This is a genomic window from Mucilaginibacter terrae (assembly GCF_042679325.1).
Lineage (GTDB): Bacteria > Bacteroidota > Bacteroidia > Sphingobacteriales > Sphingobacteriaceae > Mucilaginibacter > Mucilaginibacter terrae.
This window is the reverse complement of sequence record NZ_JBHTMJ010000004.1, coordinates 1-57,671: the sequence shown is the minus strand read 5'-3', so window position 1 is coordinate 57,671 and position 57,671 is coordinate 1. Positions and strand designations below refer to the sequence as shown.

49 protein-coding genes (1 of these 49 running past the window's edge) are annotated in these 57,671 nt (G+C 40.5%); 6 read left to right on the top strand and 43 right to left on the bottom strand.

The window, feature by feature from the left end; translation table 11 throughout:
• Positions 1-1,795, bottom strand: the 5' portion of a protein-coding gene (locus ACFQ3S_RS05195; protein WP_377161949.1) for a RagB/SusD family nutrient uptake outer membrane protein. Its footprint begins 14 nt before the window's first position; only the first 1,795 of its 1,809 coding nucleotides appear in the window; its start codon is at positions 1,793-1,795; its stop codon lies beyond the left edge, outside the window.
• Between the two features lie 23 nt (positions 1,796-1,818).
• Complete coding sequence (locus ACFQ3S_RS05190; RefSeq protein ID WP_377161947.1) at positions 1,819-5,010, bottom strand: SusC/RagA family TonB-linked outer membrane protein; 3,192 nt, start codon at positions 5,008-5,010, stop codon at positions 1,819-1,821.
• 344 nt (positions 5,011-5,354) lie between these two features.
• On the opposite strand from ACFQ3S_RS05190, the gene ACFQ3S_RS05185 reads away from it, so the two are divergent.
• A complete protein-coding gene (locus ACFQ3S_RS05185) occupies positions 5,355-6,383 on the top strand; it encodes a LacI family DNA-binding transcriptional regulator (RefSeq protein ID WP_377161945.1) in 1,029 nt (342 codons plus the stop codon).
• A gap of 154 nt (positions 6,384-6,537) precedes the next feature.
• Here the strand turns inward: ACFQ3S_RS05185 and ACFQ3S_RS05180 are convergent, their stop codons facing one another.
• The 3 genes from ACFQ3S_RS05180 to ACFQ3S_RS05170 form a co-directional block, all read right to left on the bottom strand.
• Positions 6,538-8,076 carry a DUF4394 domain-containing protein gene (locus ACFQ3S_RS05180; RefSeq protein ID WP_377161943.1) on the bottom strand — a complete coding sequence of 513 codons (1,539 nt, stop codon included), beginning with the start codon at positions 8,074-8,076 and terminating at the stop codon, positions 6,538-6,540.
• Positions 8,077-8,149: 73 nt separating this feature from the next.
• The gene (locus ACFQ3S_RS05175; protein WP_377161941.1) at positions 8,150-8,509 is read right to left on the bottom strand and encodes a hypothetical protein; all 360 of its coding nucleotides are present in this window, start codon (positions 8,507-8,509) and stop codon (positions 8,150-8,152) included.
• Positions 8,510-8,668: 159 nt separating this feature from the next.
• Positions 8,669-9,520 (bottom strand): helix-hairpin-helix domain-containing protein, encoded by an 852-nt coding sequence (locus tag ACFQ3S_RS05170; RefSeq protein ID WP_377161939.1) that lies wholly within the window; start codon positions 9,518-9,520, stop codon positions 8,669-8,671.
• A 63-nt stretch (positions 9,521-9,583) separates the two neighbouring features.
• Between ACFQ3S_RS05170 and ACFQ3S_RS05165 the strand changes: the two genes are divergently transcribed.
• The gene (locus ACFQ3S_RS05165; protein WP_377161937.1) at positions 9,584-11,338 is read left to right on the top strand and encodes a lysophospholipid acyltransferase family protein; all 1,755 of its coding nucleotides are present in this window, start codon (positions 9,584-9,586) and stop codon (positions 11,336-11,338) included.
• A gap of 81 nt (positions 11,339-11,419) precedes the next feature.
• Here the strand turns inward: ACFQ3S_RS05165 and ACFQ3S_RS05160 are convergent, their stop codons facing one another.
• The 28 genes from ACFQ3S_RS05160 to ACFQ3S_RS05025 all read right to left on the bottom strand — a co-directional run bounded on the left by ACFQ3S_RS05160 (position 11,420) and on the right by ACFQ3S_RS05025 (position 44,074).
• Positions 11,420-12,871 (bottom strand): hypothetical protein, encoded by a 1,452-nt coding sequence (locus tag ACFQ3S_RS05160; RefSeq protein WP_377161936.1) that lies wholly within the window; start codon positions 12,869-12,871, stop codon positions 11,420-11,422.
• 81 nt (positions 12,872-12,952) lie between these two features.
• Complete coding sequence (locus ACFQ3S_RS05155) at positions 12,953-15,754, bottom strand: TonB-dependent receptor (RefSeq protein WP_377161934.1); 2,802 nt, start codon at positions 15,752-15,754, stop codon at positions 12,953-12,955.
• 150 nt (positions 15,755-15,904) lie between these two features.
• Entirely contained in the window at positions 15,905-17,050 is a 1,146-nt protein-coding gene (locus tag ACFQ3S_RS05150; RefSeq protein ID WP_377161932.1) for a glycosyltransferase family 4 protein, read from the bottom strand.
• A gap of 11 nt (positions 17,051-17,061) precedes the next feature.
• On the bottom strand, positions 17,062-17,985 hold the full coding sequence (locus ACFQ3S_RS05145; protein ID WP_377161930.1) for a glycosyltransferase: 924 nt from the start codon (positions 17,983-17,985) through the stop codon (positions 17,062-17,064).
• Positions 17,986-17,992: 7 nt separating this feature from the next.
• Positions 17,993-18,934 (bottom strand): glycosyltransferase family 2 protein, encoded by a 942-nt coding sequence (locus ACFQ3S_RS05140; RefSeq protein WP_377161929.1) that lies wholly within the window; start codon positions 18,932-18,934, stop codon positions 17,993-17,995.
• Positions 18,927-20,009, bottom strand: coding sequence for a glycosyltransferase WbsX family protein (locus ACFQ3S_RS05135; protein ID WP_377161927.1), 1,083 nt, complete (start codon positions 20,007-20,009; stop codon positions 18,927-18,929). The genes ACFQ3S_RS05140 and ACFQ3S_RS05135 overlap by 8 nt, the downstream gene beginning before the upstream one ends.
• On the bottom strand, positions 20,002-21,069 hold the full coding sequence (locus ACFQ3S_RS05130; RefSeq protein ID WP_377161925.1) for a glycosyltransferase WbsX family protein: 1,068 nt from the start codon (positions 21,067-21,069) through the stop codon (positions 20,002-20,004). The genes ACFQ3S_RS05135 and ACFQ3S_RS05130 overlap by 8 nt, the downstream gene beginning before the upstream one ends.
• 5 nt (positions 21,070-21,074) lie before the next feature.
• Positions 21,075-22,241 carry a glycosyltransferase family 4 protein gene (locus ACFQ3S_RS05125; RefSeq protein WP_377161923.1) on the bottom strand — a complete coding sequence of 389 codons (1,167 nt, stop codon included), beginning with the start codon at positions 22,239-22,241 and terminating at the stop codon, positions 21,075-21,077.
• A 72-nt stretch (positions 22,242-22,313) separates the two neighbouring features.
• Positions 22,314-23,084: a glycosyltransferase family 2 protein gene (locus tag ACFQ3S_RS05120; protein WP_377161921.1), complete on the bottom strand. Its 771-nt coding sequence runs from the start codon at positions 23,082-23,084 to the stop codon at positions 22,314-22,316.
• 6 nt (positions 23,085-23,090) lie between these two features.
• On the bottom strand, positions 23,091-24,320 hold the full coding sequence (locus tag ACFQ3S_RS05115) for a glycosyltransferase (RefSeq protein ID WP_377161919.1): 1,230 nt from the start codon (positions 24,318-24,320) through the stop codon (positions 23,091-23,093).
• Positions 24,317-26,536 carry a polysaccharide pyruvyl transferase family protein gene (locus tag ACFQ3S_RS05110; protein ID WP_377161917.1) on the bottom strand — a complete coding sequence of 740 codons (2,220 nt, stop codon included), beginning with the start codon at positions 26,534-26,536 and terminating at the stop codon, positions 24,317-24,319. The genes ACFQ3S_RS05115 and ACFQ3S_RS05110 overlap by 4 nt, the downstream gene beginning before the upstream one ends.
• A gap of 15 nt (positions 26,537-26,551) precedes the next feature.
• Entirely contained in the window at positions 26,552-27,706 is a 1,155-nt protein-coding gene (locus ACFQ3S_RS05105) for an acyltransferase family protein (protein ID WP_377161915.1), read from the bottom strand.
• 10 nt (positions 27,707-27,716) lie between these two features.
• On the bottom strand, positions 27,717-28,550 hold the full coding sequence (locus ACFQ3S_RS05100; RefSeq protein ID WP_377161913.1) for a phytanoyl-CoA dioxygenase family protein: 834 nt from the start codon (positions 28,548-28,550) through the stop codon (positions 27,717-27,719).
• Positions 28,537-29,808, bottom strand: coding sequence for an ABC transporter ATP-binding protein (locus ACFQ3S_RS05095; RefSeq protein ID WP_377161911.1), 1,272 nt, complete (start codon positions 29,806-29,808; stop codon positions 28,537-28,539). Before ACFQ3S_RS05095 ends, ACFQ3S_RS05100 begins: the two co-directional genes overlap by 14 nt.
• A gap of 54 nt (positions 29,809-29,862) precedes the next feature.
• Positions 29,863-30,738 (bottom strand): ABC transporter permease, encoded by an 876-nt coding sequence (locus ACFQ3S_RS05090; RefSeq protein ID WP_377161909.1) that lies wholly within the window; start codon positions 30,736-30,738, stop codon positions 29,863-29,865.
• Positions 30,739-30,768: 30 nt separating this feature from the next.
• On the bottom strand, positions 30,769-31,311 hold the full coding sequence (locus tag ACFQ3S_RS05085) for an ArsR family transcriptional regulator (RefSeq protein WP_377161907.1): 543 nt from the start codon (positions 31,309-31,311) through the stop codon (positions 30,769-30,771).
• 164 nt (positions 31,312-31,475) lie between these two features.
• Complete coding sequence (locus ACFQ3S_RS05080; RefSeq protein WP_377161905.1) at positions 31,476-31,967, bottom strand: hypothetical protein; 492 nt, start codon at positions 31,965-31,967, stop codon at positions 31,476-31,478.
• 71 nt (positions 31,968-32,038) lie between these two features.
• A complete protein-coding gene (gene rny / locus ACFQ3S_RS05075) occupies positions 32,039-33,601 on the bottom strand; it encodes a ribonuclease Y (RefSeq protein ID WP_377161903.1) in 1,563 nt (520 codons plus the stop codon).
• Positions 33,602-33,800: 199 nt separating this feature from the next.
• On the bottom strand, positions 33,801-34,094 hold the full coding sequence (locus ACFQ3S_RS05070) for a cell division protein ZapA (RefSeq protein WP_377161901.1): 294 nt from the start codon (positions 34,092-34,094) through the stop codon (positions 33,801-33,803).
• Positions 34,095-34,116: 22 nt separating this feature from the next.
• The gene (locus ACFQ3S_RS05065) at positions 34,117-34,407 is read right to left on the bottom strand and encodes a hypothetical protein (protein WP_377161899.1); all 291 of its coding nucleotides are present in this window, start codon (positions 34,405-34,407) and stop codon (positions 34,117-34,119) included.
• 3 nt (positions 34,408-34,410) lie between these two features.
• Positions 34,411-34,971, bottom strand: coding sequence for a hypothetical protein (locus ACFQ3S_RS05060; protein ID WP_377161897.1), 561 nt, complete (start codon positions 34,969-34,971; stop codon positions 34,411-34,413).
• Positions 34,964-35,407, bottom strand: a complete 444-nt coding sequence (locus ACFQ3S_RS05055) for a hypothetical protein (protein WP_377161895.1) — start codon at positions 35,405-35,407, stop codon at positions 34,964-34,966. Before ACFQ3S_RS05055 ends, ACFQ3S_RS05060 begins: the two co-directional genes overlap by 8 nt.
• 11 nt (positions 35,408-35,418) lie before the next feature.
• Positions 35,419-37,821 carry a phenylalanine--tRNA ligase subunit beta gene (gene pheT / locus ACFQ3S_RS05050; protein WP_377161893.1) on the bottom strand — a complete coding sequence of 801 codons (2,403 nt, stop codon included), beginning with the start codon at positions 37,819-37,821 and terminating at the stop codon, positions 35,419-35,421.
• Between the two features lie 315 nt (positions 37,822-38,136).
• On the bottom strand, positions 38,137-39,621 hold the full coding sequence (locus ACFQ3S_RS05045) for a TonB-dependent receptor (RefSeq protein WP_377161891.1): 1,485 nt from the start codon (positions 39,619-39,621) through the stop codon (positions 38,137-38,139).
• A gap of 139 nt (positions 39,622-39,760) precedes the next feature.
• A complete protein-coding gene (locus ACFQ3S_RS05040) occupies positions 39,761-40,336 on the bottom strand; it encodes a hypothetical protein (RefSeq protein WP_377161890.1) in 576 nt (191 codons plus the stop codon).
• Between the two features lie 82 nt (positions 40,337-40,418).
• Positions 40,419-41,729 carry a PAS domain S-box protein gene (locus ACFQ3S_RS05035; RefSeq protein ID WP_377161888.1) on the bottom strand — a complete coding sequence of 437 codons (1,311 nt, stop codon included), beginning with the start codon at positions 41,727-41,729 and terminating at the stop codon, positions 40,419-40,421.
• 321 nt (positions 41,730-42,050) lie between these two features.
• Complete coding sequence (locus ACFQ3S_RS05030) at positions 42,051-43,094, bottom strand: NAD(P)-dependent alcohol dehydrogenase (protein WP_377161886.1); 1,044 nt, start codon at positions 43,092-43,094, stop codon at positions 42,051-42,053.
• An 86-nt stretch (positions 43,095-43,180) separates the two neighbouring features.
• Positions 43,181-44,074 (bottom strand): helix-turn-helix domain-containing protein, encoded by an 894-nt coding sequence (locus tag ACFQ3S_RS05025; protein ID WP_377161884.1) that lies wholly within the window; start codon positions 44,072-44,074, stop codon positions 43,181-43,183.
• A gap of 161 nt (positions 44,075-44,235) precedes the next feature.
• Between ACFQ3S_RS05025 and ACFQ3S_RS05020 the strand changes: the two genes are divergently transcribed.
• From ACFQ3S_RS05020 to ACFQ3S_RS05005, 4 genes are all read left to right on the top strand, one after another.
• A complete protein-coding gene (locus ACFQ3S_RS05020) occupies positions 44,236-47,721 on the top strand; it encodes an ATP-binding protein (RefSeq protein WP_377161882.1) in 3,486 nt (1,161 codons plus the stop codon).
• 139 nt (positions 47,722-47,860) lie between these two features.
• On the top strand, positions 47,861-49,063 hold the full coding sequence (locus ACFQ3S_RS05015) for a sensor histidine kinase (RefSeq protein ID WP_377161880.1): 1,203 nt from the start codon (positions 47,861-47,863) through the stop codon (positions 49,061-49,063).
• An 11-nt stretch (positions 49,064-49,074) separates the two neighbouring features.
• On the top strand, positions 49,075-50,223 hold the full coding sequence (locus tag ACFQ3S_RS05010) for a redoxin domain-containing protein (RefSeq protein WP_377161878.1): 1,149 nt from the start codon (positions 49,075-49,077) through the stop codon (positions 50,221-50,223).
• The gene (locus tag ACFQ3S_RS05005) at positions 50,223-50,909 is read left to right on the top strand and encodes a LytR/AlgR family response regulator transcription factor (RefSeq protein ID WP_377161876.1); all 687 of its coding nucleotides are present in this window, start codon (positions 50,223-50,225) and stop codon (positions 50,907-50,909) included. Before ACFQ3S_RS05010 ends, ACFQ3S_RS05005 begins: the two co-directional genes overlap by 1 nt.
• A 225-nt stretch (positions 50,910-51,134) precedes the next feature.
• Here the strand turns inward: ACFQ3S_RS05005 and ACFQ3S_RS05000 are convergent, their stop codons facing one another.
• From ACFQ3S_RS05000 to ACFQ3S_RS04955, 10 genes are all read right to left on the bottom strand, one after another.
• Complete coding sequence (locus tag ACFQ3S_RS05000) at positions 51,135-51,776, bottom strand: hypothetical protein (protein WP_377161874.1); 642 nt, start codon at positions 51,774-51,776, stop codon at positions 51,135-51,137.
• A complete protein-coding gene (locus tag ACFQ3S_RS04995) occupies positions 51,739-52,287 on the bottom strand; it encodes a hypothetical protein (RefSeq protein WP_377161873.1) in 549 nt (182 codons plus the stop codon). Before ACFQ3S_RS04995 ends, ACFQ3S_RS05000 begins: the two co-directional genes overlap by 38 nt.
• A 1-nt stretch (position 52,288) precedes the next feature.
• Positions 52,289-52,681 carry a hypothetical protein gene (locus ACFQ3S_RS04990; protein ID WP_377161871.1) on the bottom strand — a complete coding sequence of 131 codons (393 nt, stop codon included), beginning with the start codon at positions 52,679-52,681 and terminating at the stop codon, positions 52,289-52,291.
• 24 nt (positions 52,682-52,705) lie between these two features.
• Positions 52,706-53,230: a hypothetical protein gene (locus ACFQ3S_RS04985; protein WP_377161869.1), complete on the bottom strand. Its 525-nt coding sequence runs from the start codon at positions 53,228-53,230 to the stop codon at positions 52,706-52,708.
• A 299-nt stretch (positions 53,231-53,529) separates the two neighbouring features.
• Positions 53,530-54,108 carry a hypothetical protein gene (locus ACFQ3S_RS04980; protein WP_377161867.1) on the bottom strand — a complete coding sequence of 193 codons (579 nt, stop codon included), beginning with the start codon at positions 54,106-54,108 and terminating at the stop codon, positions 53,530-53,532.
• A gap of 203 nt (positions 54,109-54,311) precedes the next feature.
• The gene (locus ACFQ3S_RS04975; protein WP_377161865.1) at positions 54,312-54,458 is read right to left on the bottom strand and encodes a hypothetical protein; all 147 of its coding nucleotides are present in this window, start codon (positions 54,456-54,458) and stop codon (positions 54,312-54,314) included.
• 132 nt (positions 54,459-54,590) lie between these two features.
• Positions 54,591-55,016 carry a hypothetical protein gene (locus ACFQ3S_RS04970; RefSeq protein WP_377161863.1) on the bottom strand — a complete coding sequence of 142 codons (426 nt, stop codon included), beginning with the start codon at positions 55,014-55,016 and terminating at the stop codon, positions 54,591-54,593.
• Positions 55,017-55,246: 230 nt separating this feature from the next.
• Entirely contained in the window at positions 55,247-55,747 is a 501-nt protein-coding gene (locus ACFQ3S_RS04965) for a DUF6438 domain-containing protein (protein WP_377161861.1), read from the bottom strand.
• 349 nt (positions 55,748-56,096) lie between these two features.
• Positions 56,097-56,585, bottom strand: a complete 489-nt coding sequence (locus ACFQ3S_RS04960) for a hypothetical protein (protein ID WP_377161859.1) — start codon at positions 56,583-56,585, stop codon at positions 56,097-56,099.
• A 56-nt stretch (positions 56,586-56,641) separates the two neighbouring features.
• Positions 56,642-57,671: hypothetical protein (locus ACFQ3S_RS04955; protein WP_377161857.1), on the bottom strand; the 1,030-nt coding region annotated here is incomplete at its 5' end.

Genomic DNA, 57,671 nt, shown 5'->3' with positions numbered 1-57,671 from the left:
TTTGTTTTAAACGGCCTCCGTAAGTATCTAATATAGCGGTGGTATATGGGAACAACTCGCTTTTATTAGGTGTAAAAAAGCGTGCTATACCATCCTGCAAAGGCAAATTATCAATAGATGCGCCGGTTATGGCACCAGTGGTTGGGTTTACTATAAACTGTAGGTGCTGGCGCCAGTCGGTACGGGTCCATCCGGTGGTTGGGCTTGGCACCGCAGCGGTAGTAAACGGGCTTGCCGAAAAATACTGTATTTCTTCACCACTATTTCTCCAATATATATACTGCGGTATGCTTGTGTTATCCCTTAACTGCACAATATTAGCACGCGCTTCGGCAATTTTAGTAGCCAGCAGGTTCCAACGTATCAAATCATATTTTCTGATCGCCTCGCCGCCAAACTCCAGGTAACGCTCGTTTACAATAGCGTTAAAAAAGGTTGTTTTACCGGTTGGTGTTACACCTATGCTGGCTTCATTACCTCTGTAACCTCTTTTGCGCACCTCTTCAAAGGCAGCAACAGCCGCGGGCGATGCCCCGTTATTGATCTCGTTATCTGCCTCGGCAAACATGAGCAGCACATCGGCAAAACGGATAATAGGCCAGTTGTAACCTACGTTTAGTACGGTACCCGGCAATAATGGGTTACGCCAGTCTCTTCTGAATTTTCCATTGGTTAACTCGCCCAACCTGCGTAAGCTTTTTAAATTGGTTGCACCAATAGCATAAATAGGAATGTTTACATCGCGGCGGGTATCTAAATTACCAAACGCATAAAAGTAGTTAGGCAACATCAGCACACCACCACCACCAGTACCATAGCGCGAGGCCGCGTTAATACTTGGGCCATCGTAATTACCCATACGGCTGTCGGAGTTGCTGTTACCACCACCGGCACCTACCTCAAACATTAATTCACCTGCCGGATCGGGTGTAAAAGCCGACACGTATCTGCGCCATACATCTTCATACACGGCGTTTAAGGTATGCTGATCGCGGCGGGCCATAATTTCGGCACACTCGTCGCGGGCAATGGTATAATATTTTAAGTAGTCGGCACGGCGTTCCATGGTTTTGCTATCGGTACGTAACGAGAAACCACCTCTGAACAGGGCCAGCCTCGCTCTTAAAGCTTTGGCGGCGCCCTTTGTCAAACGTTCGTTACGCACGGCCTCTGTGCGCCAAGGCATCAGATCTTTAGCTGTAGCTAAATCGGCTATCAGGCGATCGTAAGTAGAATCGCGGTTAGCAGCAGGAGCAAACAGGTTTTCTTGTTTGTAAGAGGGTATAAAAGGAGCCGGCACATCGCCCCAGTTGCGGATCAGTTCAAATAAAAACTGGGCCCTTAGTGTAAGCACCTCACCGTAAAGCCTTCTTAATTCCTTTTTATCGGCTTCGGTACCACTGGTGTATTGTGCCATTAAAGGGATTTGCTCTATACAAAGGTTTGCTTTTTCAACACCACGGTATAACTGGTTAAAAGGGTTGGTAAGCTCGCTGTTTGATACCTGGAGCTGATACCGGCCAATACCACGGCGGCCGTTATCTATAGCACCGCTTACAATACCTTCGTCAGAATCGTAAGGGTAGTAAAGGCTGATACGGATGCCATAACCGTTATCGCCCGATAACTCGTCATAAACACCTAATACGGCGCTGGTAGCATTTGAAACGCTGGAGAAAGCTTGTGCTAAGCTATATTGCGATTGCGGTTCTACCTCTGTAAATTTTTTACAACCGGTGTACGCGAGCGTAAAACAGGCTGCAATTGATAGTAAAGTTAGTTTACGTAAATCCATTTTATATGATGATTTAAGTTATGTTAAAAAGTAATGTTAGTTCCAAAGGTTAATAACCTCGCACGCGGATAGCCTGCAAAATCAACACCCTGGGTTAATGGATCGGTACGGCGGGTGGTTACTTCAGGATCGAAGCCCGAATAGTTGGTTATAACAGCCAGGTTGTTTACAGTTGCATAAAAACGAGCGTTAGTTAAACCAATTTTTTTGATGAGGTCTTTTGACAGCGTATAACCTAAAGTAATGTTGTTAATACGCAGGAAAGAACCATCTTCAACTGCCCAGGAGTGCAGGTAATAACGCTGGTTACGTACCGGCGACCAAATTTTAGCATTGGCATTCAAAGCTGTAAGCTCAGCAGGATCGGTAACCACCTGACCGGCACTGCCAATATTGGTAAAGCGGTCTTTCATAATGTTAAGCATGTTCAGGTTCAGGAAACTACCATCGGTTTGCTCAATTTTGTTAGCATTATAGATGTCGTTACCGTAAACAAAGTTTACAAACACGCTCATATCAAAGTTTTTGTAGGCAAACTGGTTGTTCCAGCCACCGGTAAACTTAGGGTTAGCATTACCAATTACGGTACGGTCACGGTCGAGTGTTACAGCACCATCGCCATTAATATCTTTTAATTTAAGCGAGCCAGGTTGCGGAGCACCGAATATAGAAATATTGGTAGGCACACCTGGTTTAAGAGTGTACACGCCGTTAGCGAAGTTAAAGTCTTCAACCTTATAATAGCCATCGGTTACCAGGCCATACATTTGCCCAACCGGGCGTCCAACTTCTACCAGGTAATCGTCGGCACCGTCGGTTCCCTGCCAGCCCGAGTTACGGGTTTGCTGTGTAATGGCCCCTAAGCTAAGTACCTTGTTGCGGTTAAAGGCCACGTTAAAGTTGGTGGTCCAGCTAAAAGCTTTGGTGCTAATGGCAGTTGCACCAATTTGCACCTCTATACCTTTATTTGAAGTAGAGCCTACGTTTTGCAACTGTGAGTTATAGCCCGACGTTTGAGGGATAGCTGCTGCCAGCAACAGGTTTTTACCTTTATTGTTATAGGCATCAATAGTTAACTGAACCCTATCTTTAAATAAAGAGAGATCCAAACCAATGTTTTGAGATATATTTTTTTCCCAGCGGAGGTTTGGGTTAGCTAAGGCAGTTGTTGTAAATGCAGGCAAAACCGTGTGGTTAAGCGCGTACTCACCGGTTACACCGTAAAGCTGCTGATATAACAGATCGCCAATACGGTTATTACCGGCAACGCCATAACCCACCCTAATTTTGGCATCGTTAACAAACAGCAGATTTTTAATAAAGTCGAGATTGGAGAAACGGTAAGCCAATGTACCCGAAGGGAATATTAATAAACCATTTTCAGAAGCGAACTTAGATGATCTATCGCTACGTACCGTTGCCGAAGCTAACAGGTTTTTATCGTAAGCGTAGCTTACACGGCCAAACAACGAGAAGATACGGTTGGGAGGCGCAATGTTGGTTACCGGCCTTGGTTGTGTTGAACCGGTTGGCGGAGAACCTAAGCTAAAGTTAGCCAATGCGCTTTGAGCCGATATTTCTGCGGGGAAGAAGCGGGTTTCCACGCTCATGTTATTTACACGGTAATCGTAGGTTTCCTCTCCCAATAAAATATTGATATCGTGATGTTTAGCAATGCCGTTTAAGGTATATTTTAGGGTATTACTATTATTTACAGTTATTGCACGCTGTGTAGCTATAGACGCAACCGGTAACGATGCAAAGTTACGGGCAGTTGGTGTTATTTTACTGAAGAATAATTCCTGTTTAGTATTGTTAACGGCAAAACCACCTGTACTCCTGAAAGTTAAGTGTTTAGTAATTTGATAATTAATATAACCGCTCAGGTTTAGATCTGATGATGGAGCATTGCGGTACTCGGCCTGGGTTAACAATACCGGGTTTTGAATTTGATTAGAGTTCAAATAGTAATCTTCATCAAATTGATCGACCGGTGGAGCAATAGCAAGCTCGAATGGCCTGTAAACTATACTGTGGCGCAAACGGTTGGTAGTACGTGTACCGCTGCTGGTAGTACCCGCACCTTTAACAACTTGGTCGGAGTAACGGGTGGTAATACCTACTTTCAGTTTACTGGTGGCCTGATGATCTAACCTGATGTTAGCCAGATAGCGTTTAAAGTTAGATTCGAGTAAAATGCCTTGTTCGTTGTTAGCGGTAAGGCTTACATTGAACGTAGTTTTAGTATCACCACCACTTAACGAAACGTTATGCTGCTGAAAGGCTGCCGTACGTCCAAATACTTCCTCTTGCCAGTTAATAAAAGGTGAGTTTTTATACACCTGCAAGGTATCGAACGTGCTACCGAAGTTTCTGGCGAACGCATCACGGTCGGTTTGGCTGCTACGGGTTCTTTCATACTGCCATAAGGTATAATCGTAAGGGTTTAGTACATCCAGCGTTTTAGAGATTTCCCTGAAACCAGCCGAGCCATTGTAGCTGATCACCGTTTTACCGGCCTTGCCGCCTTTGGTGGTAATAATAACCACACCATTGGCACCACGGGCACCATATATAGCGGTAGTTGATGCATCTTTCAACACATCCACCGAAGCAATATCCTGCGGTGAAATAATTGAAAGGGCATTTTCTACCTGGATACCATCCACAATATATATAGGGGAATTATCCTGGGTGATAGAGCCGCCACCACGCACACGGATCAATACATCGGCACCGGGCGCACCCTCGGTTGTGGTTACCTGTACACCGGCCAGCCTGCCGGTTAAGGCTTCGGCCGCGTTTGATAACGGTATATCCTTGAGTTGTTTCGCAGCTACCGATGATACCGATCCGCTCAAATCGCGCCTCCTAACCGATTCGTAGCCCACTACCACCACTTCATTCAGTTTACTGGCTTCGCTTTCGGTTAAGGTAAAGTTAATTTGTGTTTGGCTTCCTAAAACCTGCTCCTGCTCCTGAAAACCCAGGTACCGGGCAATAAGAACCACGCTGCCGGTAGCCGGAACGTTGAGTTTAAAGTTTCCGTTAACATCGGTACTGGTACCTGTTGAGGTGCCTTTTACACCTATGCTTACGCCGGTAAGGGCATCACCGTTACGGGCAACTACTTTGCCCGTAACTACCCGGGTTTGAGCCCGTGCAGTACCGCAAAGCAGCAGAAACATGAAAATTTGAAGTAATAATTTATTCATAATTTAAATTGGTTTAAAAAAATCGGGGCAATAAAAGGCACGGCCAGCTAATGCTGAATAGCAATAAAAATTTGCAAAGCGTTGCATGCCTTACGTTTACTCCAGAAAAAAATTTTAAATATTTATAATTGGTTTTTGAGATTAGACCATGCTAAGCTTAGTGTGCTTACCAATAGCTATCCATCAACAAGGTTAGTTACTCTGCTCAAATAAACAAAGCATTTTAGCAATTAAAACTATGCAATCGTTCCCGGAAACGTTTGCGTAATTTGACGGCGCATACCTGGTGATACCATAACGCCTTATGATATTAAGATTAATTACTATAAATTTAGCCACAGATTATGTTTAAATCTTATACCATTAAGGATATAGCCAAAGCACTGGGCCTTTCTACCTCCACGGTATCGAGGGCGTTAAACGGCAGCTATGAAATTGGCACCGAAACCAAGAAACTGGTGTTAGAGTATGCCGAAAAAATAAACTACCGCCCTAACCCTATAGCGTTGAGCCTAAAAGAGCAAAAGAGCCATTCTATAGGCGTAGTGGTTTGCGAGGTAGCTAACAACTTTTTTTCGCAGGCCATTAACGGGATCGAATTTATTGCCTATAATTCGGGCTACCATGTTATTATCACGCAAACACACGAGTCATCGGCACGCGAAGCAGCTAACGTACAGCACTTAATGTCGAGGCATGTAGATGGGTTGCTCATTTCACTATCGGCTGAAACTACCGATACCTCCGAATACCAGTACCTGCACGATAAAGGCTTTCCTATTGTGTTTTTTGACCGCATAGCACAAAATGTAAATACGCACCGGGTAACGCTTAATAATTTTAAAGGCGCCTTTGAGGCTACCGAACTGCTTATCAATAACGGTTTTAAAAATATAGCGCACATTACCAGCACCAATAACCTGCTTATTAGCCGCGAACGCTTTGAAGGCTACAAAGCCGCGTTAGATAAGCACGGCCTTACTTACCACCCGGAGTACACTAAATACTGCGACCATGGCGGCATGCTGATTGACGAAGTGGAAACCGCCGTAAACCTTTTAATGAAACTACCTAATAGGCCCGAAGCCATTTTTAGTACTAATGACCGCATTACCACCAGTTGCATCCCTATTTTGAAAAGACTGGGCTTCCGCATACCCGAGGATGTGGCCCTGGCCGGCTTCACCAATTCGGACGTAGCCGAATCGTTCGACCCACCATTGACCGTGGTACGCCAGCCCGCATTTATGATGGGTCAACTGGCTACCGAAATGCTGATCAAAACCATTGAAAGCAAAAAGCCTATTTACGAATACCAAACCCAGCAGGTAGAAACCGAACTCATCATCCGCGAATCGTCGCAAAAAAAATAGCAATTATTGCGCTGTTTAGGGGAGCATATTTAAATAAGGATTTTTGAGGTTTTATGGATTCCTGTGGAATGATATGCAAATTTTTAAAGCAAAAAAAGGCCTGCCCTTTTGCGGGGCAGACCTCTCTGAATTTGAAAATTTATAAACGCTTATATTAAAAGCCTAAGCCCAAAGTAAAGCCGCGTACGCCTTTAGTAAACGTTGCACCTGTACTTGCTTGTGCAGCACCTGTAGTGAGGTTAATACCGTAAAAACGGGTTGTACCCCCAACAGTTAGTATGGCGTAGGCATCGCCTGTGCGGCTGCTGATATCGAAGCCGTTAGCTGCATCTATAGTTACACCAAGCGAGCCAATATCATTTGCTAACACACCCGAATTAGGATCGGTTAAGCTATACAAACGACCGGTTGAAGCATTAATAGCGAACATGGTGGTAGCTGTTGCACCGGCAAAACTGTTGGTGTATGCCGTGGCGCTCAAAGCTAAATTAGCGGTTGGTGTTATGCTACCATCAACAGTGGTAGCACCATCGGCAGGGTTTACTCGCAGGTTTTGACCAGTGTTACTCACAATACGGATACGATCGGCAACCGGGTTAAAATCAAACCCGAAAGACACACCCGACAAAGCGGTGGTTAATGTGCCTACTGAAGTAGCCAAACCCGATGACGCGTTAAGTGTGTAAATACGGCTGGTGCTGCCTAAAGCATAGATCTGTCCGTTAAGAGGCCTGAAATCGATCCCTAAAATGGTTTCACCAGTTTGCAAACCGGTAATGGCCTTAGCTATAGGAGCAATATTGGCCGGGTTAAAGATCATCAGTTCGTTATCACTACTTAATGCATACGCAACCGGATCGGTTTGTATGGCCAGACTCAATACCTTTACAGGAAATTCTAACGATTTGTAAGCCTTACCGTTAGTTAGGTCGAGCACATACATACCTTGTTTGCCGCCAACTGTTATAGGTACCAAGGCAGCCTTTCCATCGGGGCTAATATCAAAATCGGTTACTTCGGTAGCATCAACACCCAGGGCACCTACTTCTACCAGTCTGCCATCATTAGGCGGATCTTGCTTGTAAAGTTTTTTAGTAACGGCATCAATATCATACAATATGGTTGTAGCAGCACCTGCCTTGTTTTCGGTATAGGCAACCGAAGATATTTTTGCACCCGAAGCACCGTTGATAGCCGCGTCGGTAAATGCTACCGTACCAGTTTCAGGATTAAGGCGTAGGTTTTGGCCGTTTGAGGTTACTAAACGGATACGGTCTACAGTTGGGTTAAAATCAATACCTATCACCGTACCATCAATAGCCGGAGTAAATGGCGCGCTGCCTATGGCCCGTGCTACAGCGGTTAACGGATTAATTACATATATACGGCTACCACTGCTTACGCCGTATAACTGGCCCGTTGCAGGCCTGTAATCAATAGCAAGCATATTTTCGCCTGTTTGCATACCTGTAATACTGGTGGCCTGGTTAAATATAGTGCCCGATTGTGCGTTAAACGCCAATATTTTATTGTCTTGCTGTAAAGCATAAACGTTTACATTGGGCGCAACAACAATTTGTTCGCCTTGGTTAATGTTGTCATTATCCTTTTTGCAGGATGATGTAATAAGTAATAGCGCAACAGCACATAGGGCCGTTGCCTTTACCGGAATAAAGGTTTTAAATGTTTTCATATGTTTATTGATATACGTAAAAGAAACAGGCGCTGTAACAAGCACTGTAAACTAAAAGTTGAGATAATATTGTTTAGCAGTTAGGAGGCGGTGTTAAAACCGTTGAATAAAACAGAGATATATAAGGCGAAGAATGCTGCAGGGGAGGTGCATTTTTAACTATGCAATAAACTGGTGCCGGTTGTGAAACATGCGATGGACCGAAACATTTAAATTGCTTTTCGGCGTGTTTACCTTCTTCTTTTTTATCATTGTCTTCCTGTTCGCTGCTATTGGCATACAGGCCGGTTACAGACCTTTGCACACCGGCATAACCATAAACACTTACTAAGGTTATACGGCCAATAAAAACCATAAGCAACAACAAAGCAAAAACCCTAAAACCCATTTTGAGTGGGCCACATATAGTAGTTACAGCTTTAACTTTGTTCATAATAAAAAAATCGGGTTATCTGTTTTGTTGCAACCTATTAAACAGGTATGCCATTACTTACGCAGATTAAAGTGTTAAGGTTTTTGATCCCTAAATGTTTTTACTGGCTGGTTATAACTTGCAACCTTACAGCGTTGCGCAACCTCAATATGCTTTTAGTTATTGAATAACCAGGTAGGGCCTTATTTTATATAATATGGCTTCATCGATGATTGCAATGTTGCGTATCTCATCTAATGATTCATAATTACCATGTTGCTTACGGTATTGCACCAAAGCGTTGGCTTGCTTATAGCTTAAGTATGGAAAGTTTTTAAGGTCATCCAGTTCTACCGTATTTACATTCAGCTTTTTTACCTTACGGGGGTTAACCGTAAATTGAGCTTGTACATCACGGTAGTGCATATCATCCATCCCAAAAATTTCATTTAATTGCCGCTTGCTATAAAAGCCTCCCAAGCGTGTACGATACTGTATAATGCGTCGTGCAAAGCCCTTGCCTATACCCCTAAGTTGTGTAAGCTGGGCCGAATCGGCGGTATTAAGTTCTACAACCTTAACAGGCCGTATTGTTTCCGCTTCAATATTTGAAATATGGATGTAAGGCTCCAGGCGCTTATAATCTTGCGGGGTAAGCGTGTACATTTTTTTCACATCGGCTTTGGTGTAAAACCGGCCTCCTTTAGCCTCATAATTTTTAATACCCTTAATTTGCCTGGTACTCAATCCTAATGCTTGCCACTGCTTTATCGAAAGGTTATTGGGATTAAATTTGAATAGTTTATACGGTTTGTGGGCTATGCTCTCTTCATCTGCCATTCCCGAAATACCTGCTGCTTTAAGTTGGGCAAGCGTTTTATTGAACCGGCGGAAATCTGTTGGGGTATTTTTATGAAAATGTTCATATACGAATGGAGCAGCTAACACACCTGTAATTAAGATTACCAGCACCACTAATCCATTCCACTCGGTTTTGGTTATAGTAAGGTAATTTTTAACAGGCGATTTCACAGTATTATGCTAACAGCGTGTTAAATTAAGTATTTTTATGGAAATTTACCGGTTTGCTGCACCATGAAAATTATTACTAAAGACGAATTTGCCAAAGCCACCAGGCTCGATAAGCTGAGAATGCCTGGTTTGGCCGCTTTACTCATGGAACTGATGAAGATTAACCAGGTTAATGACCTCTTTGCACAAGCACAGCCCAAACAAGGCCCCGAATTTGTAGATGCCATTTTAAAAGGCTGCGGTATAACTGTTGAGTTTGATGAAAGAGATTTAAAAAACTTACCTGCCAATGGCGCATTTGTTGCCATAGCCAATCACCCTTATGGTGGCATTGAAGGTCTGATCCTGTTGAAGATACTATGCATGGCCAGACCTGATGCTAAGTTGATGGCTAATTTTTTACTTAAAAAAATCCCCAATTTAAGCGATTACTTTATTGCGGTAAACCCTTTTGAAAACGTTGAGCACTCATCCAGTATCAGCGGCATTAAATCAACCCTTGAGTTATTGCGTGAGGGTACACCCATCGGCATTTTTCCGGCGGGTGAAGTATCAACTTATAAAATGGATACCAAACAGGTTACCGACCGCATGTGGCACCCTGTAGTAGGTAAAATTATTGCCAAGGCCAAAGTACCTGTTGTACCCATTTATTTTCATGGTAATAACGGGTTGTTGTTTAACCTGCTAAGCCTTATACACCCTACCCTGCGTACAGCCAAGTTGCCTTCCGAACTTTTTAACAAGCAAGGCCATACCATTAAACTGCGCATTGGCAAACCCATACAGCTGGAGGATATACCCAACTATAACAATGCCACTCAACTACTTAACTTTTTAAGGGCTAAAACCTATGCCTTAGGTACCGGGCTGGAAGACGAAAAAAGGATATTTGATCCGCGTAGTTTATTTAAAATTAAGAAAGAACCCAAGGAAATAGTACCGCCTACCGCTGCCGAATTGATGGAACTGGAGCTGGTGCCGTTAAGGGAAAATTACAAGGTTTGGACTGAGAAAAATTACGAGGTATTTATTACCCCTACTGCGTTAATTCCAAATATCATCCGTGAAATTGGTCGCTTGCGCGAAATCACCTTTAGAGAAGTAGGCGAAGGAACCAATAATAGCACCGATTTGGATGAGTATGATATCTATTATCATCACCTGTTTATATGGGATATTAAAACCAGTATGGTTGTGGGTGCATACCGCATAGGTGTTGGCGATGAAATTTTTGAAAGCTTCGGAAAAAAAGGTTTTTATACGGCCAAACTGTTTAAAATTAAATCACAGTTTACCGAAGTGCTGAAAAATAGCCTGGAACTTGGACGCTCATGGATACGCAAAGAGTATCAACAAAAGCCCTTGCCGCTGTTTTTGCTATGGAAGGGTATTTTAAAGTACGTGATCGATAACCCGAATTATCGTTATTTGATTGGCCCGGTTAGTATCAGCAATACGTTTTCCAACTTTTCTAAATCGCTTATAGTGGATTACATAACCCGTAACCATTTTGATGAAGAGATGGCGCAGTTTGTAAAGCCCCGCAAGCAATTTAAGGTTGATTTTGAAAGCATTGATACCGAACTACTAATAACAGGCGAAGAAAACTTTAAGAAACTGGATAACCTGATCTCCGAAATTGAAACGCATAATATTAAGGTACCGGTATTGCTTCGCCAGTATATCAACCTTAATGCAAAAATAATTTGCTTCAACATCGACCCCAAATTTGCCGATTGCCTCGACGGCTTTTTAGTACTCGACCTGCAAAAGGTACCCAAAGAAGTGTTAGAGAAAATAGGCAGAAACTTGTAGTGAATACTAACAATACCTTATAAAAAAAACCTGCTTAAATAAATAAGCAGGCTTTTCTAATTATAAAGTTTAGATGTTGTTTTATTTTACAGCACCCGGAGTGGTGTAAGGCAGTACTTGTGGATCATATACAACCCAACCGGTAGTCCAGTTGTCTGTACCAAAAGCACCTCTGTATGCTACTTTATCAAAAAATGCATCAGCATATCTTGTATTGGTAAATGATGCACCTGTTAAAGCAGTTGAAGCCGCAACTTGTATAAAGTTAGGCACACCTGCTCTTGCTGAAGGGGCTAAATCTGCCGAGAACTTATATGGATCAGTGTAAACTGCTGCAGCAAAAATTGCATCGTTAAAAGTATTATTCGGGGTAATTTTAGCAGTAATAGCAGCTAAAGCAGTAGCGTTTGATGCTTTAATTTGATTTGCTTTGCTATTGCAGGTATAAATTAAGTTATTTAAGAACAATGCTTTATCAGACAAGTAATTGTTAGATGAGTTTATAGTTGAACCTGAAGGTGCAGCATCATCATAAAATATACCTTCGGTATAACCTACTAATACAGAGTTGGCAATGCTAAGTGCTGAGTTACGACGAACTTGAGCAGCATGCTGATAGTTTGCATTAATGGCAGGAGCACTTGAAGCAACTTCGCGTGGGCCTAAAATGGTTACGTTAGAAAATAAGGCACTTGTTTGCGGAGCAACATCGCCACCTGCACCGTTGTTATCCGACTCAAATCCATTAGAACCAGAAACGTCGGCTGTTGAAGCCAAACGCTGAGCTATAGCGAATTGAACTTTACCTGAATAACCGAAATCGGTATCAAAGTCATCATCAAACGTAGCAATAGCTACTAAGTGTTTCGCATTCACAGAACCACCAAACCACTCATAGGCATCATCACCCGAACGGTAAACCGATACATAATCAATAGTTGTACCTGAACCAACGCTACCCATGGTTAAACCGTTAAGCTCATTATCAGGACCCAATGGAATACCTGCATACTCAATACGTACATATTTTAATGTACCAGAGTTATCAGCACCATCAGTACCGCCGTATTTTGCTTTATCACTTGCATCAGATATACCTTCAATAGTAATAGAAGGTCCAGCATTGTTAGGTGCCTTACCTAAAAGAACAACACCACCCCAATCGCCTTGAGCACGGCCGCCTGCAGGTTGGTTAGATGTAAATACGATAGGCTTATCAGCTGTACCAATAGCACTGATTTTTGCACCACGGGTTATAACCAAAGCAGCCTTAGTAGGTTTGTCACCTTTAATTAAAGTACCAGCTTCAATAGTTAATGTTACGTTGTTAGTAACATAAACATTACCTTTTAATAAGTATATTTTATCTGCAGTCCAGGTAGTATTTGTTGTAATATCACCAGATACTTCAACAGTATTACTTGATGGTACAACTACCGGAGGATTAATTACTCCATCGTCTGTGCTGTCGCTTGAACAGCCGGTTAAATAGATCGATACGCTTAAAGCGGCTAATAATAAAATTTTTTTCATTTTTCTGATTTTATTTCTTGTCAAAGATGAGGTTAAAGCTTAAACTATACATTATGCTATGTTTAAGATATTGTTAAGGATTTATAGATTATATGTGAACACAAATGAATAGGTACTTCCGGCACGGTAGCGGCTCAGGGTTTGATCTTGCTCGCCAGCATCATATTTCTTGTTCTCATTAACGTCGAAGTACATTAAAGCCCGCTGGTTTAAAACATCGGCGGCGTTTAACTTCAATTCACCTCTGCCTTTTAAAACCCTAACACCAAATTGTAAATCGATTACGTTTCTTGGGGCTTCCCAAATTGCAGGGAAACCAGTTCCACCTACTACATTAAGCCTCCGGCCTACTACGTTATATAAGGCATTAAAAGTGTACTTGTTATCCATAAACGTACGTGTTAAACCGGCGTTGATAACGTAAGGTGCCTGGCCAACTAATGGCCTGTCGGTATAATTTAAATTAAACCCTAAATCTGTTGGATTGGTTGCTTTTGATTTGATTAGGGTTACGTTGGTATAAGCGGTGGTATTTTTAAACAAATTACCTGTAGATATAAAATCAAGTGTTTTGCGAAACTCAAACTCAGCTCCGAAAATATTGGCTTTCGGTGAGTTCTGATAAATGATCAAACGGTTAGAGCCCAAATCAAAATTGTAGGTCTCTATCGCATTTTTAAAGCGTTTGTAAAATGCTGAAACAGATATGATTTGGCCGGCAGATGGATAAAATTCGTAACGAAGATCGACGTTATCAACCTGGGTCTTTTTTAAATCAGGGTTTCCTTGTAATGTAGCAATTTGTTCGTAGTCAAAATATCCAAAATTAGATAGCTCCCTAAATTCAGGGCGTGCAAGGGTACGTGCATAGGAAAACCTCAGGTTAGCTTTAGGCGTTAAACTGTAAGTTAGGTTTACCGACGGAAGCACATCAACATAATTTTGGTCTACAATGGTTGAACGATCGGTAGAAGTTAGGTCCAAATTAAACTGTTCTACCCTTGCTCCCCATACAACCCGTAAATTCTTTCCAATTTTATTATCCAGCATTAAATAACCAGCATTTGTTAAAGAATTTGCTGAATATGACTCTGAAATGGCTGCACCTGGAAGTTCATCGAGTTTATAGCGATTAGTATTAATTAAGTCGCTACCAAATAAACTATTTAAAGACCTTGCTCTAATTTGAGTATAATCGTCAAAGTTTGGGTTATTAATAAGCACCAAGCCTATATACCTAACATTAAAGTCCCTTTTACGGTAATATGAGTTTAAACCAGCTTTAAACGTAGCGGTATTGCTAAACATTTTAACAGGTGAGGTATAATTTAACGAGCCGGTGTAACCATTTTCATTCAAATCGGAAAACAGGCGGCTGTTCTCTTTACCCAATGTGGTAACGTTGGCCTGAAACGGATCATTACTGCCTATATTGCGGGCATAATTAACTTTACGCTGATCGGGCTGATCGTTAAACACGTTACTGTAGCTTAATAACCATGTAAATTTAGCGCTGTTGGTACCTACGGAGTGAGTTCCTTCTAAAGTAGATTTGAATAAAGATTTTTGAAGCAAATCGAAAGCGAAGAAACTTTGCTCATTACCTGGCCCAGCATTGGTACCTGTTCTTTGCAGGAATTGATCTTCATATAACCTGTTATAGGTATTTTTTAAGGTGATCTTGTTTTTTCCAAATGTATAGGCAAAGTTGGCCAATCCGCCTATATTGGTTGCAAACCTGTAAACCTGATCGTTATAGTTAAAGTCAAAATAATCGCGTGTGAGGTCTTTGTAATAGTTTTGCGTATTACGGTAAGTTAACGACACGATGGCACCTAAGCGGTTATTCGATTTTTCAAAATCTTTTACCCTTCCAATTGTAAACTGGTAATTTTGGTTTGGCAGAGCCGAGTTATTGTAAATATTAAAGTTTTTAGGTAACCGGTTGGCAGCAATTATATTTTGCTCGGCAGTAAAGCCCTCCGATATTCTTGTTGAAGAAGGGAAGTTAGAAGGCAGCTGTTTTTTACCGTTATCAAAACCCAAATAATCTGTAGCATTACGGGTACCGCTTTTAAAATCTTTAAAGGTAGTAGCCGTATTATAACCCGCCCCTATGCCAAAAGTTATGAAGTTTTTGTCGGGGATATCTTTGGTTGTAATTTGAACATTACCACCAGTAAAATCACCAGGAAGATCGGGCGTAGCCGTTTTGCTGATAACTATATTGTCAACCAGGTTAGAGGGTACTATATCAAAGGAGAAAGCTTTTTTATTGGGTTCGGTACTTGGCAGGTTGGCACCATCGAGCTGGGCATTATTATATCTGTCGCTCAAGCCACGCACTACCACATATCTGCCATCTGCTACGGTTACCCCACTTACTCTTTTTAAAACATCGGCCGTATTTCTATCAGGCGAACGGCGTATGGCTTCGGCCGATATTCCGTCAGTTATCCTGGAGTTATTTTTTTGCTGGGCATACAACGAACTGGCCGATTCCTGGCGAAAAGTAGCCCTTACGGTAACAGCCTGTAACTGCTGGGTATTTGCTTCAGTTAAGGTTATATTTAGAGAAGTGGCTGCATCGCCTTTTACCTGAACATCAGAAATCAATTTATTTTGATAACCTACGTACCTCACCAGTACCTCATAGGTACCTGCTGGCAATGCGGTTATATTATATTCGCCGTTAACATTAGTAGCGGCACCTTTTGATAAGCCCTGCACCAATACTGATGCGCCTATTAAAACTTCGCCCGATTTGGCATCGGTTATTTTTCCGGTTAGTTTACCGGTACCTTGTGCATAAGTTAGGCTAAAGGAAGCAGTAAGCAGTATGCCAAGCGTTAATTTAAAAAGGGTAGTAGCTAATTTTTTCACTTGCGTTTGTTTGATACAAGCAAAAGTATTAGCGCAACATTAGCTTAGTGTTACTTATAGATTAACAGTATAGGTGATTATTGTTAAGCCATTGTTAACAACCTTTGTAAACTGTTAAATATCTGTGAGTTTTGATTTTTAGTTAATATTTCAGATTAAATTAATAATAAGTTTTTCCAGCTTTTGCGCAAACGTATCATAGTTTAAACGGGTTTCGTACTCGTTACGGCTCTGCGTAGCCATGTGGGTATAGGCTTGTTTGTTAAGCCAAACTTCGGCCCACCTGTCGGCAAATGCTTCGGGGGTTTCATTGGTGCCCAACATAAAGCCGTTAATACCTTCTTTAATAATTTCGGGGATGCCGCCGGTATTACGGCCCAGTGCCGGCAGGCCATACGCATTAGCTTCGCAAAATACACAGCCGTAACATTCGGCTATGGAGGGTAATATTAATGCGCTGGATGTTTCAAGCAGTTTTTCCAATTGTTCCGCCTCGGCGGGTACGCTTTTTTTAAGGAAACCCATTACGTTAACGTAAGGCTTGTACTCTACAGGTATATCGGGTGTTACACCCACCACATTTAATACGCATCTAATACCTTTACTATTTAAGTGAGCTACAAAACGCAATACATCGGGCCCACCTTTTCGCTGCCAGCTAATACCTAAAAACAGCAGGTTGCACACATCGGTTTGTGTACGTTTGGCTATCCACTCATTAACCAAAGCCGGTGCCGGTGGCTGCTTTAAGTTAGCACCCAAGGGTATGGTGTGTACTTTTAATGGCGAGACAGTATAATCGTTAAGGGCACTTTGCGATGCCCAATCGGCCGAAAATACCGCCGCATCGGTCCTGTTTAAAGCTTTCTGATACATATCGTTCCCCGCTTTAATACTACGCTGCGTGAGGTTGCTAAAATCGCTGTAATAACCTAACAAACTGGCAAAGGTAGTATCGTGTATTAAAATAGCAGGTTGCTTAAAGGTAGTGTAAGCCAAAAAATCTCCATGTATTACCAATACAACATCGGGCTGTATAATAGCTACTTCCCTGTCAAATTGGTGGCCTATAGCTTGCAACACGGGTTTTTCTACACTCGATAAAAACCACTTGCCTTGCAACCTCGAGTAGATACGCCTCAACCAGTTGTAGTACCAGGGCTCAGCGGGCTTGTTTAAGCTTATACTCACCACTTCGTGCCCGCGGTTTTCAAGCACCGGAATGATGTGAGCGGGTATCCCCGACCATGTTTTAACGGCGCGCGGATCGCCTAAAGCGGCTATAGCAATTTTCATGGATGATTAAATTAGGCCTTTGCAGTTTTATTCCAGGCAGCCCGGGCTTGTTCAACAGCCTTATGTTCGGCAATAAATATGGCTTTACTTAAACCCTTACCCCTGCGTGCTTTGGTTAAAAACCGTACTTTTTTCAATATCGGGTTTTCGGGGTACTCTTTTAAATAACCCCACATACGGCCCAGCATATAGTGCGAAAAAGCATGGCCGGCAGCAATTTTGATCAAGTAATCTTCGGCCAACCGGCCTTTTGGTATAATGTGAATGAGTTCCAGTTCGGGTATAACGCCGGCCAGGTAACCTGCATGGCAGGCATGCAAAGCCAGGTCCACATCCCCGCCCGATAGCAATGCGTTACCGGTACGGTCTAAAGCGGCGGCAATGGTTCTTTTTTTGCATGATTCCACATAAGCCAGGGCTACCGTTTTCAAAATACACATGCCTGCACCATAAGGTACGGCACTGCTAAACCTAACCGCGTTAGAGTAATGCGCACGCTCCTCATTACGTAAGGCAAGCATTTGTGTATAAGGCAAGATCTCTGCCGATGGTTCTGCCTCAAACTCGGGTAAAATTTTGCCGGCACCCAAGGTCCCTAAAAGCGAGTTATCCTTAAATTGCTTTACCGATAGCTCCAGGTAATTGTTTTTCAAGCAGTTGTCATCATCAACAAATAACAATATACCGGCCCTGGCATTTACTATACCGCAAATACGCGCGGGTGTTAAACCTAACTTATCCTCACGGACATGGCGGGCATTGGGGTGCCACGACAGATCAATGTAAGTAGACAAAATTTCTTTACTACCATTATCTATCAATAACAGCTCCCACTCGTTTTTATCGAGCGTTTGTGTTTTAAGTGTTTCCCATACCCTGTTCAGGTATTCCATTTTGGGGTTATGGGTGCATATAATAACTGAGATCTGGCTCATAGGCTAATTAACTTAAAAAAAATTTTAATAACTGCTTACTCTTGCTTTTGAGCGAATGCAAGCGGTACTTGCTAATTAAAAAGCTTTTGTAGGATGTTTGTCCATTATTAAAAAAAAGCTTATCTATTTGTTCCTTAATTTCGGCACTTACCTGTTTTACTACTTTTTGATAGTTGTAATATCTATATAATAATGCTTCTTTATACTCTTCCTCAGTAATTATATCATCATTCTTTAAAGATTGAATAACCTTTACTTCCTCAATGAAATTAAAACCCGAAGTATAGGCCTTGCCACTTACATCTTTACCATGTTTGCGGAAATAATTCAGCACCCTACCCGATACAAATACATCACCCTGTTTGGCGGCCTCTATCCAAAATAACCAATCGCCGCAAAACTTAAATTTGGTGTACTCTTTAGAAAACCGGAAGTAAATATCTTTACGGAATATAGCCATACTGGCATTAAAAACCGAGTTCCTTTTCAACAGGTGCTTTTTAATGTAAACTTTCCCATTAACGTACTCACTTAAAAATTTGGTTCGCGATATCCAATTGATCTCATTATCATTATAAACTATGTACGATTGTGCATAAGCTAACACACAATCTCCATTTGCCTTTAAGGCGCTTACCAGCGTATCAAGCAAGGTAACTTCACACCAGTCATCGCTTTCGGCAATCCATATATACTTGCCCTGAGCCAGGCTTATACCCTTTTCCCATTGCTTAAATGTAGTTCCACTATTGGTTTCATTCCATACAATCTTACTTACCTTAGGATGATTGCGGTATTCTTCTATTACGTCCCGACTATTATCAGGTGAGCAGTCATCTAATATAATTACTTCAAAATCCTGATAAGTTTGGTTCAATACCGAATCTATACGTTCCCTTAAATAGACCGCATGATTGTAATTAGGTATGAGGACGGAAACTTCAGGCATCTTTTAAAATTTTAGCGGTTTGTTCTAAATACTGTCTTCCCCATTGATGGCATGGCTCCAAGTGATTACCTTCGGCCCATTCATTCCAGGCGTTTATAAACAGGTAAGTGTCCTTACTTTCGTATTTATTTTTAATATCCTGTAACCAACGACCATATTCATCAGGCGTGGCACCAGTGTATATAGTTGCGCCTTTGCTGCGCCTGGCGGTATTATCCCAACTTGGGCTTATACCCGGGAACTGGTTGGCTTTAAACTCAAACTTTTGATTGATCATTTTATCTACATAAGCCGGGTACGAAGCAAAACGATGTGTATTAAAATCAGACTTATTTAAACCTAAACGCCTTTTAACTTTATCGCTCAGGCTTTCGCTTTTCTTTTTAGGGAAAGAGACCAAATTAGGTTGAAAATCTACCGAACAATCAAACCCTGTATTTTCAAAATCATCGGGGTCATAAGAGAAGCTTTTCATAAACCCAATGTAAAGTTCAACGCCCTCTTTAGCAGCCTCACGGCGCCATGTAGCGATAGTTTCCTTCATATCGGGAAACAAGGCCGGACGGTAAATTACAAAGAATGGCTTATTGTTAACCCTAATATAGCGGGAATCCTTAAAAAAAGTATCCAGTAAAAAACGAATATGCGCTACATCATCCTCGGTACTGTAATCCTGTTTTATCAGTGCATGCTCATCTTGCCCATCCCAGCGGCGTGTCCAATTTTCGTTGGCCCAGCAAAGCATGTAAGGAAAATCGGGGGTATTGGTTTTCAGCATATCATCGAGCGGGCGGTTCATAATACGCTTGCCGTTAAACCAGTAATGGTAGTAGCAAAACCCGTAAATGCCATGTTCTTTCGCCATTTCAGCCTGTGCAATACGTGTTTGCTCGAGGCGCATATCGTAAAAACCTAAATCGGACGGTAAATGTGGCTGGTAATGGCCTTCAAACAGAGGTTTGGCCTTGGCTACATTGGTCCACTCGGTAAAGCCCTTGCCCCACCACTCGTCGTTTTCGGCAAATGGGTGAAACTGCGGTAAGTGTATAGCTATGGGTTTGATATGTTTAGCCATTAAAAACTTCTTTTACTGCTTCCAAATACTCGTGACCCGATTTATGGTCGGGTTCCAGGTGATTGCCTTCGGCCCACTCGTTCCAGGCATTTATAAACACGATTTGTTCATCGGCAGGGTTATCTTTTACAATATTTTTGGCTTCTATAAGCGATTGCTTAAAATCAGCTTTGTTTTGATTGGCTATAATAATACCGTTTTTACCACGACGGGCCGTGTTATCCCAACCTACAAACACGCATGGAAAAAACTTGTAGTTAAGTTTAACAGCAGCCATTATACGTTTAACAGCGCTGTAATCATACACCTTTAACGATGCAGAATTAACACCTAATTTACGGTTCTGCACAAACTTACTTAAAGAGGAATGATCTTTAAATGCATTTTTAAGCAGGCTTAACTGGGGCTGAAAATTCATGACCTGATCAAAGCCTTCCAGGTTATGCGAGTGCGAGTTACTGGCTATCATAAAAGGTTCGGGCAGGCCGGCCTTTAGGGCTACCTCTTTAAATATGGCAATGGTTTGCTTGTAATCGGGCAAATCATGCGGACGATAGATCATAAAAGCAGGACGGCCATGTATGGTAATGTAACGTTTATCAATAAACACTTTATCGCAAAGCCATTTGGCGTGATTGTAACTATCCTCCGGGCCGTAATCCTGTTTAATTAACACTTCCTTTTCTTCGCCAAGCCACCTGCGGCTCCAGGTTTCGTTAGCCCAGCACAGCATGAAGGGAAAATCGGGCTTGCCGGATGCTAATATACCATCGATGGGTGCATTCATAATGCGTTTACCATTAAACCAGTAATGATAATAGCAAAAGCCGTATATACCGTATTCCTTAGCCAGTTCGGCCTGAGCAATACGCGATTCTTCGAGCCTCAGGTCATAGTACCCAAGGTCTGACGGTAAGTGCGGCTGATAGTGGCCTTTATATAAGGGCTTGGCCCTGGCTACGTTGGTCCACTCGGTAAAGCCCCTGCCCCACCACTCGTCGTTTTCGGCAAAGGGGTGAAACTGTGGTAAATGTATTGCTATAGCTTTAATGTTTCCCATGTGTTTTATTGTGCACTTATCATTTCAAACTGTTGTACTATTAAATCTTGATTTTGATGTAGCCGGGCTACCTTTTCTTGCGCAACCGCACCCTGTTCTGCAAGCAAGGCAGGGTTCAATACATAATTTTTTATGACTGTTGCCGCGGCTACCGTATCCAGGTACGCAATTACGCTGCCGGCATCGGTGTCCACAAACTCAGGTGCGCCGCCCGAACCCTCAAAACAAATGATAGGAACTGCCGCATCGGCAGCCTCCAATACCACCAAGGGATAAGGATCTTCGCGTGAGGTAAGCACAAATAAGTCTATGGCCTTAAAAAAATACGGGACCTTGTTAGATGCGGGTATAAAATGAACGTTATCCTGCAGTCCCATTTTTTTCACGTCGTACTTCAGGCGTTCGAGGTCTACCGTTTCGTTAGCGCCAAACCAGTAAAAACTTGTTTCAACAGGCAGCCCTGCTTTTTTTGTTTGCAAAGCCAACTGTATAAAAACATCGGCACCTTTACGCCAGTCGGAAGTACCTACCCCTCCAACCACAAACCCTTTTTGGGGTATGTTAAGTAGTTGCCGGCAAGCGGCTTTATCTTCGGCGGCGCGGTTAATTTGCGGTATATAATAATTAAGGATCTCTGTTTTACCGGCCGGAATATTTAAGCCGGATATTAAATGATTTTTTACCGCCTTTGATGGTACTGCAAAGGAGTTACTGCTGCCTATAACCCTGGAAACATCAGCTGCCGAGGTAAAATATTTACTGGCCATCTCCAGTTCGTGAACGTAGGACACGATTTTACCTTTGTATATAGAGCGTATGGCCGGTAAAATATCACCGTTGGTAATGGTGTTTGATATGATTACATCGGCACCTTCTATAAAAGCGGGTAAACCAGCAGGAAGCGTTTCGGCAACGCTGCCGGAGATCTTTCTTTTTACAGCATATAGTTTGGTTTGTAAGTAAGATGGTTTCGGCGCCGTTGTATTCCAGATCAATACCGGGCCTAATGCTTCAAACCGGGGTATTAACACACCATTGTTGTTCTTTATAATAAAGCTAACCTGGTACCTGCCGGTTTGAATTAATAAAGCAGCCAGGTTAATCAGCAAAATTGGAGCTCCCGCCTGGAAAGAATCATGCGAAATCATAACAACTTTTTTCAACTTATGCATAGGCTACTACAGGTGTTTTATTTATCGCAATTCAGCATTTTAACAATATGCATGCTGCAATTACACTAATAATTACTTTAACATTTTTATACGCCTGCCAATACGTACCGGAAGACTTTTATTCAGGAAGTCGTATTTTTGTTCAATGGTATCAGCCCGTTCATAATCGGGCATGAACATGGCATATTCCTTATTCAGGATGGCCTCCCTTTCGGCTACTACCCTTCCCCAGTTCTCAATTTTACAACTCAATCCATCACGTCCGCAAACTGCTATTAAAACAGGTATGTGCTGGCACGAAACGTTATGCTTGCAAATGGCCTGCATAAAAAACTTCCAGTCGGATACAATACGGTAACTTTCATCGTACATGCCCACCTCATTGTGCAAGCCACGGCGAATAAAGGTGGTTTGGTGCCCTAATGAATTATTACGGAAATACTGAAAGCTTAATTGCTCGGGGAAATGTGTTTCAAAAGTAGAGCCGTTATCATCCCACAAGGTATCGCCATATAAAATATCGGCACTAACTGGCTTGCCGAACACCTGGCTTAACACCTCATTGTTGATAAGATAATCGCCAGAATTTAACATCAGCAAGTACTCGCCTTTGGCAGCGGCAATCCCTTTGTTCATGGCGTTATACACGCCCGAATCTTTTTCGCTCACCCAGCAGGCTATATGCTGCTGATGGGTTTTGATTACCTCAACGCTTTGATCAGTAGAGCCGCCATCAATTATAATATATTCCCAATCGGTAAAAGACTGGGCAAGTACGCTGTTGATGGTTTTTTGTAAACCATCGGCGTTATTGTAATTTATAGTGATGATAGATAATTTCACGTTTAATTAGTTTTTCCCTTTTAATAGCTGCTTATAAAAGTTTACATGTGAACTGGCCTGCAACTCATCATCAAAGTTTTGACGGGCAAAATCACTAATATAGGCCTGATCAAAACCAGTTAAATTTTCCAGGCAGGTTTCAATTGCCCTGGCAAAATCAGTTGTGGTTATATTATTTGCCAGTATGCCTGTTTTAAAGGGTATTACATACTGCTTTAACCCTCCAATTGCGAAGCCCACTACGGGAGTTCCGCAGGCAAATGCCTCCACCATTACGTTCGGCAAATTATCCTCTCGCGATGGGATTACAAACATATCGGAAGCTGCATAAATACGGGCCAGCTCTGCTTCATCAAAAATGGCACCCATAGGGGTATAGTTTATGTGTTCCGGTAATTGCAAATTGCCATGCCCAACCGATATTACCCTTAAAGGTTTACTGCTTTTAACCAATGCAAGGGCTTCAATTAAAATATCTATCCCCTTGCGGTAATTATCTATATTTTCGGAGATGAACAATAGCGTATGCTCATTTGCCGGTATATTTAAATGTTGTTTAGCAACACCCTTATTAACCGGCTTAAATACATTAAGGTTTACGCCGTTGGGTATGCTGGTATAGGTAAACCTGCCGAATACCTTGTTCTTTTGAGCTTCGGCTGCTATCCAGTTGCTTAACGCAACCACATGCACCTTGCTGTTGTTTAATGCCACCGATTTAATTTTTAAAGCCCGTTTGTTTAGCTGATGCAGCCCAGGGTTACGGCTTTCATCGCCCTGGTAATGAAATATGCCCATAAAAGGGTTCATATCGTGCAGGGTCCAAACTATAATCTTATTTTTTAAGCTCTTGAAAAAGGTTGGATAATTCACAAAACCCGCCACCCAATGCAAATGAACAATATCGGCATCGAGCACGGCTTTTTCTAACTCCACAGCATAATGTGTTTGCGGCCAGGTGGCTATTTCGTACTTACCAGGCACTTTAGCGAGTTGCTGGTTAAAGTGAGCTTGCTTATCGGTGTACCAATTAAATTTACGTAATACCTTTTCGGTAATGGTTAAAGGCCGCTGTGCAACCTGTATAATACTGGTATCGTCGGTATGCTTTCCGGGCCATAAACAAACAACCACCGAACTACATTCTCTGCTTTGAAGCAACCCACAATGCAGCCTGTAGGCGGCTATACCCGCCCCGCCTGTGGGCGATGTGCATATATGGGCAATTTTAATCATGAATAACGACTAATTAAGTCATCAACATTTAATAGCCTGTCGGTACATTCATTATCTGAAAGGTAATTTAAGATCTTACCTCCTACTGTATAATCAACCGCGGTAAAGTTGGTATGCAGGGTATGTGCAAACACTACCGAGTGAAAACGCATGCAAACATTATGCGCCGAGTTCTGCATGGTTTTAACAATAGAATCAACAGATGATAAATACTTATCGTAAGTGATTTTTACGCCTGTTTGATCTTTAAAGTAGGTATCTATAAAATGTCTCGAAAAATCGCGGTCATCATTACCTACCACAAAATTGTGCATATTCTCAAGCCTGATTTCGGTAGCACCGATCTCCAGTGCTTTTTGTTTGATGAAATTTGCCAGGGCAAATTCAAATTCGGCCTTCTTGAGTAAAAAATCGGCATAGCTTAGGTGCGCGGCATACTCGTGAGTCCAATCGCGCAGGTAACAGCGTAGTATAGTTGAGTTGGGGTTATGCTGCTCGGGGTAACGACCCAGGTAGATCTTTGCCGGATCGCCCGATAGGGTCACTTCCTTTTTTACTTCAAAGCTGGCATAAGCCATATCAATACTCTTTTTATCGCGCAACTTAATTTCATCGGCCAGGTTTAGTATTTCCTTAACCGCGTTAATGTATTTGCTGTGTGTTAGCGGGCCTAAACCACAACCGTAAATAATGGTTTTATTGCCGCTCTTTTTAGCATACTGAAATGCCCTGAGCGGTATAGCCAGATCCTCGAGATCCATGAGCGGCCCTCCACCCATAATTACCACATCAGATCCCTTAGAAAACGCAATCAAATCGCTGGTGTACGACTCAATTACATGTGCGTTTAAATTAAGCTCCTTGCAGGTACGCTCGGTTATAAATGGATATATAGCAGCAATTACCAGTTGATAATTGTTTTGGTACTGCGCATTTAACTGATCTATAATACCACCTAAAATGGCTTTATCGCCCACGGTTTCGGTACCGTACCAGCCTACTATGAGTACTTGTGGAATACCCTTTTTAACCAGGCGCTTTGCCGGCAAAAACATATCGGGCAGCATTTGGGCTTTAGATGGGCTTATCGCTAAGTTTTTGGCCCAAAATTCTTTAACCAGCTCTGCGCGTCGTTCCTCAAAAGTTATAGGGGCATGGTAATCGTGTATGCAGTTATCACACTCGTTATCGTGGATACGCTCACGTTCTTTCAAATTGGTTTCGTAAAGCATTTGGCCGCTTTCGGTTAGCCCATTACCAATAATGGCCGATTTTGGCGCACAGTAGGCAATTTCGCCCCTTGAGTTCAGTACCACGCCATCGCCCTGGTAAGGGCAGCCAATTAAACGTTTACCGCCGTTAAGTATATTAATAATACTGCGGTAAGTTCTTTTGTACATTTCGTTAGTTTCGAAAGTAAAGATGAGCTTATGGAAGAAAAGGATCAGGTGGTAGATCTCATCTTCATCAAAGTTACGGATGACGTTGGCTTTATTGTCGTTATAAAGCCTCTTTATAAATTCGGCCACCCTGAAACGACCGTAAATATCGTTTTGCTTCATATAGTAAAGCAACTCGTCGGCTTCCCATACGTTTACTTTAGATATGGTACTGCCGATGGCGATAGGTATATGCTGTGCTTTAAAATGATTGATAACATTAATGGCGGTAACGAAGTTGCCCGGACGGCCGCGCACCTTATCGTGCGTTTCGCCGTAACCATCGAGCGATACCATCATGCTAAAAGCTTTGTTGTAGCTGCTGCACATGGCAATTACCTGCTCCACACGGTCAATTACATCTTTTTCCCTAATGGCGTTGGTAATAATGCTTAAACCCATAATACCGGGGATAGCCTTTATTACCGCTTCGTATAACTGCGGAAGATCTTCACGCAGCGTAGGCTCGCCACCGGTTATACCAATGTGCTTCACCTCACTGAACAACGGATCTTTTAGTATTTGCTCCAACTGGGCGGGCGATACCTCAAAGCCTTGCTTTTGCTCCCAAATGTTGCACATGGCACATTTGGAGTTACAAATATCGTTAGCATTTAAATTTACAACCGTAGGTTTGCGCAGCGGTACCTTACTTATAACCGGCTTAATTTTGGCATCATAATAAAGCTGCCCTAAACCCTTATAAACTTTATATTGCTTACGGCTTATAAATTTCTTTACTGCCTTTTTAGCTATACTTTTAAATATGTTTTCCATTTAATTTAACCTTAATTAAGCAGACGAGCTACCGCTTTTTACAATCATAAATCCTGTTTTATAGTTCAGAATCGGCTTCTCTAAAACGTAAAAAGATATTGTACTAATTAAAACCGTTGAGCTTATAACCAGTGTATATAATACAATATTGTAGGTTAACAGCTCCATGTTCTTAAACCTGCTAAGCAACGCTAAACAGGCTGCTATACAAACCGAATGATACAAGTATATACCGAACGATATTTTTCCTAAAAATTCAGATACAGGGTTTACAGCCTTTAAAATTGTTTGTGTGTTGGTAGATATGTTCAAGATAAGGACTACATACAGGTTGGCGAAAACCAAATTTGTAAACGGACCAAGATCAGGAGCTATGAACAACATGATACCAACCAGGCAAAATGCAATCAATTGCGTCCACTTACTGTATATCAAACTTAACTGTTTCTTTTTGTAATAATAAACAACGGCAGCAAACGCTCCTACCAACATGGCATCATACTCTAAAAAATGATAAGCCACAAAAAGCATTTTATGTACTCCCGGACCTGTGTGGTATTTTTCAATACCCAACCAAAGTATCACCTTGAGCAAAACTATGATTGCTAAAATTCCTATCAATACGCGCGGCAACAAGTTTGCGTTAACCTTTCTTACCAGCCAGGGCCATACTAAATAAAATTGTTCTTCGGTACCTATAGACCATAGCACACCAATGGTGAAAATTGAGCCATAAGCAAACAGCATAGCATTTGGTAAGAACGCAACTGTTAAAAACAGCTTGGCAAATAAATGCGGGTGCGTTTTAACAGGAAAGTAAGACGGGTTAAATATATAAGGCCATACAAAAAAGCCCAGTACCACAACTAAAAAATAGAGTGGCCAAATGCGTAATGCCCGCCGTATATAAAACTTCTTTATATCAACCGTACCTGTACGTTCGTTTTCTGTTAACAGCAAGTAGGTAATTAGAAAACCGCTTAGTGCAAAAAAAATAATAACACCATGATGGCCTATATTTTCAATGAAAAGCTTTAATTTTTCTACTTTAAAAAGGCTATAACCACCACTTTTATTTTTAAAAGATTCGATATGCGTAATAATAACCAGTAAAACAGCAACACAACGTATTGAGTTTAGTCCCGGAAAAAATACGCGTTTGTTATCCACTATTTAAAAACTAAAAGCGTTGTAACCTTTTACCTACTTTGTTTAATACCTTTTGTACAATATTTTTTTTAGGCTGCGGCGCGGGGGCTGGTGCAGGCTGCGGCTTTTCGTACGGCTTATTGTAACGCTGCCTGATGCTTTCGGGCAACCCACCTCTTAATACAAACGGGGTTGAACGTGGTGTAAAAATCTGCTCAAATCCCTGATATGATATCCTATAAGCCCTTCTTGGTTTTTCTGAAACAATACGATCGCTCGAGTGCAGTAGTAACTGGTTAAAAATTAAAACATCACCGGCTTCCAATTCGGCAAATATGTAATCTTCAAGTTTAATACCGTCTAATTTTAAGCGTGTATGATGTGTTTCGCCTGGTACGGTAAACCAAGGTAAAAATCCGTTCTTGTGCGATCCCGGGATTACTTTCATAGCACCGTTATCAATTAAAACATCATCTAAAGCTATCCAGGCAATAAACTTGATAGGCTCGGTAGGGCGATTGATAAAATCCTGGTGCCATGGCACTTCATTGTTCTTTCCTTTTGGCTTATACACGAGGCTATTTTCATACAAAAATATGTCCTCGCCAACAACCTTCGATATTTCGTCCAGAATAACTTCATTTTTTGCTAATTCCTGAAATTCCGGGTGTCTTTGGAATAGGTCGTACAATGCACCCTGATCTGTTCTGTGGCGCATGTAATATGGTGAAAAAGGGTCTTCCAATTCCTTTTCTCCATCTTGTATGATACGGTCGGTTAGATCGCGCATTTTTGACAGCGTATCACCATCAAATACTTTTTTCAGGATTACAAATCCATGATCGTTAAAATTATACTGTTCCATTGGTACTGAATGTTTTTGTTACAAAATCAATATTGGGTTTAATTATTCCTTCTCTTACAGCGGTTGATTCTGTAAGCCGAGTTGATTCTTCAACTTCAAATGTTAACAGGTCTTCAAAAAAATCAAATCTTTCGCTCTTCATGTCCGAAAAAGAGAAAGTCACCTTAAAAGTGCTGGGCGAAAGCATGTGAACCGGTACAGCAAACTGCACTTTATACTCACCGGCTTCTTTAGTAAAAATGCTTTGGTCTCTGTCAGTATCCCTTAAAGTGATGATAGTAATACCCTGTGCATTGTTTATTCTTACAGATACCACACTTCCTACTTTCCTCTTTACAACATACGATACAAAGATGTTGACTAAGGCATTATCTTCTATCTCTATTTTTGCTGTAAGTAATTCAATAGGCTTAGTGTCGCTTAGTTCTTTCTTTTCAAAATAAAGATTATTACCTGTATTTTGCTGATTGGCATTCTGGTATAACAAGGCAATTTTGGCTGTTGGCCCGCTATCAATTAACCTACCCTGGTCCATAAATATACAATTATCGGTAAGCGCATATATGGAACCGATATTATGGCTTACAAATAATACGGTACGGCCTTCGCCCTTGCTTACATCATTTATTTTGCCAAGGCACTTTTTTTGAAATTCGGCATCGCCTACGGCAAGCACTTCATCAACAATCAGGATCTCACTTTCGAGATAAGCGGCAACGGCAAAAGCTAAACGCACATACATACCGCTCGAATAACGTTTAACAGGGGTATCTATATAACGCTCAACCCCGGCAAAATCAACTATTTCATCAAAGTGTTTTTTAATTTCGTGCTTACGCATCCCTAAAATGGTACCGTTCAAATATACATTTTCACGGCCCGATAATTCCGGGTGAAAACCGGTTCCAACTTCGAGTAAGCTGGCTACGCGGCCCTTAATTTTTACATTACCAATAGTAGGTGCTGTTACCCGGCTTAAAATTTTAAGCAAGGTGCTTTTGCCAGCGCCGTTGCGGCCAATTATACCCACGGCATCGCCCTGCTCAATGTTAAAGTTAACATCACGCAATGACCATACGTAATTGCTTGTGCCTGCTTTAGTACGGTCGTTAGTTTCACCAATTTTTAAGTAAGGGTCTTCTTTACCACGCATGGTATGCCACCAACGGTTTAAATCATGGCCCATTGACCCTGTTCCTATTTTTCCTAAACGATATTGTTTAGATAGGTTTTCTACCTGGATTACGTTGTTACTCATTTATTTTTTAATGAAATCTTTACTTATAGTAATATAACTTTATGAACCCTTGTATTAAACCGTATCCATAAAGGTTTTTTCAACCTTAGTGAAAATGGCCGCACCTAAAAACATTAATACAAACATAAACGCCAGGCAATATAATAAACCAGGTATTGAAACAGTGCCATGACCAATTACACAGTATTTAAATGCTTCTACCGCATAAGCCAAAGGGTTATACGCTACAAACTGGCCGTATGATTTACCCTTTAAATAAGCCAAAGGATAAATAACAGGAGTAAGATACATGATCAATTGTACTGCAAATGTGATCAGGACCGAAAAATCGCGGTACTTGGTGGTTACCGATGAAATTATAATGCCAATACCTAAACCTAAACCCGCCATCATGGTAATAATAAAGGGCACAAAAAGCCAGTTCCAGCTTAAAGGAAACGGATAGCCGTTAACAAAATGCGAGTAGGCCATAGTGGCAACCAGTAATAAAAACTGGATACCAAATTTTACGATATTTGATAACACGGTGGCTAAAGGCAGCACCAGGCGCGGAAAGTACACTTTACCAAAAATAGAAGCATTTGAAGTAAAGGTAGAGGAGGTTGAAGTTAAGCAGGTTGAAAAATAAGACCAGATAATATTACCCGCCATATAAAAAACAATAGGATCGCCATCAACCGGTATGCGTGCTATTTTATTAAACACCAGTACAAACATAATGGAAGTAAGTATTGGTTGTATAAAGTGCCACAGCGGACCTAATACGGTTTGCTTGTACTGGGCAACAAAATCGCGGCGTACAAACAAGACCATCAGATCGCGGTAATGCCATACTTCGGCAAGCCGGATATCGAACCAGCCTGTTTTGGGTTTAATTTCTATATCCCAATGATCGGTGCTGGCTGTATTAGTGGTAGTAGTAATACTCATTCTATATATTTTAGATGTTTGAATTAAATTTTATAAAGCAAACTCCTTGTTTTCCTGCCATATCAGCAGCGCGTTATTATTAGCTAAGTACCCGGCCAATTGATCGGGGCTTATAATATCGAGGTTTACTTTCCGCTTAATCATTCCTTCAACCTTATTAATTAAGCCCGATATGTATTGCTGATTAAGATTATCCCCTATCAGGAGCAGATCTATGGTATCTTTATCTATTCCGCGGGCAAAATTGCCGGTTATATAAGCCGATTGCAAATCGCCCACACGGCGCAATACCTTTTCAATGATCTCATCAATGCCCACAAACTTCATCAACAAGCTGTGAATATCGTTATATATACTATTGCTTTTATTAGCCTGATAAATTTTTTTATTACCCTCGGTTGATGATACCAGCAAACCGGCATCTTCAAAACGGTTAAGTTCTATACGGATAGCATTGCTCGATTCACCGAACTCGGTTTCTAACCCGCGCAAATAAGATTTATTATTGCCATTCAAAAAAAATTTGAGCAGCAATTTTAAACGGGTTTTAGAGGTTATGAGCGCGTCGAGCATGTAAATGATTCTAACTAAAATTAACTTTTAGGATAGATTGAGTAACAAAACTACTCAATTATATTTTACATGCAAAATATTTTTTCAATATTTTTAAGCTTACGCACTAATATTTAAAACTTTCATTAATTAATTAACATAATATTAAAATTATGACAAATTAATTAATATCTAACTTTAATTGATTTGAGTATTTTAACGATAAACCATGTGGATGCTTTTTTTAATAGCGGAAACAGGTTACCTGCTTTTTTAGCATTCATAATTGATAACTGAAGCCCTATCCCTAACGTCGCCAACATTAAACCAGCTAACCACAGTTGCATACCGCCGGCTTTTTCGGCCTGCTCCAGTTGAATAATACCATACGAAAACCCGAACAGCATAAATAACAAAACGTAAGATACCATGGGCGATAATCTTAAATGATAATAGATCAATGCCGCTATTAAAAAAGAAGCCCAGTTTAAATAGCCGTTATAACGCCCTAAAAAAGCGATAGGTGGAAAAGGCAAAGCCCATGTGAGTGCCATTAACCCAAACATCATTAACGGTACAGCTATAAGGAGGATGTATGAATTATTTACACGTTGGTACACTTGGTTGTACGCTTCAAAATCTCGGTCAACCGGTCGTTGTTCAACTGGGCTTTGCATAAACTTAAACAGATTAAAAAAAGCGACAAGGTTAACTCTTGTCGCTTCAAAATTATAATTAAAATTATACTTTATTTGGCAAATGCTACCGAACGTGTTTCGCGGATCACGGTAACCTTAATTTGACCCGGATAAGTCATTTCGGTTTGGATACGGTTGGAGATATCAGCCGCCAGTATTTCAGACTGGGCATCGCTGATCTTCTCGCTCTCTACCACCACACGCAACTCACGGCCGGCCTGTATAGCAAAGGTTTTTTCCACACCAGGGTATGATAATGCCAGTTCTTCCAGTTCTTTTAAACGTTTGATATAGCTTTCTACCACCTCACGGCGGGCACCTGGGCGGGCACCCGAAATGGCGTCACAAGCCTGAATAATTGGCGAGATCATAGAAGTCATTTCTACCTCATCGTGGTGGGCACCAATGGCGTTACACACTTCTGGATGTTCCTTATATTTTTCGGCTAACTGCATACCCAAAATAGCATGTGGCAATTCCGGGTTATCATCAGGCACCTTACCAATATCGTGTAATAGACCGGCACGTTTAGCCATTTTAACGTTCAGGCCTAATTCAGCCGCCATGGTAGCGCAAAAGTTTGCTACCTCACGCGAGTGCTGCAACAGGTTTTGCCCGTACGATGACCGGTAACGCATACGGCCAACCATGCGGATCAGTTCTGGATGCAAACCATGAATCCCTAAATCGATCACGGTACGCTCGCCTATTTCAACGATCTCTTCTTCAATTTGCTTGCGGGTTTTAGCTACCACTTCCTCAATACGGGCCGGGTGAATACGGCCATCGGTTACCAAACGGTGCATAGCCAAACGGGCTATCTCGCGGCGTACCGGGTCAAAACCCGAAAGAATTATGGCCTCCGGTGTGTCATCAACAATAATCTCGATACCGGTTGCTGCTTCCAGCGCACGGATGTTGCGCCCTTCGCGACCAATGATACGGCCTTTGATCTCGTCGTTCTCGATGTTAAATATTGATACCGTATTTTCGATAGCGCTCTCGGTAGCGGTACGTTGTATGGTTTGAATAACCACCTTTTTGGCTTCCTTGGTTGCCGTAAGTTTAGCTTCGTCTACAATATCCTTGATCTGCATCATGGCTTTGGTACGGGCTTCTTCGCGCAGGGTATCAACTAACTGGTTCTTGGCTTCTTCGGCAGTAAGACCGGCAATGGTTTCCAATTGCTGTACGTGCTGTTGTTTTAGATGCTCAACTTCTTCCTGTTTTTTATTCAGAATTTCGGTTTGCTTTTCTAAATTTTTGCGGGTACCGTCCAGCTCATTTTCTTTACGATTGGCACTTTCCAGCTTTTGATTCAGCGATTGTTCTTTTTGCTTGATGGAGTTTTCGCGTTGGTTTATGGCGTTATTTTTAGCGTTTACCTCTTGCTCATGTTCGGCTTTCAACTGCAAAAAGCGTTCCTTAGCCTCCAGCTGCTTGTTCTTTTTGAGGATCTCTGCATTGTTCTCAGCATCCTTTAGTATTTTTTTGGCTTTGTTTTGTGCCGATAGGTCCCGCTCTTTAAATAGCTTATTGAGGAGGTAACGCCCTATAGCGAAACCAATGATGGCTCCAACCAGCAGGCCGATTATAACTTCTAAAATGTTCATAATTTGGTATATAAAATAAAAAACCGCAACTCCTTTTTTAAGCATCATTGCCTTTAGGCATACTGCCAAACAGGGCCACCAGGTAAAAACTACTACCTGCTGGTAACCAAATGACAGCAAGCCTGCGCTTGCCAGTGAATCTTAAAAACTTAACTGCGGTTAAATTTAATTTGCTCTAATAATTTTTAATAAAGAACGCTTATTGCTTGTTAAAGAATTCGGTTAACATATGATCTAACAGGTAAGCTTTTTCGGCCACGGTAGTATCTTCTACCGTTACCTTGCGTTCTGCTTTTAACGAGGCCGTTGCATAATGCAACACGCTCATCGAAAGCAGGTCCTGTTTGTCTTTAACTGCATAATTATCCTGATATTCTTTTATGCGGTCATTGATCATTTTGGCTGCCCTGCGTATCAATTCCTCTTCTTCCATCTCTACCTTTAAAGGGTAAACACGGTCGGCAATATTTATTTTTATGGAGATCTCTCCCATTGAGCTTGTTCACTTAATAGTGTTACTTTTTTAGCAACACAATACACTTATCAATTTCCCGCACAAATTCGTTAATTTTTTGCTTGATGTCAAGGCTTTTTTCATTTGTTTCTGAAAATGATTTTGCCAGTTTCAATACACGAAGCTTTTCCTCAAGGTCTTTACCCTTATCCTTACTCACATTTAACGCCGCACTTAACGACTGATTTTCCAGCTTAAGTAGGTCATTCTCTTCCTGCAAGGCACCACAAAGCGCTATTAAACGCTCTGTTTTTTCTACTACAATACTTAACTGATCAGTTACTGATGGCATGATTTAAACGTAATTCCCAACTATTGAACAAACACTTTTAACAATTTCGTACACTACATCTACAGTGTAAGGCTCTCTTCTTCCAAACTTTGGATTCCAATAACGTCCATGTGCAAGCCAATGACGATAATTTAGTAACCCTATAAAATCACTAAAGCATAAATCAGACGTCACATTTTTCCAAGTATTTAAGATATCCCCCTCTAAGGACACCTTTTTTCCTTTAATCTTATGTATGTCTCTAAAATATCTTCCTACTAAAGATTTATTTTTATCATAGCATTTTTCAAAATAATCAAATCTAACAATGCCTTCAGTTGCTGAAATTAAATCAAAGCAAACTAAGTGTTCTAATTCTATTTCACTGACATTAAAATATTTATTTATCTCATCAATGCTTAGATCAATAAATTTCTCTCTTGATTTTAAAAACAAGCTCTCATTTAGAACTATTGCATTAATTATACTATACCTAAATGACTGAAGGGCAGTCAATTGGTCATCATACCAATTTATAATTTCATCTAATGATTTAACATTATCAGAAAGTGAAACTTTAGCCATTAATCAATTCTTCTATCACAGCTTTGAATGATTCTTCATTAACTGTCCACCGTTTCATTTTATCATGGCTATTAACAAACTTCCATTCATTCCATTGTTGTTCGACTATCATAAGAGATCCTTTAGGCCCTCTTATATCAATCCTACCGTAAGATCCCAGCAGCAAAGTACCTACGGGAACCAAAGACACAATATCATTTCCTATGACAATATCAAATTGATTTATGGAATATCTCCCAATGTATTCCTCATATATAGAAATTTCTCTATATGATGTTCTTAACAATGATTGAGAAATAAATGGTAAAAACCATATACCAATATTTCTATACAAATTATTAACAGAATTTATCCATTGACTTTTTCGAGCAATCCAATCAACAGGTTTTTCGTTCTGATTCTTTGCTTTCAAAAAATCTTCAAAAGAGTTTGTCATACAGTTTACAATTACTTTCTTATTTCTGCTCCGGCTTCTTTGCCAAAATTATAGATTAATTTTTGCATAATGGTGTCAATGGCCTTATCGGTCAGTGTTTTTTCTTCATCCTGCAGCATAAAGCTTAGGGCGTACGATTTTTTCCCGGCCGGTAGCTTATCACCCTGGTAAACGTCGAAAACACTTACATCGGATAATAGTTTACGTTCTGTTTTTTGGGCTATTTGCTTTAACTGACCAAAGGTTACTGCCGTATCAACCAGCATAGACAGATCGCGGCGAACGGATGGAAACTTGGAGATCTCTTTATTAACGATCTTGTTTTTGCGTACTATGTTCAGCAGCACATCAAAATTAAAGTCGGCATAAAATACTTCTTTTTCCATACCTGCCTTTTTTAAGGCACCCGGTAATACCGCACCAAACTTAACCAGCGTTTTGCTGCCGCGATAGTTGTATTGCAAACCGTAAGCAAACTCATGGTCGCTTATCTCATCAACCGTGTAATCACCGATACTTAATCTTTCCAATATACCTTCCACAGTAGCTTTAAGGTGATAGAATGACACCGGGTTAGTTTTTTGGTTCCACTGCTCGGGCTGGGTTGCACCAGATATAAATACCGAGAACTTTTGGTTTTCCGCATACTTGTCATCCTCAAAAAAGTAGGTTTTTCCAAACTCGTAAAATTTCAAGTCGGCCTGACGACGGTTCTGGTTGTATGCTATAGCTTCCAAACCCGAATACAGCAGCGTTTGGCGCATAATATCCAGGTCGTTACTTAGCGGGTTCAGCAGCTTAACGGCATTATCCAAACTTTCGGAGTACGACGAGCTGGTTAAGGAGTTAGACAGCGTTTCGTTAAAGCCATTGGCCGATAGCAGTTCGGATATGGCATTTTGCACCGTATCCTTTTCGGGCCGTTGCGAGTTGTTTAACGAGGCACGGATCTGTGTAGGGATCTCAATATTGTTATAACCGTAAATACGGAGAATCTCTTCAATAATATCAACTTCACGGGTTACATCCACACGGTAAGGCGGCACTTGCAGCGACAAACCTTCTCCAGTTTCCTTTACAATGGTTATATCAAGGGCAGTAATAATAGACTTAATAGTATCCTGACCTAATGCCTTACCAATGAGCCTGTCAATATTACGGTAAGTAACATCAACCGCAAACGGCTCTGCCGGGGCCGGGTAAATATCCGAAATTTCGGATGAGATTACGCCGCCAGCCACCTGCTGAATTAACAGCGCGGCACGTTTGAGGGCAAACACGGTCATGTTAGGATCCACCCCACGCTCAAAGCGGAAAGATGCATCAGTCTTTAAGCCAAAGCGCTTAGATGTTTTACGTACCGATACCGGGTTGAAGTAAGCACTTTCGAGAAAAACCGCAGTGGTACTTTCCTTAACGCCCGAACTGGCTCCACCGAAAACACCTGCAATACACATAGGCCCTTCAGTATTACCTATCATCAAGTCATTGGCAAAGAGTTTACGCTCCACACCATCGAGGGTAACAAAGGTTGCTCCTTCTGAGTAGGTTTTTACCAATACCTGGTTGCCGCTTATGGCATCGGCATCAAAGGCATGCAGGGGCTGACCTAACTCGTGCAACACGTAATTGGTCACGTCCACAATATTGTTAATAGACCGAACACCTATAACGGCCAAACGCTCTTTCAGCCATTGTGGAGAATCCTGAACTTTTACACCTGTAATGGTTACACTGGCATAACGCGGACAAGCTGCTTCGGCTTCAATGGTAACAGGAATAGTTCTATCGGTATTATCTACTTTAAAAGCGGAAACATCGGGTTTATTGATGCCAATTTTTAGGAAAGCGGCAATATCACGGGCGGTACCCAGGTGCGAGGTGGCATCGGCCCGGTTAGGGGTTAAGCCTATTTCGTACAGATAGTCGTCGTTTATTTTAAAGTATTCTTTTGCCGGGCTGCCTATTGGAGCATCAGCATCTAATTCCATAATACCGGCATGATCGGTACCTAAACCAATTTCATCCTCGGCGCAGATCATCCCTTCCGATACCTCTCCCCTGATTTCTGATTTATTGATTTTGAACGGCTCGCCGGCTGTTGGATGAACGGTTGTGCCTACTACGGCAACCACCACTTTTTGTCCGGCTGATACGTTATGCGCGCCGCAAATAATTTGCAGGTCTTCGGGGCCGCCAACATCTACTTTGGTAATGCGCAGGCGGTCGGCATTAGGGTGTTGCTCTGCATCTTTTACATAGCCAATTACCAGGCCTTCCAGTCCACCTGGAATAGCCTTTACTTTTTCCAGGCTTTCAACCTCCAAGCCAATGCCGGTTAGTATCTGTGATATATCTTCGGGCGATTTATCGGTACTAATAAATTCTTTAAGCCAGTTATACGAAATCTTCATTATTTACTATAATGGCCAAAGATAGAAATTTTTTAATGTGCAGGCAGGCCGATATTGTAGATCGGGCGCGGTGAATATGCCTGTAATTTTGTTCCCGATACTAAATACGCTATCCCATAACAGCAAACAGCATTAGGTTTAAGCCATATATGTACAGCGGGTTCTGCGAAGATTTTAAACTGGAGATTATGGCTAAGTACCTATCCTCAACATTTACCACTGCTAAAAATGAGATAAGGAACTCGGTAAAACTTATTTTACACAGCCGAATAGAGGTAATTGCTTACCAATTTAACCGCTTTACAACTCCGAAACCTACACGTTACCTGTAGCAGTTATATTAGTTAGTTGATTAGGAGTATCCATTAAAGGAGTATCGCAAGGGTAACCAAATAAGCACCGGTCTTTAATCATGGTGGCAACTTCGGCAGGTACAAACTCCTCCCAGCCATCAGCCCCTTGTTTTATCATTTGTAAAACAGTATCGGTTTCTAACTGCAAATTGCTTTCTTTATAATGCCTGATGTCCTCTATCTTATTATTGGCTATAAGGTAACGGTACAAATCTATCAGGTGGGGCGGCAAAGAAAACTTTAAGCAATTCCAGATCATGCCATCGCGCAGGGTTGGGTATATAAAAAGCTTAACGCTGCGACTGAATAGCGTGGCAAACGATTCTAAAATACCACCTTGCAGGCTCTTATAATGCTCTTCCGAAAAAATATACTCCAGGTTAGGATACCCCAGTATCATTCCAATTTTTAATTTCGTAATTTTAGAAAGATAAGCCACCAATTTATAATACTCATGAAAATTGGAGATCATTACGGTTTGCCCCAGCGAACACAGAATATCTACACGGTCTAAAAAATCTTTTTCATCTATCTCGGCACTTTCATCCGCATCTCTTTCCTTGAGCGATTGCAGGGTAAGCTCTGTAACCACCATTACCTTGGTTTCGTCAACATCGGGTTCCTGTAAAAATTGTTTTACCCCGTTGTTCAACATATCTAAATGCACATTAATAATAGGACGGAAACGTCCGCGGATAACCACAATGTGCTTTTTATACAATACTTCCGAAGGCTGCAGGTTTTTACCGTCGGGGCCAAAAAGGGCTGCGTCCGAAAACCCGTATTTTACCAGGTGCAGGCTCATCAGGCGGTTGTCTACCTTGGTAAACCGCGGCCCCTCAAACCTAATCATATCTATCTGGATACTATCTTTAGATAAATTATCCATTAAAGATTGCAAAAAGATGGAAGGAACCTCGTTATAATAAAAACAGGCATAAATAAGGTTTACACCCAATATACCTACTGCCTGTTGCTGTAAATTGTTATCATTATCCAGCAGTTTAACGTGTATCACCACGTCATGATAGTATCCTTCGGGCTCCAGTTGAAAGCGCACGCCCATCCAGCCATGCCCGTCGTTAGTTTTATGGTAGTTTAAAGCCGAAAATGTACCCGAAAAAGCAAAAAATGTACTGGTTTTACCCCGTTGCTCATCAAGGCGTTCTATCATTAAGCCGTACTCGCGTTCGAGCATGGCTATTAGGCGCTGCTCCGTAACATAGCGTTTAACTTGTTGCGCACCATATATAGCATCCGAAAATATCATATCATAAGCCGACATGGTTTTGGCTATGGTACCCGACGACGCTCCTGCTTTAAAAAAGTTGGCGGCTACATCCTGGCCCGCGCCTATCTCGGCAAATGAACCATAAATTTGAGGGTCGAGGTTAATGGCGAGAGCTTTTTGCTTGGTGCCTATATCTTTATTATGAATGGTGCTCATAAACTTAAATACTGGTGTTTATTATTGCCATTATGATGGGCTGCGACAGTGCCTAAAAGTACTACTTTTTACATAAATTACCAGATGCGGCCTTACTTAACGCTAAACTTAACCTGTTTTTAACTTTATGCGACAGCGTTTATATTATCCTGATCACTTTTTTTACAGGCGGGGCTTTCCTCACCGAGTTGGCCATGCGTTTAATAAATAAGTAGTTGGCAGTACCGCCAATTACCGCTCCCACTACAGGTACCAGGCGCCTTGCTGTTTTAGACCCTACTGTAAGCAACAATTTTTGAGCAACCTCTTCCATAACCGTTTTTGACATGGCCATACCGGTATCTACTTTTAAGGATGAGGCCACAATCTTAAAAAACTCGTCGAAACTTAATTTGTAACTACCTGTATGATAGTATGATACCGCCAGTGTAACCCTGAATTGCTGGCTTATGAGGTTAATAATATCCAACGGTACACCAATTAACATGGTAGTAATGCCACCAGCCCCGGTTATAACGCCCGAACCCGCAGCCAGTAAAGCGCACTGGTTTATGAACTTATCGAGGCCCATTTGGTCTACACCTTTTTTGATGCCCAATTGGTCTATTTGATCAAATATTTTTTGGAACCCGCCCGATGATAGATGGTTAAAGCCTTTCCGGAAGTTGCTCTTAGCTTTTTGCAAATCAAATTTAGGTAGTGTTATGGCGCGCATGACAATTATGGTTTATAATTGATGTGCTATTTTCATGCCATATAATTTATGCATCATTAAGTATGTTAATAAACTTAGTGCATTATATGTCTTTATCTATATCGGGCAATATTTCTTCACTATGACTAACAATGGTTGTGATCACGTGATCTAATTCTTTAACCGATTGATCCAGGTACCTGATCAACTCGCCGTCGGCAGGTTTGTCGGTTTCTTCAGCTATCAGATCGGTTAAGGCAATTATGCGAGCCAGTGGGGCACGTACCACGTGCGATTGCATAAAAGCGATTTCTTCCAGCCTTTTATTTTGCTTTTCTATAGCACGGGTATGCTCAATTTGATCTGTAATATTACGCATTATAGCCAAGCGGGCCGTGTTGCCCTCAAAAGAAATTTCACTACACCTTACTTCTACATAATAAACCTTTCCGCGCTTGGTACGGTGCTGGCTAATGGTTTGATCTATGTCTTTATTAGGTATCGTTTTTGATAGATCCTCTGAAAGATGAGCTACCATTTCATCGGTATCAATATCATTAATAGTCATGGCCGAAAACTCCTCATGCGTGTACCCATACTTGTAAGTAGCCGTTTCATTTACCTGCAAAATACGTAAAGTTACGGCATCAAAGATCCACATAGGCGATGGACTATGTGAAAAAAGACTCCGGTAATGGCTTTCCGATTCTTTTAAAACTTGATTTAGCTTAACTTTTTCATCGTACTCAGCCTGTAGATCGTTAAGTAAAACTGCCTTTTGCTGTAATGTATTTTTCAAGCCGTTAACTGTATGATGTATTAACACAATAATGGCCAAATTCAGAAACAGAAAGCTTAGTGTGTAAGAGATCCAGGAATATAGTGTATAGCGCTCAAATAAAGGCGATGCAAATGGTTTATAATATATACATAACGCCAGCACAGAATAAATAATGACATTAACAGTTACTGTAATACGGCTTACCCGAATAGGAAACTGCAGGGTGATAAATACACTTAGGCTTAGTAAATATATGCTCCCTGCTCCAAATGAACCTAAGCATAACATGAAAATAAGGCTCAGCATATAAAGCATAATTACTATAAATACCTTTCGAAAGTACAAGGCAATGTGTTGGTTGAGCGAAACGCAACCTATCGTTACCATTGTAAAAATGTCGAAATAAGCTACGAACAGTTGGCCTTGCAAATAGGCTATAATGGCGCTCGGCAAAGCTATTAATAATCCTAATGGCAAAGCATAGGTAACAAGCTTTGTAAAAAGACTTTGTTGCCAATAGGTAATATCTTCAATATCAACTGTTTTTACGGCTGTTACACGCTCAACATATAATTGATACTTATACCATAAGGCCTCACTGGTTTTTGCAGATTGGTGGTCCACTGTTTTCATTTGTTAAGCTAAGTGCAATACACATGCTTTATACCAGTTGGGCACTACATAAGTTACTTATATTTACAATTATATAGCAGGCACGTATGTAAATTGCGAGTTTCAGCTAAATATAAGTTCAAAGAAGCTAATAAGGTATGATATATGCAACTCAAGGCGTATGCTAAAAGGTTTCAACATAATTTAGACAAAAGTTTAGATCATTTGCTTGATTTTTCCAATTACCTATTAGTAAAACCGATCAATGCTTAATAGTCTTTACAGCAAAAAAGCCGCCTCGCAAATACTGCGAGACGGCTCCTCTGTAAGCCTTTTATTGGTTTACTTCAATGTAGCCATATCAATCACAAACCTGTACCTCACATTACCCTTAACCATTCGGTCAAAAGCCGGATGGATGTCTTTTATATCTATAATCTCTATATCAGATACAATGTTGTGTTCGGCGCAAAAGTCCAGCATTTCCTGGGTTTGCGGTAAACCGCCCGCACCCGATCCGGCTATTACTTTATTACCCGTCATTAAGGCAAAAGCGTGCAGCTCGTAAGGCTCGGCAGGTGCACCAACACATATCAGCACACCTTGAATTTTTAACAGGTTAATATAAAGTGCCAGATCATGCTTGGCCGATACCGTATCCAAAATAAAATCGAACGTGCCTTTTACAGATGCCAGTTCTTTGGCATTGGTAGTTACCACAAAATGGTGGGCACCTAATTTTTTCGCATCTTCTCTTTTTGCTTCGGATGTGCTGAGTACAGTAACCTCGGCACCAAAGGCAATCCCAAATTTAACGCCCATGTGCCCCAGACCGCCCAGGCCAATTACAGCTAACTTATGCCCTTTGCCAACTTTCCATTTACGCAACGGCGAGTAAGTAGTTATACCGGCACATAATAAAGGTGCTACACCGGGGAGGTTTAGTTTACTGGATATGTGATGCACAAAATCGGCTTGGGTAACTATATTATTAGCGTAGCCGCCGTAGGTTGGCGCACCATCTTTACCCAGGCTGTTATAGGTTTGCACAGGGCTAACGGCACAAAAATGCTCCAGCCCTTTGTTACACTCATTACAGGTGCGGCACGAATCTACCATAACCCCTACGCCTCCCAGGTCGCCTACTTTAAACTTAGTTACTTCGGCACCAACCCTGGTTACCCGGCCTACAATTTCATGCCCCGGAACCATCGGAAAAATACCGGGGAACCAATCATTATTAATCTGGTGCAAATCGGTATGGCAAACACCGCAGTACAGTATTTCCATCAGTACATCATGTTGGCCAACCTCACGGCGCTCAAAGTTCCAGGGAGCCAAATCGGTTTCAACATTTTGTGCAGCGTATCCTTTAGTTGCTATCATGGTTAAAATTATTAATTTATTTATAGCAAAAATAGGCTCCACCATTCAGCAACCCGCTAAAGCTTTCAAAGTAAAAATTATATTTTTCAAATAATTTTTCTGTAAGCTAAAGGTGTTATGCCTGCAAGTTTTTTAAAGAAATTATTAAAATAGGAGGCGTATTCAAAACCCAGGCTGTACGCAATTTCGCCTACACTCCAGGTGGTATGTATTAATAAGGATTTAGCTTCGGCTAAAGTACGCTCGTTAAGGTGCATGGTTGTACTTTTCCCGGTTATTCCCTGCACGGCCGCATTTAAATGATTAACATGAACAGATAACTTATCGGCATAGTCGCTTGCCTTTTTAAGATTGGGTTTATGCTGTGCAGACTCGACCGGGTACTGATTTTCGAGCAGATTTAAAAATAGTTTAGTGATACGCGATGCCGCGTTAGGCAACGGAAAAAAAGCTGAAGCCGGCTGCATCTTTATAGCTTCATGAATAATAAGCATTAACTGGCTACGAAGCATTTCATATTTATAAACATACTCACTATCAACATCATTACGCATTCGTGCAAATAAGCTTTCAATATAACCTACCTGTGCATCATTTAAAAAATAAACCGGGTTGCCACCGGGTTTATACAACGATGATTCCTGTAAACTTTCCATACGGCCGCCTGCCTGCAAAAATTCTTCGGTAAAAACGCAAAAATAACCCGATGCCTCTTCTGCATCGTTTGCTTCCCAGGCATACGGTACCAGCCGGTTGGTAAAAACTAATGCAGGCCGGTTTATTTTGATGCCCCGGTTAGCATAAAAAAGCTCACTGTTACCCTTGGTAATTAAGCTAATCTTAAAAAAATCGCGCCTGTTATAGGATGATAGCGAACACAGGCCTTCATTTATGGTAGCTACTTTAAACTGTGCATATTCGGGCACCGTAGTTGCCTGATATTGAAATAGCGGCCCTTGTACGGATATTAATGATGCCATGGTGCAAAATTAATAATTTCAAAGGTAACCACCTATTAATTAATAGATCATTAAACATAACAGATTATGAAAATGAGCTCAACTATTTTATGAAAAAATCGTTTATCTATTGTAAAAATTACTTTTAGTTTAGCAGTTTAACTCAAATTTAACCTGATATAGTGTCAAACACACCTACATTTCTGCAAGGCGGGGGGCAAATGGGCGAATTGATCCGCTCGAAAGATTGGTCCCAAACCGCTTTAGGTTCCCCAGATACCTGGCCCGATAGTTTAAGGGCCGCCATCAGTATCAGCCTAAATTCGGGTTTTCCTATTGCAATTTATTGGGGTAATGAATTTTTGTTATTATATAATGATGCCTGGAGCAGCATACCGGGTAATAAACATCCATGGGCATTAGGTAAACCCGGCACCGAAGTATGGCCCGAAATATGGGATGGCCTCGACGCTGAATTTAAAAGTGTATTAGTAAGCGGCATATCTGTACGCCAGCCAGATGCCCTGCTGCTGATGAACCGCTACGGCTATGTGGAAGAGTGTTATTTTGACTACACACTATCACCTATTATGGCTGTTGATGGCAGTATAGGCGGTATATTTAATGCCGTTATTGAAACCAGCTACAGGGTAATTAATGATAGGCGCAACAAACTATTGCATCAACTGTTAAAGCAGCTTAACCAGGCACATGGCCTACAGGAAGCCATTGTAAAAGCAGAAAGCATATTAAGTAATTACCGTGATGACATCCCTTTTTACCTGTTGTTTTCAACCAATGACGACATTGTAAAAGATGCCCGCCTTACAAGCTATGCCGGCATAACATCCGGCATAGCCGAGGCTGTAGCATGGCCTTATGAGGATAACCTTAACAACGGAAACCCTGTGGCTGTAAACCTTAACGAGTATTTAACCCCCCCCGTAAACAGCACCTTTGCTGAACCCTGCAGCCAGGCACTTATTGTATCCATAAGCCGCGATGAAGCACACATTTCGGGGTATATGGTTATGGGCATATCGCCTCGTAAAAAACTGGATGCCGATTACGAGCATTTCCTATCGTCGGTTGGCTTGCATGTGGGCACTATATTAAATAATGGTTATAATTATGAACAAAGTGACGCTTTGCTTCGTGAGCAGGCTTTAAATGAAGAATTATCATCGGCTAATGAAGAGTTAAGTTCCACCAATGAAGAACTCCATCAATTACAACTAAACCTGGCCAATTTAAACGCCCAACTGGAACAACGTGTAGCGGCCCGCACCCAGGCTTTAGCAGCAAGCGAATCGCGCTTCAGGAATTTAATTGTTGATGCACCGGTTGCCATTATGGTACTTAACAGCCGTAGCTTGGTGGTAGAATCGGCCAATACACTGATGCTTAAATTATTGGGTAAAACCACTCAGATTATAGGCATGCCCTTTGCCAGTTCCATGCCCGAACTGGAAGGTCAACCGTTTTTGCAATTGTTAGATGATGTTTATACAACGGGCAATACCTATTATGGCAATGAAGTCAAAGCCCTGATTGAGCGCAACGGAGAACTAATTACGGGCTATTACAACTTTGTATATCAAGCTGCAAAAGATGAAAATGAAGAAGTAAAGTCTATTATTATTGCGGCTAATAACGTTACAGAACAGGTTGCATCCCGCAAACGCATCGAAGAAAGCGAGAGCAACCTGCGTAGCCTGGTAATGTCGGCACATTATGCGCTTATGGTTTTGCGCGGTAAGGATTGGGTTATAGAAATAGCCAACCAACCCCTGGTAGATTTATGGGACAAAACCATTGAAGAAGTAACCGGCTTTAAGTTATTGGATATATTACCTGAAATTGCAGACCAACCCTTTCCTAAACTTTTAAAACAAGTATATGAAACAGGTAAAGGTTATGGACAGGAAGAAGAGGTATTTTACCTGGAAACACCAACTGGTAGGGTTACCCGGTATGTAAGCTTTTATTACGACCCCATGTTTGACAGTGAGGGTAACGTAACCGGTATAATTGTAGCCGCCGAAGATATAACACCGAGTGTGCAAAACAGGCTTTTATTAGAACAGAGTTATAGTGAGCAACAGGCCTTAAACGAAGAATTATCGGCCACGAATGAAGAACTGGCATCAGCCAATGAAGAACTGCTTGCTATTAACGAAGAGTTAGCGCATACTAAAGATAGTTTACAGGAAATTGTAAGCCAGTTAGCCGCCAGTGAAAACAGGTTACGGTATATGCTCGCCGATGCGCCCGTTGCCATTGCCCTGCTAACCGGCCGTGATCTTATTGTAGAAGCCGCCAACAAAAAGGTATTGGAGGCCTGGGGTAAAAATGATAAAATTATAGGACTGCCTTTACAGGTTGCCCTCCCCGAACTGGCAGGACAGGTATTTATTACCCTCTTAAATAATGTATTTATAAGCGGGGAAGCCTATCATGGCAACGAGGTAAAAGCACTGTTAGAGCACAACGGGGTCATTAAAGATGTGTACTTTAATTTCGTTTATCATCCGCTGAAAGACGATGAGGGCCAAACCGAGAGTATTGTGGTAGTTGCTAATGACGTAACCGAACAGGTAAAAGCCCGCAGAAAAGTAGAAGAGGCCGAAGAAATGCAGCGTTTCTCTATAGAAGCCGCCCGAATGGGAACCTGGTTCTTGGATGCTGATACACGCAAGTTTATACCTTCGCCACGTTTAAAAGAGTTGTTTGGCTTTAATGCAACCGAAGAAGTATCCTATGATGCCGTTGTTAAGCAAATACCTGAAGAGTATCGTAATTATATTGAAACGGAAGTGGAAAAGGCTGTTTCGAAAGGTGAACCTTATAGCGTTGAGCATCCGGTAATTGGTTTTCATGACCAAAAGTTAAGATGGTTAAAAGCCCTTGGAAAATTAAATAAAGACAGTAAAAACCGGACCTCCTATTTTTCGGGCGTGTTATTGGATATTACGGAGCAAAAGCAAGATGAGCAGCGCAAAAACGACTTTATTGGTATGGTAAGCCATGAGTTGAAAACGCCGCTTACTTCACTCAGCGCTTATGTACAAATGTTGCACGCCAAGGCCAAACGTACCGATGATAGTTTCTCGGTTGGCGCGTTGGACAAGGTGAATATCCAGGTTAAAAAAATGAGTACACTCATTAATGGCTTCCTGAATGTATCTCGCTTAGAATCAGGTAAGATACATTTAAATAAACAAGATTTCAGGCTGGATGAACTGATAAGCGAAATGGTGGAAGAAACCAGGCAAACTACATCGGGGCATGAGGTTACCTTATTACCACGTGAGGCCATTACCGTAACGGCCGATCAGGATAAGATAGGCTCCGTAATATCTAACCTGTTGAGCAACGCGGTAAAGTACTCACCAAGAGGCACTAACATTACCGTAAACTGCGAAATTAAGGCTCAAATGGCCGTAGTAAGCGTGAAGGACGAGGGCTTAGGAATTAAACCCCAGGACGTTGAAAAGCTATTTGAACGATATTACCGGGTGGATAGCAAGCAAACGCAAACCATATCGGGCTTTGGTATAGGCTTGTATTTATGTGCTGAGATCATCCAGCGTCATGATGGTAAAATATGGGTGGAAAGCGAACCGGGCGAAGGGTCGACATTTTATTTTAGTTTGCCACAAGCCTAAGCTATTACAGGTAAAAACTAATTTTGAGGAAAAACCCGCTTCACATAAGTTTATCATATTTCATAAAACCCCCAAAAAAGTAGCTATTTCTACCATTTTCGCAATGCAGGCTTGGTAAAACGCAACCGCATCGGGGGTAATGGTAAGCAACCTGGTTTGGCAATATGCTTATCCGTTATTTCACCCCATAGTTACGGCCACTCACCACATTAATTTTCATGTGATGCTGTTCTTCACTTCCTTTGATGAACAAGCAAATAATCACATGAAAAATCCTCCTTTACGTAAATTTTTCCTAAGCTGGCTTCTGCATTTTTGCACGGTGTGGACCATTAGTAATGTATATGATTGGGTAAGCTACGAGCTGCGCGTTGCCGAATGGGGTACCTACATTATAAATGAAGACGGAACACCTGTAACACAATGGCAGCGCTTTGTAAATCATAATAACTGGCACCAGCCAGGTATGCTTTTACTGGCTTTAGTGCTTCTTTGTGTAGAAGTTAATTATCACTACCTGTTTAAAAGGCTTAGGCTACCATGGTTTATAATATGCTGTTTATTAATTAGCGTGGGTTGCTATTTTGTTTTCGCTTTACTATATATACACAATGCCCAAAAGCTCAGCAATCTCAATTCTGATGCTTTGTCGTTACTAATTATTGCTGTTTATGCGTTGGTATATGCACTTGTGCGCGATTATTTTTACCAGAGCGCTCACAGAAAAGAAGTTCAGCTTCAACAGTCAGAAAATGAACTGAATGCCCTTAAAGCCCAACTGAACCCTCATTTTTTATTCAACAGCCTTAATTACTTGTATGGTACGGCGCTGAAAGAAAACGCCCCGCTTACGGCCGATGGCGTGGACAGCCTATCGCAAATGATGCGTTATACCATAACCGGGCTGCACCACAACTTTGTACCGGTTAAAGAAGAACTTACGTTTTTGGAACATTACATAGCCATGCAGCGCGTGAGGTTGCCACAAACAGAAGGTATTAACATACAAGTACAGATGGTAAACCCCGTACCACACCACCTTGAAATTGCCCCCCTTATACTTTTACCCTTTGTTGAAAACGCCTTTAAATATGGCATCAGTATGGATGCACCCTGTACTATCGGTATTCAAATTAACCTAACCGGAAGCGAGTTGACACTGAAGGTGCAAAACCAGGTAATTGCTGGCCATGCCCAAGTTAAAGGCAATAATACAGGTATTAAAAATACCATTAAAAGGTTGCAATTGCTTTATCCCGATACCCATCATCTCGAAATACAAAACACTGGTGACCAATACAAAATAAAGCTCACTTTACAGCTAAACCCTAACAACTCCTAAACCTTATCAACATGAAAAAACCGTTATTTTTTGCCATTGCCCTACTATGGCCCTTGCTGACTTTGGCCCAACCAACAACTGATAGCACATGCACTATTAAAATAAATATTGGCCAAACCCAGCCGGCTACCAAACTGTACCTGTTCTACCAAACCAACGGCATTAAGTATCTCGATTCGGCCAAATATCAAAATGGCTTATTTGTTTTCAACCTCAAAGTAAGCAAACCGCTCAACGCATCTATAGTGGCCGACCATGCCCACCTCGGCCTTCAAGCCATAATGAAAAAGCGGGGTAACGAGGTCGACTATATTAAATTTTACGTTCATCCGGGTACTATCGGCATGCAAACCAATCAGCTATTAGCCAATACTCAATTTACAGGTCCGGGTATCAATGCCGACAACCAAACCCTGCAATTGGCTTTAAAAATGATTACCAGTCAACAGCAAACTACCAGCCAGCAACTTATCACCACCCGCGATACCCTGTTAGCTAAAATACTAAGCCGACGGAATGATAGTTTGCAGAAAGCCAAAGGCCCTATTCAAAAAACATTTATTCAGCAGCATCCCAACAGCTATATAGCACTAACCGCCTTGCAGGAATATGCCGGCAGTTTCCCCGATGTTAAAGCACTGGCAGACCTGTACAAGCAATTATCACCCCACCTGCGCAATAGTGCATTAGGACAGGAATTTCATGCTTTTTTAACCGCAGGTAAAACCTTGGCTGTAGGTAGCAAAGCACCCAATTTTACGCAGGCCGACAGGCTGGGCAAACCAGTTAGTCTTTCTGCTTTCAGGGGTAAATACGTACTGATAGATTTTTGGGCATCGTGGTGCGGCCCGTGCAGAAATGCCAACCCTAAACTGGTACAAATTTACCAGGAATTTAAAAACCGTAATTTCACTATCTTGGGCATATCTTTAGATGAGGTGGACGGTAAAGACAAATGGTTACAAGCTATTAAAACCGACCGTTTTACCTGGACGCAACTATCGGACCTGAAACACTGGGACAATGAGGTAGGGAAACTGTACAGTGTGCGTTATTTACCGCAAAGCTACCTCATAGATCCTGAAGGGATAATTGTTGGAAAAGACCTCATGCCCAAAGAGTTAACAACACTGCTGCAAAAAATATTACCTGTTAAATAATGAGAGCCATTGCCATAGATGACGAACCCGTTGCACTTGATATTATTAAAGCACATGCGCTTAAAGTACCCTTTATACAACTACAAGGCACCTTTTTAAGCGCAACCCGGGCCTTAGCTTACCTTAAAGTCAATTCGGTTGATGTGGTTTTCCTGGATATATCCATGCCCGATGTTTCGGGGTTGGAGTTTGCCGCTATGCTGCAACCAGGCACACAAGTAATTTTTACCACCGCCCACCCCGAGCATGCCTTAAAAGGCTATGAGTTGGCCATTACCGACTACCTGTTAAAGCCTGTTAATTTCGCACGCTTTTTACAGGCCTGCCAACTGGCCGAAACCAGGCAGCTATTAGTAAGCACCCATAAACCCGCAACTGAAGAAAGCCTTTTTGTAAAGGATGGGCATAACTGGCTGCAAATTAAGCTCTGCAACCTGCTTTATGCCCAGGCCGACGATAATTATGTTAGCCTGTACGAAACAGGCAAACGTACCCTAACCCGCATGACGTTTACAGAGTTACAAGCTAAACTCCCGGTGCAGCAGTTTATGCGCATACATAAATCCTATATTATTGCACTAACAAAAATCGAAAAGATAGAAAAGCACCAGGTAACGGTCAATGGCATTTGCATCCCGCTATCCAAGTTATACAGGGAAGAGTTGTTAGGGGTTTTAAACAGGTAATTAATGAGCAGCTGGGACAAATATAAACGATTAGACATTTGTCCTTTTATTTAGGATATTTGTCGTATATATAAAGTTTTGCTCTATACATTTCTGGAACTGTGATGCCACTGCAATTCAGCGCATAAGAAATTCTTAGTGCACCTGCATTGCTTTTTCTTGGCGGATCTACAATGTGATATGGATACACCGCACCACTAATAATATAGATGACTTGCAATAATACTAGTATGCCGGGGCAACGACCGACATGACAGAGTCGATATCGGTGTGGTTCCATTTAAATAGCTTTTGATCCGCTATCGTGTCGAGCTTTTTGCTTTTATAAAATTTAAGACAATTGTCAAATATACTTATTCCTTGTGCCCCCTCGCCTAAGGTGGTAAGCGAATTTACGGAGTCTTGTTTCATATCTGCGATAACAGGGGTTAATAGCTGCTTAATATCGTGTTCCATAACAAAGTTCATCGGATCATAGAAAGACTTATCTGTCATCAAGAACTTCATTCTGACCGAGCTGTCGCTAATTCCCATCACAACACAATTGCACAATACCAAATCTTTAAAACGTTCTCTCCACTGCTTTTCACGTTTCTTATCTTTTGAGTCAGCATGCTTATTGTTGTTCCCTCTTTCATTACATGCAATGAAAATCATACTTAACAAAATCAATAATATAACAGCTTTTACTTTCATCTTTATTGTTTCTCCCCCGCTCCCGCAAGGGTCTCCCTTGTGGCCAAACCAGTTGATTGATATGTAAATAACCACTGACCAATACACTTTTCTATAATGCTTATCCACAAGGGTGACCCTTGCGGTAGCGGGGTTAATATGTTTTGCTTGGATCCCAATAATGCCGTTCAAAAAAGTATTCTTTATCTTTAAATTGATCGGTTACTTTTTTACCAATATGTTCATCAATATTCATTTCTTTAAGGAGATTTTTAATTGGTATATTCATTACCAACTCTTTAAAAGGTTCTACATTTAGATAATTATAACTTAAAACACCTATATCAAAGTCACGATTGGCATAAATCCCAAACGAATTTTCTTCACTACTTATAGTAAAATTATTTATGAAATAGTAATAAGTATCTTCTTGATTGGTAGAACTTGGAATGGTTTGTTTATTCAAGACAGATAAATAAACCTCTTTTATTTCAAGTTGGCCTATATATTTTTCAATTGGGTATTGTTTATCCAGGCATTGTAGCTTAAGAGCTTCTATTTGATTTAATTTACAAAATTCGTATAATGACGAAGCGAATTTTTCTCTAAACAATACATCAAATTCAAAATATATATTCCTGATAAAATTTTTAAGAAAAATTTTATCAGGAAAAATTTGTCCTGTGAAAATTGAATCATTCATATTACTGCAATCTATACTTTACTTGTAACTTTCCTTTATAATATACATCAACCGTTTTTAAATTACTTGTACTAACAGTCCTTGAAGAATATCTGAAATTGCCAATATATAAATTTTTAATAGATGGATCACTTGGTGCTGGTTGCCAAGTCTTACTCGTTTTTGTAGCCAAACTAACCTCAAACTCATTTAATGTCATGCCTATTTGAAAATTAGGGATTGATTTAGTCGTGTAAGTAATATTCTCATACTCTATAAAAGTTACAGTCTCGGCCGGAGCCGCGCCAATCACGAAAGCTACGGCCAGATTAGTTAAATATACCGGGTCGGTTAAAGCCTGCACCCACATATTCATTAAACCATCGGCATAGTCGCCCGCCATCATTTTTACCATAGCAGGTTTAAACCCTTAAGAGAATTACTTTAACAAGTAATTCTCTTTATTTTCAAACTGCTTTAAGATTTTATTATAATAAGTACTTTTAAATTGCAGTTCTTCAAAATATTTTTTCATAGGAATTTCTAAAGCAATTTCTTTAAACATATCAATTTTTAATGGTTGATTGTAAGCCAAAATTCCAATGTCATAGTGTCTGTTTGCATAGAACGCAAAATGATGTATTTCATTAAACAACACAAAATCTGTAAGTAATGTATAATAATTATGCTCTTGTGGTAGTGCTTCGGGTACTATAGTATTTTTTAAAAAGCTTAAATAAACACTTCTAACATCTTTATTTGAAAGAATAAAATTGAATGAATGATTTTTATCAAGAGATGAAAAATTCATATTTTTTATTTGATTTTCAAAAAAGAATTTCTCGAAAGCTTCTTCAAATTCGTTTTTAAAAAATACTTCGAATTCTATAGAAATGTAATAGTCAAATTCCTTATTAAAAATTTTATTGGGGAATACACCGCCTGTAAATATATTATTGCTCATTGATTAAATCGATATTTGATTTTTCTTACTCCATCGTAAAATACATCAACTGTAAGCCCATTATTTGAATTTGTTTCTCCCCCGCTCCTGCAAGGGTCTCCCTTGTGGCTAACCAGTAGATTGATTTGTAAATGACCACTGACCAATACACTTTTCTATAATGCTTATCCACAAGGGCAACCCTTGCGGTAGCGGTTGTACGACTGTGGACAATGTGGTAAATTTAGTCTCAGCAATTATATAGGCTTTTTATTGCCTCATGTGCTGGTATATACCTATGACGTGTTTTTAATGACTTATTACTGCCTAAAGAAACTGTTTATACTTGTATTATCTGGGCCTAAATAATCAATCAACCATGTCTTATCTTGCTTTGTTAATATAAATACCAAATTAACCTCTTTTGCAAAATTTACACTAAGCAAAGCTTTTCTGTGTACAATTAATGATTTTGTGATTCTTGCTTTGCTGAGGTTATCAAGAATAACTTCTGGTTCAAATGTGCCAAGGACTATATCTTGATCTAAGCCCTCGATTTTAACTATTTCACCAGGACTTCTTTTAGGACCAATAAATTTTCCGTAATAGCTAAAATATTCTTTAAGCTGATTGATGTATGTTTCCGATACAAAATTACTTTTTCGGAAACGATTGTAATATAATTCTAAGCTATCCGAATCAAAATAAGTTTTTGTAGTATCTTTTTCATCATATCTAGGAACGAAATAGGCCCTACCGTTTTCAAATTCACTACCAGCTTTATGCCATTTTAAAAAATCAATGATTGTACGCTTAATAATAGGGAGAGTGGTTTGCTTTTGCGCATTACATACCACGAAAGCAAAAATTAATAGTTTTAAAATAAGCAGTTTTTTCATATCACTTTTTAATACTTTTCCTAACTTAAGTTATGTTTCTTTTTAGTGGCTTCCATAAAAAATCTATTCTCATTGACTGGCCCTGCCATCATTTCTTTAGGGACTGTATCAGTATAAACTGTCCGAAGATCGAAATCGTTAAAATAGGCTTCAAAGAAATCTTTTATAAGGTTGTTGATATTATTCATACAATAACACCCGCATTATTCTATCCATAGAACAGATTTATAATAATCTTCATACGCCTCTTCACCGGCTTTTAAAGCCGCTATGTAAGTAACCTCGGCAGCCCTACCGTCCCGTTGCTCCTCGTTGTAATCACTTAATAATTTTTCCTTTGAAAATTTCATGACCTCAAGTAGCGCATCAAAAAACTTTTCAGCATTTTCCGCGCATTGGAACATAAGTTTACTTTAGAAAGGTTCACCACCCAATTTTCAATCAAGTAAATAGACATGGCAACATTTGTAAGGCGGTTCTTGCTACATCTTCTCAAATATCTTATCTTCTTTAAGGTGAATCTTGTAATAAATTCTTGCTATGGAATCTAATTCCTTGCTATTATAATAATGTAAAGCATTAGCCATGTAGTAATTCATTCCAGGAGTGCAACCCTCACACATTGCAGGAGGAGGCATTTTATTCACGAGGGCTTTTCCTAACTGCTTAGCTTTTTGCAATGCCTTTAAACTCAATCCATCATATGGATTAAAAGCATCTTTTTTTTCAATCATTTTAAAAATGGTATCATTTTTATAGCCTTCCCGTAAGCTCGCAAAAAATACCTCATCTTTAAACGTATTTATCCATGAGTTAGGGCCATTATTATAATCAAATTTTGGATAAGATACATGTGAACATGACATGCAAATTAAGATGATTAACGAAAGGAAATATCGAATTTTCATAGAGCAACTAGTTTAACACCCAAATATCAAGATACAAAATAGGAGCATCGGAAAAATGACAGGCGTTACCACAGGTTGAATTTGAATATAGTAAATCTGCATGTCCTGATGCCCATCCTATATTACTCGAAACTAATGAATAAATACCCCCGCTACCGCAAGGGTTTCCCTTGTGGGTTAACCAGTTGTTTGGTTTGCAAATGGCACTTCTAAGACACCCTATTAAACGCTTATCCACAAGGGTGACCCTTGCGGTAGCGGGGGGTAGCTGGTGGAAATTTCGGTTTTACTGATATTGGTAAGTTCTGTATAGTTGTTCTAAAACGAATGAAGTTGTTAACCGGTTTTAATTTTGCCTGTTTGTAGCTGCTTAACATATTATAAAACACAGTCTTTACTTTAGGCGGCAAGCTTTCTGACTGTGCTTTAATATGCTTTACACCAGTGCTGTCATCAATAAAAATTTCTATGCTTTGATCATCGACGGTATTATTATACACAGTATCCAGCTTGTTATAAAAAATTTGTTGGAGTTGTACTTTTAATGTATCCCATGTAGACATAGATATGTTTCCAGAGTAATAACCTTTTTTAGAAGAATATTTGCCCCCATAGTAACTCATGTTTAATGAACTGTCAACTACTAAAACGCTTACTGGACATTCTCCATAACAATAACCTGCTGCTATTTCAATGCGGCTTATGGTGTTAGCGTGTTTTGCCTCTTTCATAGAGCAGGATGAAATGAACATTAAAGTCATTAGTATAAACCTCATCGTTTTGTTAATAAATGGCATAATAACAATGTTAAAAGTTACAAGGATAGAATTCTATCCAATGAATTGCAGTATTTCCCCGCTACCGCAAGGGTTTTCCTTGTGGCTTAACCAGTTGATTTGTAAACGACCACTAAGTATATAATCTATAAAACACTTATCCACAAGGGTGACCCTTGCGGTAGCGGGGGTAGTTTGAGGTATCTATATAATTTGATGCTATAACAGCAAGTGTCTGTAAGTCAATATTATAACTAAATAATTGATAATTAACCACATGGGCATGCGTGCACCAGCAATAGGGTTATTTATTAGATTTAAGCATGACTATATCATTTACATTTACACCCTGTTTGTTTAGTTCTATTCTAATATAATTTCGTTGTTTTTCAGAAAGGCGCGAACCATTTAAATCAAGAAATTTAAGCGATTTCAGCTTTTTTAGTATCCGAAGATTTTTTTCAACATCAGCACTGCGACTAAAACATAATTCCAATGTGTTCAATTCAATTAAATTATCAAAATCCTCTGGCAAATCTTTAATAAATAAATCTATTAACCTTAATTCTCGAAGCTTTGTGAATTTTGTTAAAATATTTATGTATTCAAAGTATATACCTCCCATAGGAATGTCCTCTTTCGAAAGCCAAGAGGAATGATATATATTATTTTCATTTTCAACAATCAAATGTATTACTGGATTGCTTTCACTATTGTATTTGTCATTTAATATTAATTGACTTTCAAATTCTTTATATTTTAGATAAAGGGTCGTATCTATACTTCTTTCCATTCCAATAGCATTTAAGTTGTTGGTAAATAATAGAATTAAAACTAAGGTGCAATATCTCATATATCTTTTATCAAATCTATTAATGCATGATAAGCATTGTTAGAATCATTCCATAAATTATTTTCTAATCTTAAAAATACGGCCTGCTCTCCATTAATATTTCTCATATTCTTAACTTTTTGTAATATGGCATCTATTTTTGAGTGATAAGAAGAATTATAAATTTTTGTAAAGCTCGCTTTATCAAAAATTAACACACCGGCAGTCATGTTTCTGAAATAAGCTCGTTGGATTGTCTGTTGAATACCTTCTGTAAATGCCTTGAATAATATTGCTTCAGTATTTGATGGATTATATGTTTTCACTTCATAAGCAACGAATCCTGTATTTATCATGGTCGTTCCCATAAGCCTCGATTGCGAATTTCTTTGTACTTTTAAATTTTTGTTTTGAGAATTACCTTGTACATCTGTATAAATCATATTAATGTAAGAATAACCCTCTTGCGCCTCTGGTAATTTTTGTTCTGTTAATAAATCTATAAAAATTCTTTTACTTAAATCAAGATTATCCTGTACAACAGCGCCTCCAACAGCCCGAACACGAGTTAAAGAAGGGATGCTTAACAATCGCTGAGCAAATAAACCTTCACCTATTGCACCAAGCCCTTTTCCATAACCATCTGAGGCGTTTAAACCTTTTGCAGTTTCATGAAAGTTTTTCAGTGAAGTATTATTAGCTCCTTTAAATGCTCTCCATATATACTCATTAAAATTTTTTACAGTAATGGAAACTGGGTGGCTGTCAGGATAATTTTCACTAAAATCTGTGTTATTAAAACTGTATAATGTTGTATATGCATCTACATTTAAAGATTCCGCATTTGTAAGGTCTAAATTATTCGGATCAAATGATACATCATTTAATGTAATTGGATCAAGGTCTTCCAGATTTATTTGAATAGGAAAAGATGGTGTACCCCAAAATGGATTCTTAAACACCTCCAAACTCACCCCCGGGTTAGCCATCAAAAACTCCACCGCCCAGTTTAAGAATTCCTTGTTTTCGGGTGTGCTGCCGTGTGTT

Excerpts from the sequence above, each read along its gene's own strand:
- ACFQ3S_RS05190 (WP_377161947.1), bottom strand. The coding sequence starts at position 5,010 with ATGAATAAATTATTACTTCAAATTTTCATGTTTCTGCTGCTTTGCGGT.
- ACFQ3S_RS05185 (WP_377161945.1), top strand. The coding sequence starts at position 5,355 with ATGTTTAAATCTTATACCATTAAGGATATAGCCAAAGCACTGGGCCTT.
- ACFQ3S_RS05180 (WP_377161943.1), bottom strand. The coding sequence starts at position 8,076 with ATGAAAACATTTAAAACCTTTATTCCGGTAAAGGCAACGGCCCTATGT.
- ACFQ3S_RS05175 (WP_377161941.1), bottom strand. The coding sequence starts at position 8,509 with ATGAACAAAGTTAAAGCTGTAACTACTATATGTGGCCCACTCAAAATG.
- ACFQ3S_RS05165 (WP_377161937.1), top strand. The coding sequence starts at position 9,584 with ATGAAAATTATTACTAAAGACGAATTTGCCAAAGCCACCAGGCTCGAT.
- ACFQ3S_RS05160 (WP_377161936.1), bottom strand. The coding sequence starts at position 12,871 with ATGAAAAAAATTTTATTATTAGCCGCTTTAAGCGTATCGATCTATTTA.
- ACFQ3S_RS05150 (WP_377161932.1), bottom strand. The coding sequence starts at position 17,050 with ATGAAAATTGCTATAGCCGCTTTAGGCGATCCGCGCGCCGTTAAAACA.
- ACFQ3S_RS05145 (WP_377161930.1), bottom strand. The coding sequence starts at position 17,985 with ATGAGCCAGATCTCAGTTATTATATGCACCCATAACCCCAAAATGGAA.
- ACFQ3S_RS05140 (WP_377161929.1), bottom strand. The coding sequence starts at position 18,934 with ATGCCTGAAGTTTCCGTCCTCATACCTAATTACAATCATGCGGTCTAT.
- ACFQ3S_RS05135 (WP_377161927.1), bottom strand. The coding sequence starts at position 20,009 with ATGGCTAAACATATCAAACCCATAGCTATACACTTACCGCAGTTTCAC.
- ACFQ3S_RS05130 (WP_377161925.1), bottom strand. The coding sequence starts at position 21,069 with ATGGGAAACATTAAAGCTATAGCAATACATTTACCACAGTTTCACCCC.
- ACFQ3S_RS05125 (WP_377161923.1), bottom strand. The coding sequence starts at position 22,241 with ATGCATAAGTTGAAAAAAGTTGTTATGATTTCGCATGATTCTTTCCAG.
- ACFQ3S_RS05115 (WP_377161919.1), bottom strand. The coding sequence starts at position 24,320 with ATGATTAAAATTGCCCATATATGCACATCGCCCACAGGCGGGGCGGGT.
- ACFQ3S_RS05110 (WP_377161917.1), bottom strand. The coding sequence starts at position 26,536 with ATGGAAAACATATTTAAAAGTATAGCTAAAAAGGCAGTAAAGAAATTT.
- ACFQ3S_RS05100 (WP_377161913.1), bottom strand. The coding sequence starts at position 28,550 with ATGGAACAGTATAATTTTAACGATCATGGATTTGTAATCCTGAAAAAA.
- ACFQ3S_RS05095 (WP_377161911.1), bottom strand. The coding sequence starts at position 29,808 with ATGAGTAACAACGTAATCCAGGTAGAAAACCTATCTAAACAATATCGT.
- ACFQ3S_RS05090 (WP_377161909.1), bottom strand. The coding sequence starts at position 30,738 with ATGAGTATTACTACTACCACTAATACAGCCAGCACCGATCATTGGGAT.
- ACFQ3S_RS05085 (WP_377161907.1), bottom strand. The coding sequence starts at position 31,311 with ATGCTCGACGCGCTCATAACCTCTAAAACCCGTTTAAAATTGCTGCTC.
- ACFQ3S_RS05080 (WP_377161905.1), bottom strand. The coding sequence starts at position 31,967 with ATGCAAAGCCCAGTTGAACAACGACCGGTTGACCGAGATTTTGAAGCG.
- rny (WP_377161903.1), bottom strand. The coding sequence starts at position 33,601 with ATGAACATTTTAGAAGTTATAATCGGCCTGCTGGTTGGAGCCATCATT.
- ACFQ3S_RS05070 (WP_377161901.1), bottom strand. The coding sequence starts at position 34,094 with ATGGGAGAGATCTCCATAAAAATAAATATTGCCGACCGTGTTTACCCT.
- ACFQ3S_RS05065 (WP_377161899.1), bottom strand. The coding sequence starts at position 34,407 with ATGCCATCAGTAACTGATCAGTTAAGTATTGTAGTAGAAAAAACAGAG.
- ACFQ3S_RS05060 (WP_377161897.1), bottom strand. The coding sequence starts at position 34,971 with ATGGCTAAAGTTTCACTTTCTGATAATGTTAAATCATTAGATGAAATT.
- ACFQ3S_RS05055 (WP_377161895.1), bottom strand. The coding sequence starts at position 35,407 with ATGACAAACTCTTTTGAAGATTTTTTGAAAGCAAAGAATCAGAACGAA.
- pheT (WP_377161893.1), bottom strand. The coding sequence starts at position 37,821 with ATGAAGATTTCGTATAACTGGCTTAAAGAATTTATTAGTACCGATAAA.
- ACFQ3S_RS05045 (WP_377161891.1), bottom strand. The coding sequence starts at position 39,621 with ATGAGCACCATTCATAATAAAGATATAGGCACCAAGCAAAAAGCTCTC.
- ACFQ3S_RS05040 (WP_377161890.1), bottom strand. The coding sequence starts at position 40,336 with ATGCGCGCCATAACACTACCTAAATTTGATTTGCAAAAAGCTAAGAGC.
- ACFQ3S_RS05035 (WP_377161888.1), bottom strand. The coding sequence starts at position 41,729 with ATGAAAACAGTGGACCACCAATCTGCAAAAACCAGTGAGGCCTTATGG.
- ACFQ3S_RS05030 (WP_377161886.1), bottom strand. The coding sequence starts at position 43,094 with ATGATAGCAACTAAAGGATACGCTGCACAAAATGTTGAAACCGATTTG.
- ACFQ3S_RS05025 (WP_377161884.1), bottom strand. The coding sequence starts at position 44,074 with ATGGCATCATTAATATCCGTACAAGGGCCGCTATTTCAATATCAGGCA.
- ACFQ3S_RS05015 (WP_377161880.1), top strand. The coding sequence starts at position 47,861 with ATGGTAAGCAACCTGGTTTGGCAATATGCTTATCCGTTATTTCACCCC.
- ACFQ3S_RS05010 (WP_377161878.1), top strand. The coding sequence starts at position 49,075 with ATGAAAAAACCGTTATTTTTTGCCATTGCCCTACTATGGCCCTTGCTG.
- ACFQ3S_RS05005 (WP_377161876.1), top strand. The coding sequence starts at position 50,223 with ATGAGAGCCATTGCCATAGATGACGAACCCGTTGCACTTGATATTATT.
- ACFQ3S_RS04995 (WP_377161873.1), bottom strand. The coding sequence starts at position 52,287 with ATGAATGATTCAATTTTCACAGGACAAATTTTTCCTGATAAAATTTTT.
- ACFQ3S_RS04990 (WP_377161871.1), bottom strand. The coding sequence starts at position 52,681 with ATGGTAAAAATGATGGCGGGCGACTATGCCGATGGTTTAATGAATATG.
- ACFQ3S_RS04985 (WP_377161869.1), bottom strand. The coding sequence starts at position 53,230 with ATGAGCAATAATATATTTACAGGCGGTGTATTCCCCAATAAAATTTTT.
- ACFQ3S_RS04980 (WP_377161867.1), bottom strand. The coding sequence starts at position 54,108 with ATGAAAAAACTGCTTATTTTAAAACTATTAATTTTTGCTTTCGTGGTA.
- ACFQ3S_RS04975 (WP_377161865.1), bottom strand. The coding sequence starts at position 54,458 with ATGAAATTTTCAAAGGAAAAATTATTAAGTGATTACAACGAGGAGCAA.
- ACFQ3S_RS04970 (WP_377161863.1), bottom strand. The coding sequence starts at position 55,016 with ATGAAAATTCGATATTTCCTTTCGTTAATCATCTTAATTTGCATGTCA.
- ACFQ3S_RS04965 (WP_377161861.1), bottom strand. The coding sequence starts at position 55,747 with ATGAAAGAGGCAAAACACGCTAACACCATAAGCCGCATTGAAATAGCA.
- ACFQ3S_RS04960 (WP_377161859.1), bottom strand. The coding sequence starts at position 56,585 with ATGGAAAGAAGTATAGATACGACCCTTTATCTAAAATATAAAGAATTT.